Source organism: Hydrocarboniphaga sp. (assembly GCF_028291725.1).
In the GTDB taxonomy this organism is placed as follows: Bacteria; Pseudomonadota; Gammaproteobacteria; order Nevskiales; family Nevskiaceae; genus Hydrocarboniphaga.
Map to the genome: position 1 here is coordinate 1 of NZ_JAQGNT010000100.1, position 57476 is coordinate 57476.

Consider the following 57476-nt stretch of genomic DNA (forward strand, 5'->3'; position numbering starts at 1 on the left):
TATCTGCGTCTTGCCGACGCGGCCTCGGCGATGCCGGCCGATGCGCTGGCCTGCCTGCGCTTCGGCACCGACGGCGCGGATATCGAAAACCTGCATCGCGTGCCCCTGACGGCGATCGGTGAGCCGGCACTCGAAGTCTGGCCGGCGGCGGGCCCGGTGCGCCGCTTCGACTCCCAGGGTTTTGCCTGCGCCGAGGATGGCGAGCATCTGTTTTTCTGGCGCATCGACTCGGCGGCGAGCGACGTCGAAAAAGCGGCCGAAAGCGCATACCGCGATCTGCTCGCGCTGTGCGCCGGCAGCGGCTATCCGGAGCTGCTGCGCATCTGGAACTACTTCGACGAGGTCACCGTCGGCGAGGGCGACAACGAGCGCTACCGGCGCTTCTGCGTCGGCCGTCACCGGGTACTCGCCGCGCCGGGATTCGAGCGGCGTCTGCCGGCGGCGACGCTGATCGGCACGCATGTGCCGGGCCTGCAGCTGTACGGCTTTGCCTCGCGCACCGCGGGCCGCCAGATCGAGAACCCGCGGCAGACCAGCGCGTTCCGCTACCCACGCGAATACGGCCCGAGCAGCCCGAGTTTTTCGCGCGCGACGCGCTATGGCGACACGCTGCTGGTGTCGGGCACGGCGGCGATCGTCGGCCATCAGACCCAGCATCCGAATGCGGTGTTGCCACAGGCCCGCGCGATGCTCGACAACGTGCAGGCGCTGCTGGGCAATGCCGGCGCCGAGCGCTGGCAGCCGCAGATCTTGCGGCTGTATCTGCGCGATCCGGCCGATGCGGCTGCGGTCGTCGATCTGGTGAAGACACGCTTCGGTGCCGATGCACCGCTGCTGGTGGTGGAAGGCGAGGTCTGCCGGCGTGATCTGCTGGTCGAAATCGAGGGCGTGTTCGCGCAATCGCAGCACCAGTAGGCTCGGAGTGAACGCAGCGAACCTCGTTAGCTGCGCGACTAATTGTTGGCGCTTTCCGCGCTCACCCCAACCTGCCCGGAATCACCTGAGGGTAACAACGCCGGCAGATTCGGTGACGAGATGGGTCCCACTCGTACTCGCTCAGCCAAGCTGCCGTATGAACGTAATAGCGCGAGCGTGCCTATTACGGCACTCATCCATTGCGCGATGGTGAGAACGAGCGACGCATAGAAGAGGTGCATGTATCGTTCGGCATCCGCACCGGCGCCCATCGCCAATAGATGGAATGGAAGAACAGCAAGCCCCATTGCGGAGGACAACGTCAACACAAGCAGGCTGCGTTCGCGATGGCGCAGATAGGCACGCAGTTGGGCGAAGAGCAACACCAGCAGCACGATCGACGACAAGGCCAATGAGCCCAGGGACAAGCGCTGGTAAATGCGTTGCTGTCCGATCAGTTGAGTCTTCTCGGCATCGGCGACCGCCGGTTCGGCCGGTGTGGCCGAATCGGTTGCCGGCACACGCGGCGGCAACGTGGCCTGCCACTGTTCGAGTTTGGTCTGGATCAGACTGCCGCTGTCGATCTGTGGCTCGGCGTGCTGAAATTTTTGCTCCGTTTCCCACTGGTGGATCAGGTCGCGGGCGATGCCGAACGCATCGACGAAGGAACGGGTACGGCTCAACGCTTGCTGGAAATAGGCCCGGCCGAAGTAGGTGAACTCGGCGGTATCACTGCAGCCGAACGACGTGCGATCGGCACGCGCCGCAGTGATCACCAGAGTATGGTCGTTCCGCAATTCGGGGATAAATGATCCGCTGTAGCAACTGGATACCACGATCACTCGCCAGCGGATGCCGGCGGCATCGAGCATTCCGGCCAGGTCGCGAGCACCAAGATCATGCAAGCCGACGCCAGGCAGATTCACCGCCATCTGCGCATCGCGCGAGCCATGGCTGGTGAGATAGAGGAACAGGATGTCCTGATCTAGGATCATCTTCTGCCCTAGTTCTCGCAGCGCAGTCCGCAGGTTGCTGACCGAGGCCAGCGGGGTGGAGGCAACGGAAGCGCGGCTATTGATTAGAGTCAGCGTGCGATCTTTCGCGCCCAAATCGCTCTCGAACAGATGCTCGGTGTAATGCGCCTCCTTGGCGAACACTCCCTGCTTCGCATAGGGCGCGAAGGAGACGAAGTACAGGCTTGGCTTGCCCTTCGTGCCAGGTACGATCCGGTCCAGTGCCTTGGTCAGCAGCAAAGGCTGCGATGGCAGCACGTCCTCTGCGACCAGTGGTTCTTCTTCGGGGCGGTCGCGATACAGGGCGTAGTAGTCGGTGTACCAGAATTCGCCGGACGGCATCAGCCAGTTGGCGGCAGCCAGCACTGCCGCCGCTGCGAACGACAACAGCACGCGCCTGGCGGCCGGCGTGCCCGCAGCCAAGCCGGACAGGGCACGCCAAAGCATGGCTGCCCACCACAACGCCAGAGCGGTGTAGATAATCCATTGACGATTGCTGGTTTCATCGCCGCCGTCCGGAATCGCGTCATACGCGACGGCGTAGATCGCCATTGGGATTAGCGCGCCGTACGCGAACAGCGTGGCGAGCGACCAAAGCATCGCCTCGCGGCTGAGGCTCTTGAGGAGCAGGTAGCAGACGAACAGGCTCAGCAGCGAATGCCCGGCCAGGCTTTCGAAGCCATTGGCGCTGAACTGTCGGGGTGACCCGGCCATGAAGTAATCAATGGCGGCGTACCAGGGCGCCACTAACAGGAGCGCCAACCAAAACGAGCCTGCGGTGAACGCGACTTGGTTGGGATTCGGCTTGCGCAGTACGGCCAGCTGCAGTCCCGCCGAAATTGCAGAACCCATTTGCAACCACGGGGACGGTCCGGGTTTGCGCGGAACCTCCGCCGACCCGCCAGCGCCCAGCTTATCGTGCCACATGGGTTAATCCGTAATTGCCGGAGACTTCAAGATCATACAAAGCCGAATCAACCGAGAAGAGGACAAGTAGCACAAGAAAAGCTGAACGGGGCCTTCTGCGCGCCGAGCGCAATGCTCCAGCGCCCCTCTCGCGCCTCCTGACAAAAGGGGGCGGTCGCTACTGAAATTGCTCCGCAGTTATGGGCTGAGAGCACTTTCTATCCGTGATGAGTCCAATCCGATTCTTGCTGACCCTTGCCCGCTAGCAGAGGCGCAGCGCCAGCAAACCTGAAGTCGCTCCTACGATCACGCGTCGCTGCGCACCCGCTTCACCGCGTCGAGCCAGCCGTCGTAGAGCCGGTCCGCATCGGCGGCCGGCCGTGCCGGCGAGAAGCGCGCATCGGACTTCCACAGCGCGGCGATCTCGCCCAGCGATTCGTAGACACCCGCGCCGAGTCCGGCCAGCAGCGCCGCACCCAAAGCCGTGGTCTCGACCACCTGCGGACGTAGCACGTCGATCTGCAGCACATCGGCCAGGAACTGCGTCAGCCAGTCGTTGACGACCATGCCGCCATCGACGCGCAGCTCGGTCGGCGTGCAGGCATCGCCGGCCATTGCCAGCATCAGGTCGCGAGTCTGATAACAGGTGGATTCCAGCGCGGCGCGGACGATATGCGCGATGCCGGAATCGCGCGTCAGGCCGAAGATCGCGCCGCGCGCCTCCGGGTCCCAGTACGGCGCGCCGAGGCCGGTGAAGGCCGGCACCAGGTAGACGCCCTGGGTGTCCTGGATCGAGCGCGCCAGCGCCTCGGTTTCGCCGGCGGCGCCGATCAGCCGCACCGCGTCGCGCAGCCATTGCACGGCAGCGCCGGCGACGAAGATCGCGCCTTCCAGCGCATAAGTCGTCTCGCCGTTCAGGCGATACGCGACCGTCGACAGCAGGCGGTTTTTGCTGTGGGTGAATTCGCGGCCGGTGTTCAGCACCATGAAGCAGCCGGTGCCATAGGTGCTCTTGATCATGCCGGGCTCGAAACAGGCCTGGCCGACCACCGCGGCCTGCTGGTCGCCGGCGACGCCGCGGATCGCGATCGGCCCGCCGAACAGCTCCGGTACGGTGCTGCCGTAGTCGTCGGCGCAGTCGCGCACCTCGGGCAGCAGCTCGGCCGGGATATTGAAGAAAGCCAGCAGCTCGTCGTCCCATTGCTGGCGGCGGATGTCGAACAGCGCGGTGCGCGAGGCATTGGTCGCGTCGGTTGCGTGCAGCTTGCCGCCGCTGAGGTTCCACAGCAGCCAGCTGTCGATGGTGCCGAACGCCAGTTCGCCGCGTTTGGCCGCATCACGCGCGCCGGCGACGTGCTCGAGCAGCCAGGCGATCTTGGTCGCCGAGAAATACGGGTCGATCAGCAGGCCGGTTTTGTTCGCGATCCACTCGTCATGCTGGCCGTTCCTGCGGCAGAACTCGGCGGTGCGGCGGTCCTGCCAGACGATCGCCGGATGGATAGTCTTGCCGGTCTTGCGGTTCCAGATCAGCGTGGTTTCGCGCTGGTTGGTGATGCCCAGCGCGGCGATATCGGCGGCTTTGCGTCCGGCGCGGGCCAGCGCCTCGCGCACGCAGGCCACGGTGTCGGTCCAGATGCGCTCCGCGTCGTGCTCGACCCAGCCCGGCTGCGGGAACGACTGCGGCAGCTCGCGGCTGGCGCTGGCGAGTTTGGCGCCGCCACGGTCGAACACGATCGCGCGCGAGCTGGTGGTGCCCTGGTCGATCGCCAGCAGAGCGGTGGAAGGCGCGGCCTGGCTCATCTTGTCTCCTGAAGCTTGTCCCGACGGGGTTTGTCTCGACTCGAGCCCCCGCGCGTGGAACACTCGGCGGCAGGAGAGGCGCACAGATAGCACAAGACTAACGAATCGCGCCGGGATGATCGCGAATGAAAGCGAGCCGCAACAAGACCAGCGAGTTCCAGCTGACCGTCAGCAAGAGCGCGATCGCGTTCGTGCGCTGCTGGTTGCCGGCAGGCCCGCTACGGGGCGTGATCCAGCTGATCCATGGCATGGCCGAGCACAGCGGCCGCTACCAGCGCCTGGCAGCGGCGCTGACGGCCGAGGGCTACGCGGTCTACGCGCAGGACCTGCCCGGCCACGGCCGCACCGCGCGCGCGCCCGACGAACTCGGGCATTTCTCCGAAACCGCCGGTTGGCGCCTCGCGCTGCAATCGATCCGCTGCCTGCAGCGCGAGATCGGTGAATGGCACGACGGCGCTCCGCAATTCATTCTCGGCCACAGCATGGGTTCGTTCCTGCTGCAGGATTACCTGAGCCGCCACGCGCACGATCTGGCCGGCGCGGTGTTGTCGGCGAGCACCGCCGACGCCGGCCTGCTGCGCGCGGTCGGGCTCGCGCTGCTGAAGGCCGAAGGGCTGTGGCGCGGCTACGACGAGCGCAGCGCCTTGGCCGAGCAGCTGACGTTCAAGAGTTACAACCGCCAGTTCGCGCCGACGCGCACCGCGTTCGACTGGCTCAGCCGCGACCCGGTCGAGGTCGACCGCTACGTTGCCGATCCGCAATGCGGCTTCCGCTGCACCAGCGGCCTGTGGGTGCAATTGCTCGAGGCAATGGGCCGGCTCGACAGCCGCCGCGCCGCGCGCGTGCCCAAGCACCTGGCGCTGCTGGCGATCGCCGGCGAGGACGATCCGGTCTGTGCGGGGCGCAAAGGGCCGTTGTCGCTGCAGAAGCGCTACCGCGATGCGGGCCTGAGCGACGTGACGGCGCTCAGCTATCCGAAAGCCCGCCACGAATTGCTGAACGACATCTGCCGCGACGAAGTCACCGCGGATCTGATCGGCTGGTTCAACCAGCGCACCGCATCCGCGTAGGTCGGCAATCCCTTGCCGAAGTGAGGCCGCGATTGCGCATCCCAGTGTGCATGTCGGCAAGGGATTGCCGACCTACGCCGGCAACTGCTCCCGCGCTCTGGCGGTCGCCGCGATCGTCTCTGCGCAGGCACGCGCGACTTCCGTACCCTTGACGACGAAGTGCTCGGCAAAATAGCCGCGATGCTGCTCGTGTTCGTGGAAATGATGCGGCGTCAGCACCGCCGACAGGATCGGCACCTCCAGGTCGAGCTGGTTGCGCATCAGGCCGTCGATCACCGCTTGGGCGACGAACTCGTGGCGGTAGATGCCACCGTCGACGACCAGGCCGGCGGCGACCACCGCGGCATAGCGGCCGCTCTTCGCCAGCAGCCGGGTCTGCAGCGGCAGCTCGTAGGCACCGGAGACTTTGAAGTAGTCGATCTGGTCGGCGGCGTAGCCCTGCGCCAGCATCTCGGCGGCGAAACCGGCGCGGCAGCGGTCGACGATGTCGCGGTGCCAGCCAGCCTGGACGAAGGCCAGGCGCGGCAGCGTCAGCGGGGGATTGAAAGGGTGTGTCATACAGCGCTCCGATTCGGCAGGACGAAAAGGGGCGCAGACGACAAGCACGGCCTCGCGGCCGCGGCAGATCATCGCTCTCGTAACCGGACTTTACCGTCGGCTTCGGAATCGCACCGAATCTGCTAGTCCCCGACGCGGCAATAAGCTGCTGCGCCGGGCGCCCGCGGGCTTGTGCGATCGCTCGCCATTACCGCCGGTGGGGAATTGCACCCCGCCCCGAGATCCGCGCACGGCGTAGCCGGCGCGAGGCGCGATTCTGCGGGAGGAAAATGCTGGGCTGCAAGTTTCAGCTGCGGCCCTCGATACGCGCCTGCGGCGCTACTCGGGAGGAACGGGGGAGAAAGCTCAACAAAACTCCGTTCCTCCCGAGTAGCCCCGCTTTGCGGGGCGTATCGAGGGACGCAGCGTTCGCCACGACGCTTATAATCGCGCCCTCATTGCACCCGCCTGACAGGATCACCTTGAGCCAGCACGCTTTCCCGCGCACCCGCCCGCGCCGCCTGCGCCGCACCGAATTCATCCGCGGCATGGTCCGCGAGCATTCGCTGCATGCCAGCCAGCTGATCCAGCCGATTTTCATCGCCGAGGGCGCACAGAAAGGTCCGGTGTCGTCGATGCCCGGTGTAGTGCGCCTGGACATCCTCGAGCTGGTACGCGAATGCCAGGAGCTGGCCGCGCTCGGCATAGGCTGCGTCGCGCTGTTCCCGGTGCTGCCCCAGTCACTGAAGACCGAAGACGGCGCTGAGGCGTTGAATCCCGATGGTCTGGTGGTGCGCGCGATCAAGGCGGTGAAAGCCGCCTGCCCGGACCTCGGCGTGATGGTCGACATCGCGCTCGACCCTTACACCTCGCACGGCCACGACGGCCTGCTCGATGCCAGCGGCTACGTCACCAACGATCTGACGCTGGAGATGCTGCGCAAACAGGCGCTGCTGTACGCACGAGCCGGCGCCGACATCGTCTCGCCCTCGGACATGATGGACGGCCGCATCGGCCAGATCCGCGAAGTGCTGGAGCGCGACAGCCAGCACAACACCATCATTCTTTCGTACGCGGCCAAATACGCGTCGAGCTTCTACGGCCCGTTCCGCGACGCGGTCGGCTCAGCAGCGAATCTCGGCCGCGGCGACAAGCGCACCTATCAGATGGACCCGGCGAATACCGACGAGGCGCTGCGCGAAGTCGAGCTCGATCTGGCCGAGGGCGCCGACATCATCATGGTCAAGCCCGGCATGCCGTATCTCGACATCATCCGCCGCGTGAAAGATAAGTTTGGAGTGCCGACTGCCGCGTACCAGGTCAGCGGCGAGTACGCGATGCTGCACGCGGCCATTCAGAACGGCTGGCTCGACGAGAAGAAAGCGCTGATGGAAGCGCTGCTGTGCTTCCGCCGCGCCGGCGCCGACATCGTGCTGACGTACTACGCGAAGAAAGCTGCAAAGTGGCTGGCTGAATAAATGGGTGCTGCAGCAGAGTTACGCAAAATTTCACGCTATGGCGTCATCGGCCAGCCGGTCGCGCATTCGCTGTCGCCGCGCATCCATGCGCTGTTTGCGAAAGCGTTCGGCATCGATCTGAGTTACGAGGCGATCGAGATTGCGCCCGCCGATCTCGCCGCGCGTCTGCAGCAACTGCATGCCGACGGCTACAGCGGCATCAACGTCACCTTGCCGCATAAGGCTGTGGTCGCAGCGCTATGCGAGGGCGTCAGCGAACGCGCGCAGATCGCCGGTGCCGTGAACTGCCTGAAGCGCACTGACAGCGGCTGGATCGGCGACAACACCGACGGCGAAGGTCTGGTGCGCGATCTGGCGCGTCTGGGCATCGCGGTAGCTGGCCAGCGTGTTTTATTGCTCGGCGCCGGTGGTGCCGCGCGCGGCGCGATCGATCCGCTGCTCGCGCTGCATCCCAAAGAGCTGGTTGTGTCGAGCCGCAATCCCTGGAAGCCCGAAGCACTGGCCGAGCAGTTCAAAGGTCGCGGCCCGCTGCGTCCCTGCACGCATCTCGCGCTGAAAGGCGATCACTACGATCTGATCATCAACGCCACCTCCGCCGGCCACGCCGGCGGCATGCCGCGCCTGCCCGGCCCGCTGTTGGTCGAAGGCGGCAGCTGCTACGACCTCAGCTACGGCAAGGCGCACGCGCCGTTCGCGGCCTGGGCGCAGCAACAGAGCGCCGCCAAGACCGATGACGGCCTCGGCATGCTGGTCGAGCAGGCCGCTGTGTCGTTCGAGATCTGGCTCGGCAAAAGCCCGGATGTGGAAGCGGTCCTGGCTGCGCTGCGCACTCGCTGAGTTCAACAGCCAAGCCCGCGTTGCTCACGGCGCTTTGATCTTGACGAGGTAGTCCTCGACTTCACCAAACATGACCTTGCCGGCGGTTTTTGCGCCACCAGCCCCGGCAGGGCTCAATCGGAATCGAGCATAGGTCTGGCCGACGATTGCCGTTGCCGGCACCGTGAAGCTGAGGGTGTTGCTGCCGTTGTTGACGAGCTTCTTCGTGAAGATCTGCTCGCCGGCATCGCTCCAGTCGTCGTCAGCGTTGAAATCCATCCAGGCATCGAGTTGTGCGGTGCCGGCCGGTGCCGTGACAACCACGGTGACGCTGGCCGCCTTGCCGGGCTTGAGCTTGCTGAAGCTCACGCCGTCTTCGTCATCGGTGTTGTTGATGTCGTCGCCGGTGGCGCCGCTGTTGATCGGCTGACCGTCGGTTTCTGCATCGATGCCACTGCCCAGGTAGGGCCCGTCGGTGTTGATGAAGTGGCGTGCGCCGTTGTCGGCAAGCAGCGTCGGATAGGGCGACGGCGCATCGCCGTAGTCGGTGCCGATGCGGTAGAAGTGAATCGAGCCGCCGTCGATGCCGTCCGGTACATCGTCTTCCGGCGATCCCACGAGTAGATCGGTTCCCGATGCGGCAACTGCGTTACCGAACTTGTCGCCTGGCATGCCATCGATACCAAATAGTTCCGCCTGCTGGGACCAGGCCGATGCCGTCCGGACGAATACATAGGCCGCCCCTTCGTTTCCCGAGTCAGTTTTCTTTTTGGGTGCACCTACGAGGGCGACATCACCTGTTAGCCCCACCGCAAAACCGAAATGAGCACTTGTCTCGCTACCGGAGAAGTTCAGTGTCGCTTGTTGCTGCCAATTGGAGTCGTCCTTGCGCACGAAAACGTAGGCGCTGCCCTGATCTTGATTGCCTGCGACGTCATGCAACCACACTCCTATCAAGGCCGTGTCATTGGCGATAGCCAGAGCCGATCCGAACTGATCGTTGGGCATGCCATCGGCTGCGGTCAGCTTGGCCTGTTGCGACCAATCAGTGCCCGAGCGTTTGAAGACATAGGCCGAGCCTTGATCGACGTTGGCGCCGATGTCGTCTTTGAAGCTTGAGATCAGCGCCGTATCGCCCGAGAGGGCTACCGAATCGCCGAAGGCGTCCCCTGGCGCACCGTCTGCCGCAGTCAGTGTCGCTTGCCAGCTCCAACTGACGCCAGAGCGAACAAAGACATAGGCCGAGCCCTGATTGCCCTCCTGACTGTCATCGCCGGGCGCGCCAACCAACAGAGTGTCATCTCCAAGCGCGATCGACGTACCGAAGCCTCCCACCGAGTTAGAGAACATGGACAATTGCGGCGTCCATACAGTGCCTGTCCGCTGGTACACTTGGACAGTTCCCGGAGAAGTTTCCGGGGAGCTATCCTTGGCTCCGTGACCGGCCGCCGCGGTATCACCGGATATCGCGACGGCCGTCCCTAGCTTGTAGCCTGGTACGCCTCCGAATCGAGCTTGCTGAGCCCAGGAATTGCCGCTATGGACGAAGATGTAGATGACTGAGTAAGGCGTTGAGACGATGGCGGTATCGCCCGATATAGCGACGCTGACGCCGAACTGTTGGCCTCCGGCATCCGGATTGCTGATAGTCTGGTCTTCATTGACGAGCAGCGGATCGACGGTCACCGGATAGTGTGCTGCGGCATCGTCAAAGGCGATTTCGACGCGGTCTTTGCTTGGCGCGGTCAGCGTTGCGGGCAGCGAGCGGCCGTCGGCGTCGGTGACCACCAGCTTGTCGTACCGCAGACTGCGACCGGTGGCGTCAGTGAAGCGCAGGCTGCCGTCGGCTTGCGTGATGACCTCCATGCCGGACACGGCTAGAACGATGCGGACCGGTTCGACCTTGTCCGGACGATCGCTGCTGGTATGTCTCGGCTGCCGGTGCAACTCGTAGCCATGTTCGAGACCTGCCGGTGTATTGACGTACCACTCGGTCCAGCCGCTGCGGCGGTATTCGATGCGAGCACCATCCGCGACCGGCTGCACTGCTTCGGCTGCTTGACGCTGTGCGCCGCGTGACAAGGACAGTGTCTGCAAGCCGAGTGGCAAGCGTCCCGCCGCGTCAGAGCCGGTCGCCGGAATATCATGGCTTCTGGTACCGAAAGTAGCGGGTTCTCGGTTTCTCAACGACTCGAAACTGGCGCCTTCGCTGGTGAAGCGCAGCTGCAGATCCTGTTTCGGATTGTGGGAGCTGATGGTGTCCGGATCCGATGGCACCGGCGCCGCCTCGTACTCGGCCTTCGCAATCTGCTGCTGGATGCCGGCCCAGGCTTCGGCGGTGATGCCTTGCGGGGTTTCGGAGCCCGAGACTCGCTGGCCGTGAGTGATCTTGCTCGCCGCGGTCTCGACGGATGATCCCGCCGCTGCATTGCTGATCGACGCAAGGGACCACAGCAAGACCGATGCAGTGGCGATGCGGATGCCGGCTCGTGTTGCTCTCGACATAAAAACTCTCCCTTGTGTACAGCTGCACACATCATTTTGTCGGCCGCCTAAAGATGCCGCGGCGGCTCATTTTCTGAATCCCCGGCCCGACGCTATGCCAACAGGATGACAGCTGCAATCTCTTTTCAAGCTTTTGGTGGCGGCTTTGGCGAAGCCGATCCGTTAACTCGACAGCAAGTTCCACTTAAGCCCCGGCTCATAGGCGCACAGGCAATCTGGCCGCAGTTGAACGGAGCGGTGGCCTGGCCTCCATCCGTCAGCACTCACAAAAAGGAGGCTGTCATGCTGAGCTATGCCGTCATCTTTCTGGTTATCGCGTTGATCGCAGGTGGTCTGGGTTTCTTCGGCGTCGCGGGTACTGCGGCCTGGATTGCCAAGGTGCTGTTCCTGGTATTCCTGGTGCTGTTCGTGGTGTCGCTGATCACCGGCCGCCGCACGGTACCGTGACGAATCGGGCCGGCGGCTGCGTTGTGCCGCCGGCCCGTTCATTCGTTTTGCGAATCGTGTTGCGTCGCCGCCGATTCGCACCGTCCACGCGACGGACTCCAATTCCAATTCGCATCACTCTCCCTTAGTTCCATTCAGTCAAGCAAAGGATTGCTCATGAATAACTCGACTTCGCTGTTCAAGAAATCGCTGATGATCGCCGGCATCGTTGCGACGCTGGGCGTCGCCGCGTGCCATCGCAACGATGGCCAGATGACCGATAGCGCGGCTGCCGACGCACCCAAGGAAAGCGCCAGCATCGGCGCGGCGATGGACGACACGGCGATCACCGCCAAGGTCAAGCAGCGCCTGATGTCGGACGAGCGCATGGAAACCGCGAAGATCGACATCGAAACCAATAACGGCGTGGTCACGCTGAGCGGTTCCGCACCGTCGGCCGATGCGAAGCACGCCGCCGAAGAACTTGCGCGCAATGTCGCCGAGGTTCAGGGCATCGACAACCGGATTGCGGCGCCCGGCGCGATGGACGATATGAGTGCCAAGGCCGAGAACGCGGCCGACCAGGTCGGCTCGACGATCTCGGATGCGACGATCACGACCAAGGTCAAGGCGCAGTTCGCTGCCGACGACGTGGTCAAGGCGACGGCGATCAAGGTCGACACCGACAAGGGCGTGGTCACGCTCAAGGGCGAAGTGGCCAGCGCCGAGGCGCACAAGCGTGCGGTCGATATCACTCGCAGGATCGACGGCGTCAAGAGCGTCGACGATGACCAGCTGAAGATCAGCCAGTCGTAAGCAGGGCCGCAGCAGGGCCCGAATATTTATCCCGTTGCATCCGCATACCAGGCACAGGAGCAGAAAGAACATGGACAAGAACACCATCGAAGGTAAGGCCAAGCAAGTCGTCGGCGCCGCCAAGCAGAAAGCCGGCGAGTTGATCGACAACAAGGAGATGCAGGTCAAGGGCGGCGTGCAGCGCGTCGAAGGCAAAGTCCAGGAGAACTATGGCAAGGCCAAGGACGCCGTCAAGGACGGCGCCAAGAAGTTCGATCACTAGCAGCCTGTCGGGCTTGGGATGATCGGCTGCAAAAGCGTCTGTGCGGTCCATATTTCGTCGCCTTCTCGGCCCATAGCGGCGCTATGAGCCTTCGAAGTCGGCGCAATCTGTCCTCGCACAGCCACTTTTTCGCTCTCGGTCACCCAAGTCCGGCAGGCTGCTAGTCAAGACCGCTGAAACCAGGGCCGCGTCGGTACTCCGACGCGGCCTTTTTGCATCTTGGCATCCATCTCGCATTTCGTGACGTAAGCTTTGATGTCAAGATCGGTACTGTTAAGGACCGGTCGCAATAGGAGAACACCATGCTCAACCCCCATGCCCTCAGCCGCGCCGGACTCGGCTTGGCCCTTGTCACCGGCTTTGCCTTTGCCGCTCCGGCGATGGCCGATTCGTCCGAGTCCGCCCCCGTCGTTGCACCGGCAGCGACGGTCGCACCCGCAGCGCCGGTTGCCGCTGTGCCCGTCACGCCCGCGGCAGCGGCCACGGCCCCCGACGCGGTTGCGATGTCGGCCCCGGCCGACGCGCCGGTCCCGATCAGCGGTGTCGAGGCGCGGATTCTGACCGGCGCCGAGGTGGTGCAGGACATTACGCCGTACACGATGACCGAGGCCGATCGCGAGATCGCCGCCAAGGTGATCGACATCCTCGCCGCCGACAACAAGCTGCGCGGCCGCATCGCGGTGTCGGTGCTCAACGGCGAGGTGCTGCTGTCGGGCAAGGTCAAGTCGGTGCCGATGATCTATCGCGCGGTCGAGCTGTCGCGCCGCGTGGTCAGCGACGGCAAGGTGAACGTCGACAATCTGTGGCGCGGCTGATCCCCGTAGCTTCGATTCGCGGTCTCGGATCGCGCTAAGCGCTACGCCTTCCTCGCGCGGGGAAGGGGTTTTGATTTTGAGCGGCCCTCGCGCCGTCGTGTCCTTCGTTCAGACATTTGATGGCCGCTTCCATAATATGCGGGACGATGATCCGTCGCCTCAGCGCAATCTGCCTGCTGGTTCTGTTGCCGCTGTCTGCCGCGCAGGCCGCTGTGCGCGTCGACGTGAGCGGCCTGGGCCCTGACGAAAAGACCAATGTCCTGGCCCGGCTGACGATACGCCAACAGGGTGATCGCAAGGATCTAAGCGAAAGCCTGGTCGAGCGGCTGCACGAGCAGGCGCCTGCCGATATCCGCGTCGCGCTGCAGCCTTTCGGCTGGTACACGCCGAGCATCGAGGCCGAACTCAGCGGCTCCGAGCCGACCTGGGTGGCGCACTATCGTGTCGACGCCGGCGAGCCGACGCTGATCAGCAAGATCGATGTCCAGCTGCTCGGCGAGGGCGCCGAGCACGAGGCTTTCAAGGCGGCCCTGCGTCGCGCCAACCGCCGCCTGACCCTGGGCGAGCGGCTCAAGCATGCCGACTACGAGGAGGCCAAGAAGCTGCTCACCGACGCCGCGTATGCGGGCGGCTTTCTCGATGCGTATTGGGCGGTCAGCGAGCTGCGCGTCAATCCGGATTCGCGCCAGGCCGAGATCTATCTGCATCTGCAGACCGGGCCGCGCTACGCCTTTGGCCGCGTCACGCTGCAGCAGGACGGCGAGCAGGGCCTGAACCAGGACTTCGTCGAGCGCTACCTATCGTTGAAGGAGGGCGAACCCTTCGATCCGCAGAAGCTGCTCGACCAGCAGTTCGCGCTCAGCGATCTGGGCTACTTCCAATCGGTGGAAATCACACCGCAGCGCACCGAGGCCGACGCCGAACACCGCGTGCCGCTGGTGATCCACACCACGCCGCGCAAGAAGCATCGCTACGAAGGCGGCATCGGCTACGGCACCGATACCGGCGCGCGCGTGTCGCTGGGCACCGAGTGGCGGCAGATCAACCAATGGGGCCACAACCTCGACGCGAGTGCGCGCGTATCGCAGATCAAGGACACCGCGGCCGCCAACTATCGTGTACCGCAGGGCGCCAAGCCCGGCGAGAACCTGACCTTCAGCGCGATCCAGGATCGGGAAGCTCTGAACGAAGGCGACACCTCAAAATACACTTTCGGTGCGAGCCTTAACCGGCATCCGGGCGAGTGGCAGCGGCGCTTGTATCTGGAGTACTCGCACGAGCGGTCCACGTTCCCCATGAAGCAAGCGGTACTCGATCCCGTCACCGGAGCGCCGCAGACCGATCCCGTGACCGGAGACGAGATAACCGAGTCGGTCGATCAGACTGCGACGGCGGATCTGCTGACGCCGGGCGTGTCGTTCACGCGTACCGATTCCGACGATCCGATCTTCGCGCACCGCGGCTGGTACGTGTTTGCCGACGTGCATGGCGCCCAGAAGAACGCCTTGTCGAGCACCTCGTTCGTGCGCACTTATCTGCTGACCCGCGGTGTCTACTCGCTGGACTACAAGACGCGCCTGCTCGGCCGCGTGGAGCTGGGCGCGAACTTTCACGACCGGTTCACCGACCTGCCGGCGACGCAGCGTTTCTTCGCTGGCGGCGACAACAGCGTGCGCGGTTACAGCTACGAGTCGATCGGCACCGACGGCGAGGGCAACGTTACCGGTGGCCAGTACCTGGCCACGTTCAGCACCGAGCTGGAACGCCGGATCAAGGGCAACTGGGGCGCAGCGGTGTTCGTCGATGCCGGCGGCGCCGACGAAGTGTTTCTGCCGAAACTTTATTACGGCGTCGGTGCCGGCTTGCGCTACCGCGCGCCGGTCGGCTCGTTCCAGGTCGACCTGGCGCATCCCTTGACCGGCGACGCCGAGGGCCAGTTCATCGGCCTGCGCCTGCATATCAGCGTGCGGGTGGGGCTGTGAGGAAAGTACTGCTTGCCGCCGGCGCGCTGTTCCTGTTCTTCGCATTGAGCCTGCCGGGCGGCGTCTGGTGGCTGATCGCCAGCGAATCCGGCAACGGCGTGCTGCTGGCCCGGCTCGCTCCGCTGATCGGCGCGCAGATCAGCATCGGTGAGCGCAAGGGCGATATCAGCGGCTCGCTGGAATGGCGCGATCTGGTCTACGAGGACCGCTACGCCCGCGTCACCGCAAAAAGTCTGGTGCTGCACTGGACGCCGGCGCATCTGTACGAGCGCAGGGCGTCGGTGCAGGAGCTGGTTGCCGACGGCCTCGAAGTGCATCTGAAGCCCAGCGATACTCCGTCGCCGCCCAGTGGCAAGCCGCCGCTGTCGCGCTTGCCGGTCAACGTCGAGCTGGAGCATCTGGCGGTCACCGACCTGAAGTTCTGGGCCGCCGGAGCCGAGCAGCCGATCGTGCTGCCGCGCGCCGAATTCGTCGGCCGCTGGATCGGCTCGCGCGTCACCGTCGAACGTCTCATCGCGGACTATCCGCAGGCCGGCCACGTTTCGCTGCAGGCCGAGGCCGAGCTGAGCGACAAGGGCGTCGACATCCGCAAGCTGTCGCTGCTGTCGCCGATCGTGGCCAGCGCGCAGGGTTTCGTCGGCTACCAGAGTGCGAGCGATCTGCAGCTGGCCTGGCGCGACCTGGTCTGGCCGATGCCCGGTGTGGCCGGCGCCGCTGCGGACGCGCAGCCGCTGGTTGCCAGCAAGCAAGGCACCGCGACGCTGAAGGGGCCGTGGAGCGACATCGCGTTCAGTGTTGCCGCGGCGCTTGGCGCCGACGGCCAGCTGCAGGCCCAGGGCCGCTGGAACGGCAAGCTCGACGCAAGCGCGCAATGGACCCAGCTGACCTGGCCGATGCTCGCCCCACCCGCGGCGGCGGCGAATGCAAAAACCCCGGCACCGGTTCAGCCCTACCAGTCGGCACGCGGCGCGCTGTCGTTCAAGGGCCTGCCGGACGCCTATGCCTTCGATCTGGACGCCGACCTGGTCGCGCAGGAGCAGGCCGGCCATGTCCAGGCGCGCGGTGCCGGCAGCACCCGCTCGGTTGATCTTGAAACTCTGCAGCTCGCGGTCGGCGCGGGCCGGCTCGAGGCCGCCGGCCAGCTGGCCTGGGCGCCGCAGCCCAGCGGCGCGCTCAAGGGGCGTATCCAGAAGTTCGATCCGAGCCTGTTCGCCGCCGCCTGGCCGGGCGATCTGAACGGCGAATTCAGCGTCGACGGCGCAGTCGCGCAAAAACCGGGATCGACTGATGCGCCATCCGATCCGGCGCTGCATTTCATCGTCGCGCTGCATGACTCGCGGCTGCGCAACTACCCGCTGAAGCTCGACGTCGAAGGCCGCTACGCCCAGCGCGCGCTCGACATCGCCAGCCTCGAGCTGCGCAGCGGCGACAGCGTACTGACCGCCAGCGGCCACGCCACCGAGCCCTACGACCTGCAGGCGCAGCTGCTCAGCCAGCATATGAACGAACTGTGGCCCGGGCTCGGCGGCAGCATCCAGGCCAAGGCGCAGTTCCGCGGCAGCCTGAAGGCGCCGACGCTGGTCGCCGAAGCCGAGCTGGCGCATGCCAGCTGGCAGGACTACGCGATGGCGGGGCTGACGCTGAAAACCGACCTGGATTGGAACGGCCCGCTGACGATCGAGGCCAAGGCGCGCGATCTATCGGTGGGCACGCATCTCGAAACCCTGGAGTTGCACGGCAGCGGTACGCGCGGCGAGCACCGCCTGAGCCTGGCGCTGGCCAGCCACGACATCAAGGCCGATGTGCTGCTGGCTGGCGGCTGGGACGACAAGACTCAGCGCTGGCAGGGCCAACTCGCCGAAGGCCATGTCGCGCCGCAGAAGCTGCCCCCGTGGAGCCTGAGCCAGGCCGCGCCGCTGCTGCTGTCGGCGACGCAGAACGACATCGGCCCGGCCTGCTGGACCGCCAACCCGGGCCAGGTGTGCATCGAGGCGCACCAGACCCCCGATACCACGCGGGCCAAGATGCAGATCGCGCAACTGGCGTTCGCGTCGTTCCAGGCCTTGTTGCCGGACGACATGAAACTACAGGGCGAGCTCAACGGCAGCGCTTCGGCCGAGATCGCCGGCGGCGCCTTGCGCCAGGCCGATGCCCAGCTGACCACCACGGCCGGCTCGATGCAGCTGGGCGAGCGCCGTTTCAAGTTCCTGCCAGGGCATCTGAGCGTGTCCGACGCGCCCGAGCAGGGCCGCGCCGAGCTGCGCCTGCCGCTGGAAGTCGGCGGCATCGAGGGCGATACCACGCTGGCGCCGGGTGCAGTGCTCGGCGAGCGCGCACTGGCCGGCGACATCCGGCTCGACTTCCCCGATCTGGCCTTCCTGTCGGTGCTGTCCAACGAGATCAGCAGCGCCAGCGGCAAGCTCAGCGGGCAGTACCGCATCGGCGGCAAGGTCAGTGCGCCGGAGTTCGCGGGCGAGGCCCGGCTCAGCGACGGCACGATGAAGCTGACCCGGCCCGGCATCGAGCTGACCGGCCTGAACGCGACCGTCACCGGCCACGCCGACGGCAGCGTGCATCTGGTTGCCGAGGCCAAGTCCGGTGGTGGCACGCTCAGCGTCGATGGCCAGGTGTTGACCGGGTCGCTGGCGGTAGAGCCGGTGTCCGGCTCCGCGGCGCCGAACCTGCGGCGCAAGAGCAATGACGCCAAGACCAATGTCGAAACCGCGGCCACCGTCGCCGCAGCCGCCGCGCCGCCGACCGAAAAAGCCAATGCCAACGCGCCGGTCGCTGCGCCTTCCGGCGGCGTCGCGACTCCGTCGACGCAGCCGCCGCCGCCGGCGATTCTACCCACCGAGAACAGCCAGGGACTGAAGCTGGTGGTGCAGGTCGACGGCAGCGATTTCCAGGTCGCGAACCTGCCGCAGGCCCAGGTCTGGGCGTCGCCGAATCTGCGCTTCACGCTGTCCGGCAAGGAGGCCAGCCTCAAGGGCCGGCTGACGGTGCCGCGCGCCGACGTGCGGCTGCAGCAGGGCGAGAACACCGGCGTCGGGCCGTCGTCGGATCAGGTCATCGTTGACGCCAGCGGCAAGGCGCCGGAGCGGGTCGAGTCCTTCAGCCTGGCCACCGAAGTCAAGCTGGTGTTCGGGGACAAGGTCAAGCTCGAGGGCTACGGCCTGAAGACGCGACTGGAAGGCGCCGTCACCGCGGTCGACCAGCCCGGCCGCGACACGCTCGGCTACGGCGAATTTCATCTGGCAGAGGGCCAGTACAAGGCCTATGGTCAGGATCTGAGCATCGAGACCGGTAAGCTGCTGTTCAACGGCGGCCCGATCGCCAAGCCGGGCCTGGAAATCAAGGCGGCAAAGAAGGAGACCGAGGACGTGACCGTCGGCATCTACGTGCGCGGCACGCTGGAGAAGCCGGTGCTGTCGCTGTACTCCAGCCCGACCATGACCCAGCAACAGCAGCTGTCCTGGCTGCTGTTCGGCCAGCCGCTGGAACAGTCGTCGACCAACACCCAGGATCGCAGCGCACTCAGCGGCGCCGCGGTCGCGCTGGGCCTGGGCGGCGGCAGCCTGCTGGCGCAAAGCTTCCAGAAAGGCCTGGGCCTGGACTCGATCTCGCTGGGCGCGGCCCCGGGCGAGACCCAGGAACAGGCGCGGCTGACGGTGGGCAAGTATTTGTCACCGAAGATCTTCGTGTCCTACGGCATCGGCCTGTTCCAGCCGGGCCAGGTGTTCAAGCTGCTCTACGACCTGGGCAAGGGCTTCAAGCTGTCCACCGAATCCGGCAGCGGAGACTCGACCAATTTCACCGGCGGCGATCTGCTCTACCAGGTCGAGCGGCGTTAGATGAAATGTTTTGCCCGGGGATCCGGCAGTGCTCCGGCATAATCGGCGGGCGTGGCCTATACACAGCTCCGCCTAATATCGAACCGGCCTTCAGGTCAAGTCATACTTCTGTCATTGCTTCGTAACAGCGTTGCAAGTGCATGATATGGAAAACAATAATGTTCTGTGTCGAAGCCCTGCAGAATTTTCTTGACTTGCCGGGATGTTTGACCCATTCCGCCGTCCCTGATTCGTTCCCCAACGTTATCCACAAGCCCGGCGGATGACGCAGAGCCTGGTTTCGGTCGCGGTGCCGGTGCCGCTTTACACCGCCTTCGACTACTTGATTCCGGCCGGAATCAGCGTATTTCCGGGCTGCCGCGTGCGCCTGCCATTCGGCCGCCGCGAGTTGACCGGCGTGGTGTTGAAGATCGGAGTCGATGCCGATCCGAACGCAGCTGCGGGCCATTATCGCGAGCTGCTGCGGGCGCTCGATACGCAGCCGCTGCTGTCCGAAGAACAGCTCGCGCTGGCGGCGTGGATCGCCGACTACTACCGGCACCCGATCGGCGAAGTCGTCGCCGCGATGCTGCCGGTGGCGCTGCGCGGCGACCAGCCGGCGCTATTGCGGCAGCCGCTGCGCTACGCCATCACGCCGGCCGGCCGCGAAGCGCTGAGCCGCTTGCCGGCGCGCGCGCTGCGGCTGCGCGGGCTGCTGACCCGGCTGGCCGCGGCGCCTGCCGAGCGAGCGGCGCTAGTCGCGCCGGCCGCAGTGCTGCGCCGGGCGCTGGCCGAGCAATGGATCGGCGAACAGGTCGAAGAGACGCCGACTGCGCCGACCGTGGTTTTGCCGGCGATCGGCGATCTTCCGGCATTGACCGAGGACCAGGCCCGCGCCGTCGATGCACTGGCCGCATCGCCCGGCTTCGGCGTGCATCTGCTGCACGGCGTGACCGGCAGCGGCAAGACCGAGGTCTATCTGCGCGCGATCACATCGGCGCTCGCGGCCGGCCATCAGGTGCTGGTGCTGGTGCCCGAGATCGGGCTGACGCCGCAGCTGCTGGAGCGGGTGCGCGAGCGCTTCGGTGCCGCCGCGGTCGCCGGCTCGCATTCGGCGCTGTCGGAGACCGAGCGCGGCCAGGTCTGGCTGCGTGCGCGATCCGGCACGCTTCCGATCGTCGTCGGCACGCGTTCGGCGGTGCTGCTGCCGCTGCCGCGGCTCGGCCTGGTGATCGTCGACGAGGAGCACGACGTCTCGTTCAAGCAGCAGGACGGACTGCGCTATTCGGCGCGCGACCTCGCGGTGCTGCGCGGCCAGCGCGTGGCGGCGCCGGTGATCCTGGGTTCGGCGACGCCGTCGCTGGAGTCGCTGGCCCACGCGCAGACCGGCCGCTACGCCTGGCTGCGGCTGCCCCAGCGCGTGCGCCAGGTGCCGCCGCCGCGCTTGCAGCTGCTCGACATGCGCGGCCTGGCGCTGCACAACGGTCTGTCGCCAGCGCTGGCGCATGCGGTCGCCCGGCATTTGCACGACGGTGGCCAGGTGCTGCTGTTCATCAACCGCCGCGGCTACGCGCCGGCGCTGCTGTGCCACGACTGCGGCTGGACCGCGCAATGCCGGCACTGCGATGCGCGGATGACGCTGCACCGCGGCCGCGGCCGGCTGATCTGCCATCACTGCGGAGCCAAGCAGGCCGCGCCGCGCGCCTGCCCGCAGTGCCAGTCCAGGCAGCTGGTGGCGCTGGGCCAGGGCACCGAGCGGGTCGAAGAAGCGCTGCGCGAGCGTTTCCCGGAGGCCCGCGTCGAGCGTTTCGACAGTGACCGCCTGCGCAGCCTGCGCGCGCTCGACGCGCTGCTGCGCGACACCCGCGAAGGCCGCGTCAATATTTTGGTCGGCACGCAGATGCTGGCCAAGGGTCACGACTTCGCCGGCCTGTCGCTGGTCGGCATCGTCGACGCCGACCAGGCGCTGTTCAGCGTCGATTTCCGTGCGCTGGAACGCATGGGCCAGCTGCTGACCCAGGTCGCCGGTCGTGCCGGCCGCGCCGACAAGCGCGGCGAAGTGCTGGTGCAGACCCACCAGCCCGAACACCCGGCGCTGCTGCGCCTAGTCGAGCAGGGCTATGACGGCCTGGCCGAGCTGCTGATCGCGGAACGCCGCATCGCCGGCCTGCCGCCGTTTGCGTATCTGGCGCTACTGCGCGCCGAGGCGAAGCTTGAGGACGCCGCCATCGCGTTCCTGGAGGCCGCGCTGGCCTGTCTGCCGGTGGTCGAGGGTCTACACGCGCTGGGCCCGGTGCCGGCGCCGATGGAGCGCCGCGCCGGCCGCTACCGTGCGCAGCTGCTGCTGCAGGCGCAGGAGCGGACCTCGCTGCATCGGGCGCTGAAGCCCTGGCCGATGCTGCTGGACGCGCTGCCCGGCGCGCGCGCGGTGCGCTGGTCGCTGGATGTGGATCCGGTGGATTTGTATTGAGTGCTTTCTCCTTCCCCCGCGTGCGGGGGAAGGCCGGGATGGGGGCGAGACGGTCAAGAGTTGCGCCGCGACGAATGCCCCACCCTGGCCCTCCCCCGCACGCGGGGGAGGGAATGTTCATCTATGGATCGAAAATCCCGCCCAGCACCGCCGCGCGGCTCGCACCCGTCACCCCCGGCAGATTGCCGGCAGCGCCGTCCAGGCGCTGCACCGCCAGCCAGGCGAAGGCGCTGGCCTCGACCCAATCCGGATGCAGCCCGTAAACCTCGGTCGACTCGACGCGTAGTTGCGGTGCCAAGGCCCGCAGCCGCTGCATCAGGAAACCATTGCGTACGCCACCACCGCAGACCAGCAGCGCGCGCGCGTCCGCCATCTCCGCCTGCAGTGCATCCAGCGCACTGCGCGCCGTCAGCTCGCACAGCGTGCGCTGCACGTCGGCCGGCGGCAAAGCGTCCAGCGCCGGCCACCGCGAGCGTACCCAGCCGAGCCGGAAGTAGCCGCGGCCGGTGCTCTTCGGCGAGGGCTGCGCGAAATAGGGGTCGGCCAGCAGCGCGTTCAACAGCGGCGCATTGAGCTTGCCGCTGGCGGCGAAAGCGCCGTCGGCGTCGTAGCGCTTACCGATATGCAGCTCGGCCCATTCGTCCATCAGGCCGTTGGCCGGGCCGCAATCGAAGCCGCGCACCGCGGCGGCCTCGGCGCCCGGCAACAAGGTCAGATTGGCGATGCCGCCCAGATTCAATACCGCGCGGGGCTCGCCGTCTTCGGCGAACAGCGCGTGGTGGAACACCGGCAGCAGCGGTGCGCCCTGGCCGCCGAGGGCGACGTCGGCGCGGCGGAAGTCGGCGACGGTGACGATGCCGGTGCGCGCCGCGATCCGTGACGGATCGCCGAGCTGCAGGCTGTTGCCGATCTTTACCGCGTCGTGAAATACGGTCTGGCCGTGGCTGCCGAGCACCCGGACCGAGGATCGCTCGACGCCGGCGAGCTTCAGCAGCTCGATCGCGGTGTCGGCGAAGGCATCCGCGACGGCGCGGTCGAGCGCGGCGTATTCGGCCAATATGACCGGCGTGTTTTCGTAGCCGAGTTCCAGCAGTCGCGAGCGGACAGCGGCCGGATAGGCGCCGCTGTGAGTGGCGAGGACGCGGCGAAAAGCGCCGTCCTCGAACTCGGCCAGCACGGCGTCGATGCCGTCCTGGCTGGTGCCGGAAATCAGGCCGATGGCGCGCATCTGCGTCATCGGCTGTACCTCAAAGCGGATCAGGGAGCCGCGGTGACCGGCGCGGCCGAGCCGCCGAGGGCCGGGGTCGCCATCGCGTTCTGCTGCCTGGCGTCGGCCTGGTCGAGCGCGGCCACCATCGCCTTGCTCGACAGCTTGAACTTGGCCAGCTCGCTGCCCGAGATCGGATTGGCGCGCGGCATCGCGACGGTCACCGGATTGACGACGTTGCCGCCGATGTGGAATTCGAAGTGCAGATGCGGCGCGGTGGCCAGGCCGGACATGCCGACATAGCCGATCACCTGGCCTTGGGCAACGCGCTGGCCGACCGACAGGCCGGAGCGGAACGCGGACATGTGGGCGTACAGGGTTTCGTACTGTGAGCCGTGCTGCAGCACGACGACGCGGCCGAAGCCGTTCTTCAGACCCACGAAGCTGACTTTGGCATCGCCCACGGCCTTGATCGGCGTGCCGGATGCGGCGGCGTAATCGACGCCCTTGTGGGCGCGGATCGTGTTCAGGATCGGGTGGCGGCGGTGCAGGTCGAACGGCGAGCTGATGCGGCAGACGTCCAGCGGGGTGCGGATGAAGGCCTTGCGCAGCGACTGGCCTTCCGGCGTGTAGTAGGCGACGCGGCCATCGGCGCCGACATTGCGCACCGCGCGGTAGGTCTTGCCCTGGTTGACGAATTCGGCGGCGAGAATGTCGCCGAAGCGCATGCGCTTGCCGTTCTTGTACAGCTCCTCGTAGACGACGGCGAAGCGGTCGCCCTGGCGCAGGTCCAGCGCGAAGTCGACGTCGTAGCCGAAGATCTCGGCCATCTCCATGACCATGCGGTCGGTCAGGCCAGCCTTGTTGCCGTCGTTGAACAGCGAGCTGGTGATGGTGCCGGTGGCCCGGGCCTGGCGGTGCTCGACTTCGGCGGTCAGCGTGACTGCCTCGAATTGGTCATCTACGCGGCGTACATTCAGCGTGCGGAGTTCATCGAGCGCGTAGCTCAGCTCCTGAAGCTGGTCGCCCTCCTTGCGGATTTTGATCTCTTCGCCGGCCTTGAGGCGCTTCAGCTCGAGCGTGTCGCCGCCGAGTTTCAGCAGCGCCATCCATTCATCGGGAGGCAAGCCCTGGGAGTCGAAGATGTTCGACAGGCTCTCACCGCTCTTGACCGATACCGTGATCCATTCGCTGGCCTGCGGCACGGCAATCGAATCGGCCAGGGCCGACTGGATCGACTCGTCGTACTGCGCAGCGTTGTCGGCGTCCAGCACCATCGGCGCGGTCGCCGAGTCCGGCACATGCCGGTTGGCCGAGGTTTCGCGCGACATCAGCGCCGCGACGCCGACGCCGCAGAGGGCCGTGATCAACACGATACGGTGGGCCGAACGGCGGGGCGCCTGCTCGGCTGAGCTATAATCAAATTTCATTCATCGACCCGTTTTTAAGCGGTTGTGCGGCGATCTTGTCGCCAGCATTCGGTGCCCTTGAAGAGCTGTATTCTTGTTTACGACACGGTTACGGTCGTTTGTGACCGAATGCACGAAACCGTAAGAAACCACAAAAACCTGTTGTCCCGCAAGAGTTTCCCTACCATCCCTCTGTAACAGTCTGTCGCTGTCGCGCACCCCAGAACGGGCGGTACGCTGGCCGCCCCGGCAGACGAACGGCACTTAAATGTCCCTCGACGAACTCGAACGCGCGACCAACGAAATCATTCCGAAGGACGAGTTCCGCACCCGGCTGGCCAAGGCTGCCGAGGCTGGCGTCAAGCTCAGGATCAAAGCGGGTTTCGACCCCACGGCCAAGGATCTGCACCTCGGCCATACGCTTTTGTTAAACAAATTACGTGCCTTTCAGGAGCTTGGCCACGAGGCAATCTTCCTGATTGGCGACTTCACCGGGATGATCGGCGACCCCACCGGCAAGAACGAGACGCGCAAGCCGCTGACTCGCCAGCAGGTCGAGGAAAACGCGCAAACCTATAAAGAACAGGTCTTCAAGATCCTGGACCCGGACAAAACCACGATCGCGTTCAACAGCGAGTGGCTGGACAAGCTCGGCACCGAGGGCATGCTCAAGCTGGCAGCGCAGCACACGGTGGCGCGGATGCTGGAGCGCGACGACTTCCAGACCCGCTACCGCGACGGCCAGCCGATCGCGATCCACGAGTTCATGTACCCGCTGCTGCAGGGCTACGACTCGGTGGCTTTGCGCGCCGACGTCGAGCTCGGCGGCAATGACCAGAAGTTCAACCTGCTGGTCGGCCGCCACCTGCAGAGCGTCTACGGCCAGCGGCCGCAATGCATCATGACGGTGCCGATCCTGGAAGGGCTCGACGGCGCCAACAAGATGAGCAAGTCGCTGAACAACTACATCGGCCTGACCGACCCGGCCGGCGAGATGTTCGGCAAGGTCATGAGCGTGTCCGACACCTTGATGTGGCGCTGGTACGAGTTGCTGTCGTTCAGGCCTCTGAGCGAGGTCGCGGCGCTGCGCGCCAGTGTTGACGACGGCGCCAATCCGCGCGACGTCAAGATGGCGCTGGGTATCGAGATTGTCGACCGCTTCCACGGCGCCGGTGCCGGCGAAGCGGCCAAGGCCGCGTTCATCGCCCAGTTCTCGCAGGGCGCGCTGCCGGACAACATTCCGGAAGTCAGCATCGCGGTGCCGGCCGAAGGCCTGCCGCTGCCACGCGTGCTCAAGGAAGCCGGCCTGGTCGCCAGCAATGGCGAGGGCAACCGCATGATCGAGCAGAAAGCCGTGCGCGTGAACGGCGAGCGCGTCGAGGATCGGGCGCTGATGCTGGCTGCCGGCGAATACCTGCTGCAGGTCGGCTCGCGCCGTTACGCCAGAGCGACACTCGCGTAGGGCGGGTCGTGACCCGCCGCTTTTGATTCTGTTTGGCTGCACAAAAAACGGCGGGTCGCGACCCGCCCTACGGCAGAATCTTTGCTGGCGTTAGAGCCCCGGCCAGAAGAACGTGAATGTCATACCCACTGCGTGTCGCCTTGATGACCGACAAGCCGATGCTGCTTGAGTTGATCGCGCGCTCGATCCGCCAGCTCGGTGCCGGCGACTATCGGTCCGAGCAGATCGAGGCCGCGCTGAAGGGCGCGTTCGGCGTCGATACGCAGCTGATCGAAGACGGCACTTACTTCGTTGCCGAAGCGGACTCGCGCATCGTCGGCTGTGGCGGCTGGAGCTGGCGCCGTACCCTGTTCGGCGGCGACGCCAATCGTGGCCGCGATGCGGCGCGGCTGGATCCGGCAGTCGATGCCGCCAAGATCCGCGCGTTTTTCGTCGATCCCGACTACAGCCGCCGAGGCATCGGCAGCGCAATTCTGGCGCGCTGCGAACAGGCTGCGAGCGAGCGTGGGTTCCACCAGTGCGAGATGATGGCGACCTTGCCGGGCGTGCGGCTCTACAGGACTTTCGGCTATCAGGGCGAGACCATGATCCATCATCCGCTGGCGGACGGCATCACGATCCAGTTCGTGCCGATGCGTAAAACACTATGAGTGAATCCGGCTTTGCTTCGACACCGCAGCCGCCGTACTACGCGGTGATCTTCACGTCGACGCGCACCGATGGCGACAGCGGTTACGCCGGCATGGCCCAGCGCATGGCCGAGCTGGCGGCGCAGCAGCCGGGCTATCTCGGCGTAGAAAGCACGCGCGGTGCCGAAGGCTTGGGCATCACCGTTTCATACTGGCGCGATCTCGATGCAATCAGTGCCTGGAAGGCGGTTGCCGAGCACCGCATCGCGCAGGAAACAGGCAAGCGCCGCTGGTACGAACACTTCGAAGTGCGCATCGCCAGAGTCGAGCGCGCGTACTCGAAGTAGGTTGGGGTGAGCGCAGCGAACCCCAACGTCGGCGCGGACGTCCTGTTGGGGTTCGCTGTGCTCACCCCAACCTACATTACTCGGAATCGGCCGCTGCGGCTTCGTCGCGGCCGCGCTGACGGATCTCGGCTTCCTTGCGCGCTTCCTCGATATGCAGCATCACGTCGCCGACATCGGCCTGGGTGCTATCGAACACGAAGCGGCCAGTCAGCGGCGTGTCGCGGCGCAGTTCGGCGACCTGGTACAGCTTCCAGATCTCGTGTGCGTATTGCGTGTCGAGCAGTTCGGGCGCGGCGCGGCCGCAATACGCCCTCATGTTGTTGACGTCGCGCTCGAGCATCCGAAACGCGTTGTTGTTGCTGGCCGCATCGACCGCCTGCGGCAGATCGATGATCACCGGGCCGGTCGCGCTGAGCAACACGTTGAACTCGGACAAGTCACCGTGGATCAGGCCGGCGCACAACATCAGCACGATCTGGCGGACCAGGAACTCGTGCCATTCGCGCGCCTGCTCCGGCGTCGGCTGCACGTCGTTGAGCCGCGGTGCGGCTTCGCCGTTCTGGTCGGCGATCACTTCCATGATCAGCACGCCATCAAAGTAGCCGAACGGCTTGGGTACGCGCACGCCGGCGGCGTCGAGGCGATACAGCGCGTCGACTTCGGCGCTCTTCCATTCTTCCTGCGACTGCTTGCGGCCGTGACGGCTGCGCTTGCCCATCGCGCGCTCGTCGCGGCTGCCGCGGGCCTTGCGGCCTTCCTGGTACTGCGCCAGGTTCTGGAAGCCGCGATGCTCGGCCTCCTTGTAGACCTTGGCGCAGCGGATGTTGCTGCCGCATTCCACCAGAAATACCGAGGCTTCCTTGCCGCTCTTCAGCTGCCGCACCACGCGGTCGATGACGCCGTCCTCGATCAGTGGCTGCAGCGCATTCGGTATTTTCATTCAGTCTGTTGTCGCGATTCGGTGACGGGTCATCGGGCAGCCGCGGTACGGGCGGTTTTGGCCGAGTCTACCGACTTGGCCTGCCGGCGTCGTGGCCCCGCCGTCGCCGGCCGGCGTTGCATCGGGCCGCCGTGCTGCCCAGGTTGTCGCCTGGACAGCGGCGAACCTCGCCTTGAGCCGCTGGCGTGAAAGCTGCTTTTTATCGGATCCTGGGCGGGCATCGCCCGAAGCCTGAGCCGATTTCATATGACGACCCTGCCAAGCCACCAGCTCGAAATGACCGTGCTGATGACACCCGACATGGCCAATTTCACCGGCAATGTCCACGGCGGCACGATTCTCAAATTTCTGGACCAGGTCGCCTATGCCTGCGCCAGCCGCTACGCCGGCGCCTATGTCGTCACGCTGTCGGTGGACCGCGTGGTGTTTCGCCAGGCGATCCATGTCGGCGAGCTGGTCACTTTCATGGCCTCGGTGAATTCCACCGGCAACACCTCGATGGAAGTCGGCATCAAGGTCATCGCCGAGGATATTCGCAGCAAGCTCGTACGCCACGCGAACAGCTGTTTCTTCACCATGGTCGCGATCGGCGACGACAAGCGGCCGACGCCGGTGCCGGCGTTCGTGCCGACCACCGCCGAGGAGCACCGCCGCCAGCTCGACGAGATCGAGCGCTCGGAGTCCTGAGTCGTCGGTTTCACCAAAACACCGAGCTTGCGCCGACTCGATGGTTCCGGTGCAAACTATCGCTGCGTTTGATCAGAACCGAGCCATGCACGACTTCCATCTGGACAGCGGCCTGCTGATCGCTGTCCTCCAGATCATCCTGATCGACATTCTGCTCGGCGGTGACAACGCCGTGGTCATCGCGCTGGCCTGCCGCCGGCTGCCGCCGCGGCAGCGCAACATGGGCATTTTCTGGGGCGTGTTCGGTGCGATCGGCCTGCGCATCGTGCTGATCTTCTTCGCGGTGCAGCTGCTGGCGCTGCCGTTTCTGAAAATCGTCGGCGCGCTGCTGCTGCTGTACATCGGCGTGCAGCTGTTGCTGCCGGAGAAACAGGACGAGCCGGACATCAAGGCCAGCGACCATCTGCTGACCGCGATCCGCACCATCATCATCGCCGACGCGGTCATGAGCCTGGACAATGTGATCGCGATCGCCGGCGCCGCCGACGGCCATATCGGCCTGGTCGCGATGGGGATCGCGATCAGCGTGCCGATCATCGTCTGGGGCAGCAAGCTGGTGATGGCGCTGATGGACCGCTATCCGGTGGTGATCGTGTTCGGCGGCGCGCTGCTCGGCTGGATCGCCGGCGGCCTGTGGATCGACGATCACGCGCTGGACGCCTTGCAGGATTCGCTGCCGCACTGGACCGATTATCTGTTCTCGGTGCTCGGCGCGCTGCTGGTGGTGCTGATCGGCCGGTTGATCGTGTTGCGCCGGCGTCAGTCCGCCGAGGCCTGAGACTCGTGACCGCAGAAGAGGACGCCGGCGGACTGCGCATCCTGGTCGCGGACGATCATCCGCTGTTCCGCGCGGCGCTCGTGCATACCTTGCAGGCGTTCACTGCGAGCGGCGGTGCGTTGTTCGAGGCGTCCAGCTTCGCCTCGCTGGTGTCGACGGTAACCGCGCAGCCCGAACTCGACCTGGTGCTGCTGGATTTGAATATGCCGGGCGCGCAGGGATTCTCGTCACTGGTCTATCTGCGCGGCGAACGGCCGGCGCTGCCGGTGATCGTGATTTCGTCTAACGATCAGCCGCGCACCGTCAGCCGCGCACAGGAGTTCGGTGCCGCGGGCTTCGTGCCGAAGTCGGCGCCGATCGCGGTGCTGCAGAACGCGCTGCGCCAGGTCATGGCCGGCGGCGAATGGTTTCCGCAGGACAAGGCTACGCGCAGCGCCGAGGACGCGCAGTTCGCCGAACAGCTCGCGCAGCTGACGCCTCAGCAGTTCCGCGTGCTGATGTGCATCGCCGACGGCCTGCTCAACAAGCAGATCGCCTACGAACTCGGCCTCGCCGAGAACACCGTCAAGGTCCACATCAGTGCGATCCTGCGTAAGCTGGATTGCAATAGCCGCACGCAGGCGGCGGTGAAGGTGAAAGCGTTGCAGCCGGAGGGCGAAGGCTCGGGGGGCTGATGTTGGGGTTCGCTGCGCTCACCCCAACCTACGAGGCGATCGGTAGGTTGGGGTGAGCGCAGCGAACCCCAACAATCAGCGCGAATCGACCCCGGTCTTTACCAGCAGCAGCTGTCGCATCAGCGCGCGTAGCGCTGCCGGCTTCACCGGCTTCGGCAGGAAGCCCCAGCCGTTCTCGCTCGCGGCCTGCGACGCGGTTTCACGCTCGGCCGAGATCACGATCACCGGCGGACGCTGCCGCCAGCGCTCGAATAGCTTCGGCATCAGCTCCGCTCCGGTGCCGGCGCCTAGCCGATAGTCGAGCAGCACCAGTTCTGGCGGTGGCCGGCTGGCGGCTAGAACCAGTGCTTCCTCCATGCTGCCGGCGAGCGTTACTGCGCAGCCCCAGGCTTCGAGCAGCGTGCGCGTCGCCTCGCGCACGCGCGCATCGTCGTCGATGCACCAGATGCGGCGGTTCTGCAATGCCGAACCCGGCTCGGCGCTGGCGCGGCTCGCCGGCTGCACTTTGGCGGCATCGCCGCGCGGCACTTCGACTGCGAACATGCTGCCGCGGCCGACACGCGATCGCAGCGTGATGCGGTGAGCCAGCCGCTGCGCGATGCGCTGCACGATCGCCAGGCCGAGCCCGGCACCGCGGTCATGCCGTCGAGCGCCGCCGTCGAGCCGCTGGAACTCTTCGAAGATCAGCGTCTGCTGATGTTCGGCGATGCCGCAGCCACTGTCCCAGACTTCGATGCGCACGCTGTCGTTCGAAACGCGCCGCGCGCCGATCAGCACGCCGCCGCGGTCGGTGTAACGCAGCGCGTTCGACAGGAAGTTCTGCAGGATGCGCCGCAGCAGCGCCTCGTCACTGCGGATCGCCGCGCGCGTCCGCGCCTGCCGCAGCTGCAGGCCGCGCGATTCCGCCATCGGCGCAAATTCGCGCAGCAGCGCGTCGAACATCCGCTGTAACGACAGATCACGGATCTCGGTCCGGATCGCCCCGGACTCCAGCCGCGAGATATCCAGCAGGCTAGCCAGGATGTCGTCCTGCGCAGCCAGTGCTTCGTCGACGTTGTCGGCGAGTTGCGCATCGTCGGCATTGCGCAGACGTTCGCGCAGCGCCGACGTATACATGCGCGCTGCGTTCAGCGGCTGCAGCAGGTCGTGCACGGCCGCGGCGACGAAGCTGCTCTTGGACTTGTTCGCACGCTCGGCTTCGCGCCGCGCCGCATCCAGATCCTGGGTGCGTTCGTCGACGCGCTTCTCCAGCGATCCGGCCAGCGTGCGCAGGTCACGCGCGGTGTTCTTGTACGCGGTGATGTCGGCGTAGGAAGTGACGAAGCCGCCGCCCGGCAGCGGGTTGCCGCGGATTTCGAGCACCGTGCCGTCGGCCCATTCGCGCTCGAACATGTGCGGCTTGCCGGTGCGCAGATGGTCGAGCCGGCGCTGCACGGCTTCCTCGATATCGCCGCTGCCGAGCAGGCCGCGGCGCGCGTTGTAGCGCAGCAGGTCTTCGATCGGGCGGCCGATCTTCATCAGCTCGGGTGGATAGCGGAAGATATCGACGTAGCGCCGGTTCCAGGCGCTGAGCCGCAGCTCGGCGTCGATCACACCGACGCCTTGCGGCAGATGTTCCAGGCTCTGGCGCTGGCCGACGCTGGCGCGCTCCGCGGCCAGCACGATGCCGTCCTCGGCGCTGCGCATCGCCTCGGCATGCTGGCGCACCATCTGTTCGAGCTCGTCGCGGCTGCGCCGGCGCAGTTTCGACAGCCGCAGACGCTGCTGCAGTAACAGCAGCAGGAACAGCAGGCTCAGCGCCGCACCGGCCGCGGCCAGCGCGGCAACCCGGCCCGCTTCGAGGGTGTCGCGCGTGTCGTGCAACAGGTGCAGCGTCCAGCCAGCCGATGCCAGCGGCAGCGACTGCCACAGGTAATCGCCGGTGATGTCGCGGCTGAGGATGCGCACGCGGCGGCCGTCGGTGCCTAGCAGCCTGTCGGGCTTGGCAAGATCTACTGCGGCTTCGGCCCGCTGTGTCCAAGCTGCGGGCGCCCTCGTCAAATATGACTCACTATTCTCCTCGGGCGCCCGCAGCTTGGACACAGCGGGCCAAACCCTCGCTACGATCTCCCAAGCCCGACAGGCTGCTAGCGATTCCAGGTCGCGCTGCTGCAGTATCTGCAGCGTCTGCCCGGCATACTGCTGCGTGCGGCCGAGCTCGTCGCGGTCCGCCGCGCTTAGCGCGCGCAGCTCGCGATAGCGCCACGCGAGGCGGTTGCTCAGGAACACGATGCCGTGCGCGTCGCTGATCAGCACGATATCGGTGGCGCTGGCCCATTCCTGTTCGAGCCGGCGCAGATCGAGTTTCACGGTGACCGCGCCGATCGTGCTGCCGTCGTCGTCGTGCACCGCCTGCGCCAGGAAATAGCCGGGCACACCGGTGGTGATGCCGATGCCGTAGAAGCGGCCGGTGCCCTGCCGCATCGCCTGCTGGAAATACGGCCGGAACCGATAGTCGACGCCGACGTTGCTGTTGGCCGAACGCCAGTTGTTGGCGGCGACGCCTAGGCCGCGGCGGTCGAGCAAGGTCAGGGTCGAGGTTTCGGCAACGCCGTTGACTGCTTCGAGCTTGCGGCTCAGGCGTTCGCTGGCCGCCGCGTCGACCGGCGCGCGCAGGGCCGCACGCAGTTCGGGGTCGAGCGCGAGCACCGCCGGCAGTACGCGATAGCGATCGATCTGCGACTGCAGCGAGCCGGCGTAGAGCGCCAGCTGCTCCAGGCTGCGCGCGCCCGCGTCGCGCAGCGCCTGGCGCGTGGCCTGCCTGCCGACACCCAGCATCACCGCGCCGATCACGCCGAGCAGCGCGGCGATCGTCACCGCGAGCCGTAGCGGATGCGAGCCCCGCCTGAGCCCGCGCGCGACCGGCTCAGTCATCGACGATCCGCGAATACCGGCGCGTGTCGCGCATCAGCACGTAGACCAGCAGCGAGCAGCCGATGCAGGCGGTGACGTACCAGTAGTAGCCGCTCTCGTGGCCGATGCTCTTGAACCACAGCGCGATGTATTCGGCGGTGCCGCCGAAGATCGAAACGGTGATCGCATAGGGCAGGCCGACACCGAGCGCGCGGATTTCGGTCGGGAACAATTCCGCCTTCACCACGGCGTTGATCGAGGTATAGCCGCTGACCACGATCAGTGCCGCCATGATCAGCAGGAAGGCTTCCCACAGCGTGTGCACGTCTTTCAGCGCGCTCAGGATCGGTACCGTCAGCAGCGTGCCGAGCACCCCGAAAGTGATCAGCACCGGGCGCCGGCCGATGCGGTCGGACAGCGCGCCGATCAGCGGCTGCAGCAGCATGAACAGGAACAGCGTCGCCGCCGAAATCAGCGTCGCGTCGGCCTTGCTCATGCCGGCGCTGTTGACCAGGTATTTCTGCATGTACGTCGTGTAGGTGTAGAACGCCAGCGTGCCGCCCATGGTCAGGCCGACCACGGTCGCCAGCTGTTTCGGGTGCTGCATCAGCTGGCGCATCAGTCCGGGCCCGGGTGTGGCCGCGCGGCGCTTGAACGAATCGGTTTCGGCCATGCCACGCCGCAGCAGCATCGCCACCAGCGCGGTGCCGGCGCCGATCACGAACGGAATGCGCCAGCCCCAGGCGTCGAGCTGCTCGGTCGTCAGGAACACCCGCTGCAACAGGATCAGCACGCCCAGCGCCAGCAGCTGGCCCATGATCAGCGTCACGTACTGGAAGCTCGAATAGAAGCCGCGATGCGCGTGCGTCGCCATCTCGCTGAGATAGGTCGCCGAGGTGCCATATTCACCGCCGACCGACAGGCCCTGAATCAGCCGCGCGACCAGCAGCAACAGCGGCGCGGCAACGCCGATGCTGGCGTAGCCCGGCGTCAGCGCGATGATCAGCGAGCCGCCGCACATCAGCCACACCGACAGCAGCAGCGCCGCCTTGCGCCCGTGCCTGTCCGCGTAGACGCCCATCAGCCAACCGCCGATCGGCCGCATCAGAAAACCGACCGCGAATACCGCGGCGGTATTCAGCAGCTGCGCGGTGTTGTCGCCGCTGGGGAAGAACACTTTCGCAAAGTACAGCGAGAACGCCGAGTAAACGTACCAGTCGTACCACTCGACCAGGTTGCCGACCGAGCCGCTGAAGATTGATTTCAGCCGCCACGCGGTGCTGCGCGGCGGCGATGCTGCGGCACGGTCGATCATCGCTTGCCGGCTCTCCTCAATAAACGATCTGCACTCGTGCCGCGATGGTGTCGGGCTCGTCCTTGCCGGCGCTGCCGAGATCGGCCGTGGAGCGCATGTAGTCGAGCATGATCCGCATCGCCGGGTTCGGATAGTAATTCACACCGGTGGTCCAGCCGCTATAGCGGCAGTCGTCGACGCCCGTGCTCGGCCCCTGGGTGATGTTGCAGCCCAGCGACTGGCTGGCATCGACGTCGGTGTTGCGCATCATCTCGTAGCGCAGCTTGAGCTCGATCGCGCCGTTCCTGTTCTTGGGCTTGGGATTGCCGATCACGTGTTCCTTGATCGAGTAAGCCTTGGACTCGCCGGTCAGGAACCAGCTGGCCTGCACATAGGCGGCGTCCACCGTCGAGCTGGGCTTGCCGTCCTGCTCGAATTTGGCGCTGGCGAACTCGGCATTCAAATAGGCGGGGCCGTAGACGCCTGCGAATTCGGCGCCGATGGTGTCCTGCGACGGCGAAGGCCCGGCGCCGTAGCTGGCGAAAGTCTGCGTGACCGAGCCCGAACCGAGTCGGTAGCCGCCGTAGCGGTAACTGGCCGACAGCGCCTGGCTGGCGTTGGCCGTGTTGTCGGCATGGTCGCTGGAGTAGGACAGGCCCAGGTGCAGCAGGCGTCCGCTGTCGTTGATCGGCGACCACACCAGGCGGGCGTTGCCGCCGGTGCCTTCGGAGCTGCCGGTGCCGTCGCGGTTCAGCAGGTAGGCCGACACGCCGCCGAACCAGGTCTGGTCGGCGTAGGCGTAGTACAGGCCCTGGGTATAGTCGTGACCGCCGTAGATGCCGTTGGCCGAAGTCACCGGGCGCTCCATGAACAGCGCCTGGTTGTTGGAGCCGATCTCCTCGATGCTGCGCCAGGGTTTGTGCTGGCCGATGTAGATCGTGCTTTCCGGCACCAGCACGCTGTGCGACAGCCACACGTCCTGCAGCGAATTGCTGCTGCCGGTGCCGCCGCCGCCGCTGCTGACGCCGTAGTGCAGCTTGTAGCTCCAGTCGTAGGCGCGGCCTTCGAGCTGGATGTAGACGCGGCGGAAATAGCTGCCGCTGTTGTTCTCGACCTTGTCGCTGCCGATGCCGCTACCGTTGTCGGGCTCCAGCATCACCGCGTCGAACTGCAGGCGTCCGCCGAGCGAGCCTTCGAAGGCGCCGTCGCTGGATTTGATCTTGAGTCCGCCGCTGGTCGAGGCTTCGTCATCGGCGCGGGCGGTGCCGGCAAAGGCTAGTGAAACGAGCACAGCGCACACGGCGGCGCCGACACCTTGCGGTGCCAGGGGAAAGGTCTTCATCGGGTTCTCCTCCGATCGAGTCGGAATGGGTCTTGGGTTTTTGCCCCCTCCCCCGCAGGCGGGGGAAGGGACCGTGGTGCTAGGTCTGCGCGATTCCGTGTTCCAGCGGTGGCAGTGTGTTGCCGGTATCGGCATCCGGTCCGGCCGCCAGCTCGCTGCGCATACGGTCACGATTCAGCTCGTTCTCCCAGCCGGCGACGACGATGGTCGCGACGCCGTTGCCGACCAGGTTGGTCAGTGCGCGCGCCTCGCTCATGAAACGGTCGATACCGAGAATCAGCGCCAGGCCCGCGACCGGCACCGAGGGCACCACCGCCAGCGTCGCCGCCAGCGTGATAAAGCCGGCACCGGTAACACCCGATGCACCCTTGGAAGTCAGCATCGCCACGGCCAGCAGCGTGATCTCCTGGGTCAGCGTCAGATCGACGTTGAGCGCCTGGGCGACGAAGATCGCCGCCATCGTCAGGTAGATGTTGGTACCGTCGAGATTGAACGAATAGCCGGCGGGGATCACCAGACCGACCACCGGCTTGCCGCAGCCCAGGCGCTCGAGCTTCTGCATCAGCGGCACCAGCGCGGATTCGGACGAGGACGTGCCCAGCACCAGAAACAACTCGTCGCGGATATAGCGCAGGAAGCGGAAGATACTGAAGCCGCTGATGCGCGCGATCGCGCCGAGCACGAGCACCACGAACAGCACGCAGCTCAGGTAGAAGCTGCCCATCAGCTTGGCCAGCGGCCCGAGACTGTCCAGGCCATATTTGCCGATCGTGAACGCCATCGCACCGCCGGCGCCCAGCGGCGCCAGCCGCATGATCATGTTCATCATCCGGAAGAACACTTTCGACAACGCGTCCAGAAAACCCATCACCGGCCGGCCGTGTTCGCCCATCGCGCTGAGCGCGAAGCCGAACAGCAGCGCCACCAGCAGCACCTGCAGCAGATCGCCGTTGCCGGTGAAAGCATCGCTGAAGGTCTTCGGGATGATGTGCAGCAGGAAGCCGACGGTGCTCTGCTCGTGCGCTGCGGCCGCGTACTTGGCGACCGCGCCGGCGTCGAGCGTCGCCGGGTCGACATTGAAGCCGCTGCCCGGCTTGAGCAGGTTGACGACGATCAGGCCGATCACCAGCGCGAAGCTCGACACCACCTCGAAGTACAGGATCGCCTTGACGCCGACGCGGCCGACTTTCTTCACGTCGGCGACGCCGGCGATGCCCATCACCACGGTCAGGAAGATGATCGGCCCGATCAGCATCTTGATCAGTCCGATGAAGGCATCGCCCAGCGGCTTCAGGGCGACGCCGGTTTCCGGAAAAAAATGACCGATGGTGCCGCCGATCGTGATCGCCAATAGCACCCATAGATAAAGGCGCTTGGACGACCCCGAATGGGATGGCGAAGATGCGGCGGGCGGTGTCGTGGTCGTGCTCATAGGTCTCCAGAACTCGCTGAGTGTCGCTGTCGATGTTGCTTTTGCGGGCTCCTGCCTTCGCCAGCGGGCTGGTTGCGGCACCGCTTTTTAGGCTTTGCTGGCTGATAGTGAAGCGGATGACGCAGCTGTGGAATAGCCCGATGGTGTTAGTTGCCGGCGCCGGCATCTGCAGCAGCGACGCCTATAATCGCGATCCTTGATCCCCACGCACAAACGACGAGCCAGGAGCCGCATGCTCCCATCTCGCAAGACGATAACGAGAGCCGCATGAGCCAGGAAGCCGCCGTCCCCAGCAAGGTCCGTGAAAGTCTGCGTCAGGCGGCATTGGATTATCACGAGTTCCCGGTACCCGGAAAACTGTCGGTCACCGCGACCAAGCAGCTGACCAACCAGCACGATCTGGCGCTGGCGTATTCGCCGGGTGTCGCCGCGGCCTGCGAGGAAATCGTCGCCGATCCGGTCAACGCGTTCCGCTACACCGCGCGCGGCAACCTGGTCGGCGTGATCACCAACGGCACCGCGGTGCTGGGCCTGGGCGCGATCGGCCCGCTCGCCGCCAAGCCGGTCATGGAAGGTAAGGCGGTTTTATTCAAGAAGTTCGCCGGCATCGACGTGTTCGACATCGAGATCAACGAGACCGATCCGGACAAGCTCGTCGAAGTGATCGCCGCGCTGGAGCCGACTTTCGGCGGCATCAACCTCGAGGACATCAAGGCGCCGGAGTGCTTCGAAGTCGAGCGCAAGCTGCGCGCGCGGATGAAGATCCCGGTATTCCACGACGACCAGCACGGCACCGCGATCATCGTCGGCGCCGCGGTGCTCAACGGCCTGCAGGTCGTGGGCAAGGATATCCGCGAGATCAAGCTGGTGGTCAGCGGCGCCGGTGCCGCGGCGCTGGCCTGCGTCGACCTGCTGGTCGATCTGGGCCTGCCGATCGAGCACATCTGGCTGACCGATCTGGCCGGCGTGGTCTATCGGGGCCGTAAGGAATTGATGGACCCGGACAAAGAGCGCTTCGCGCAGCCGACCTCCAAGCGTACGCTGGCCGAAGTCATCGACGGCGCCGACATGTTTCTGGGCCTGTCCGCCGGCGGCGTGCTCAAGCCGGCGATGGTCGCGACGATGGCGCCGAGTCCGATGATCTTCGCGCTCGCCAATCCGAACCCGGAAATCATGCCGGAAGACGTCAAGGCGGTGCGCGGCGACGCGATCATCGCGACCGGCCGCACCGACTATCCGAACCAGGTCAACAACGTTCTGTGCTTCCCGTTCATTTTTCGCGGCGCGCTCGATGCCGGTGCGACCACGATCACGCGCGAGATGGAAGTCGCCGCGGTGCGCGCGATCGCCGAGCTCGCGCGCATGGAGCAGAGCGACGTGGTCGCCGCCGCGTATGCCATCGAGAACCTGTCGTTCGGCCCCGAATACATCATCCCCAAGCCTTTCGATCCGCGCCTGATCGTGCAGATCGCGCCGGCCGTTGCCAAGGCGGCGATGGATTCCGGCGTCGCCTCGCGCCCGATCGAAGACTTCGAAGCCTACCGCCAGAGACTGCAGCAGTTCGTCTACCAGAGCGGCACTTTCATGAAGCCGGTCTACGACGCCGCGCGCAAGGCGCCGGCCGAGCACAGCCGCATCGTGTTCGCCGAAGGCGAAGAGGAGCGCGTGCTGCGCGCCGCGCAGATCCTGGTCGACGAGAAGCTGGCGCGCCCGATCCTGGTCGGCCGGCCCTCGGTGATCGAGGAGCGCATCAAGCGTTTCGGCCTGCGTCTGAAGCCCGATCTGCATTTCACCGTCGTCAACCCGCAGCACGACGAGCGCTTTCGTGAATACTGGATGGAATATCACCAGATCATGTCGCGCCGCGGTGTCACCGCGCAGTACGCCAAGCTCGAGATGCGCCGGCGCAGCACGCTGATCGCCTCGATGCTGCTGAAGAAGGGCGAAGCCGACGGCATGATCTGCGGCACCATCAGCAACACGGCGCGCCACCTGCAGTTCGTCGATCGCGTGATCGGCCGCTGCGAGCAGTCCAGCGTCTACGCGGCGATGAATGCGCTGATCCTGCCCAACCGCCAGGTGTTCATCGTCGATACGCATGTGAACGTCGACCCGACCGCCGAGCAGCTGGCCGAAATTACTCAGCTCGCCGCGGCGACCGTCAGACGCTTCGGCATCGAGCCCAAGGTGGCGCTGCTGTCGCACAGCAACTTCGGCAGCTACGACTCGCCGTCGTCGATCAAGATGCGCCAGACGCTGGCTCTGTTGCGCGAGCTGGCGCCGGATCTGGAAGTCGATGGCGAAATGCACGGCGACTGCGCGCTCGACGAGAGCCTGCGCAAGCGGATTCTTCCGGAAACCACGCTGCAGGGCCCGGCGAATCTGCTGGTGATGCCGAATATCGACGCCGCCAACATCGCCTACAACCTGCTGAAAACCGCCGCCGGCAACAACGTCGCGGTCGGCCCGATCCTGCTCGGCTGCAAGGCGCCGGTGCATATCCTGACGCCGAGCACGACGGTGCGCCGCATCGTCAACATGAGCGCGCTGACGGTGGCCGAAGCGAACCTGGCGCGGGCTGAGTGAAGGGGTCGTAGGTTGGGGTGAGCAAAGCGAACCCCAACAGGGCATCCGCGCCGATGTTGGGGTTCGCTATGCTCACCCCAACCTACTCTCGGCTACGGCGTCAGCGGCGCTGGCCGCTCCGGCTGGCCGATGCGCAGCTGCCGCGTCGCCAGGTAGATCTCGCGCATGAAGCACAGCAGGCCGCTGATCAGCGACAGCATCGCGCCGATGAACAGCGCCGCGACCACGCCGCCGAAATTCACCTCGGTGATGCTGCTGACGAACAGCAACACGACGACGCTGCCGATCAGCAGCGCGCAACCAATGCACAGGCTGATCGCCCAGCCGATCAGCCGCGCGCGCAGCGCCAGATCCTTGAGCCATTGCCGCAGCAACTGCAGCCGCCATTCTTCCTGGCCCGAAAGATCGGCTTCGAGCTTGCGCGCGCGATCGACGATACGGGCGAGGCGGTTGGTCAGCACGCCGAGCATGCTGCCGACGCCGGTCAGCAGGAACACCGGCGCCACCGCGAGCTGGATGACGTGTGCGATCGAGCCGACGGTGGCGTCGTTCACCCCGTCGCGCTCGGCAGCGATCCGATCAGGAGGTTCGTGCGGGCAGCAGCGGACGCGCCAGCCGCTCGAAGATCTGCTGCAGCTCGGTCGGTGTCGCGGGAGTGGCGGGGCCATGGGTCCGCGGCGGCTGCGGTCGCGCCATCGGGTTGGGCACAGCGTCGCGGGCAGGGCTTTGCATCGGGCGCGTCTCCATCGGGTCCGCTGGAGAATATTCCGATTAAAGTCAATCTGCAACAGTTGAAACTTAAAGTAATCTCAGACGATTGGCGGTTCGTCAGACTCGATGTCCCGGGTCATCGCCTCGAGTTGCGAAAACGCCAGCGAGGCGATGCGCGGATCGGCGACTTCGGCGATGTGGAATACCGCGTCGCCCTCGTGCACCAGCGGCAGGCTGAGCCGGCCGATCACCAGGCCGTCGCGCGGCGCGGTGATCGGCGTGTCCTGCCCGCCGAAGGGATCGCCGACGATGCCCAGCGTCTGGCCGCTGGCGACGTGATCGCCGAGCGCGACCTGCGAGCGCAGGATGCCGCTGGCCGGTGACCGCGCCCAGCGGCTGGACTGCGCCAGCACCGGCTGCGGCGAGCGTGTCGAGTGGTCCGCGAGCCGCGGCAGCATGTCGATCTCGCGCATCACGTTGAGCACGCCCTGCACGCCGATGCGGATCGCGGTTTCATCAAAACGCAGCGCCTCGCTGGATTCGTACAGGATCACCGGGATGTCGCGGCGCGTGGTGTACTCGCGCAAGGTACCGGCCGCCGGCTTGGAATTCAGGAACAGCGGCGCGCCGAAAGCCTGGGCCAGGCGCAGGTTCACCGGATTGCGCAGGTCGGTACGAATCTGCGGCAGGTTGGGCCGGTGGATCGCGCCGGTGTGCAGATCGATGCCGTAGTCCGAGCGCTCCACCACCTGGCTCAGGAACACGTGCGCCAGCCGCGCCGCCAGCGAGCCGCTTTCGCTGCCGGGGAAGCTGCGGTTCAGGTCGCGCCGGTCCGGCAGGTAGCGCGACTGGTGCAGGAAGGCCATCACGTTGACCACCGGCACCGCCAGCAAGGTGCCGCGCAGCTGCTGCAGCACTGGCAGCTTCAGCAGCCGGCGGATGATCTCGACGCCGATGATCTCGTCGCCATGCAGCGCCGCGCTGACGAACAGCGTCGGCCCCGCGTCGGCACCGCGCTGCACGATCACCGGCAGCGACACCGGCGCGCTGGTGTAGAGATTGGCGATATGCAGATCGACGCTGCGCCGCTCGCCGAGCGCGACGCTGATTCCTCCGATGGTGAACAGATTCGCGGGGCCGCTCATGGGGCCATGGTAACGCGGCGCAGTAGGTATCTACACATCATCTCGCCAGCGTGTAGGTTGGGGTGAGCACAGCGAACCCCAACATCGGCGCGGACGAAATGTTGGGGTTCGCAAGCTCACCCCAACCTACCTGCTCGCCGCGGTGCTCAGTGCGCGCCGACCGGTGCCCGTTGGCCCTGGTGCAGGAAGCGCAGGATTTCGGCGCGATAGTGGTTGTAGGCCGGCTCGTCGGCCAGCTCGACGCGCTGGCGCGGGCGCGGCAGGTCGATGCTCAGGATCTGCCCGATCGTCGCCGCCGGGCCGTTGCTCATCATCACCACGCGGTCCGACAGCAGCACCGCTTCGTCGACGTCGTGGGTGACCATCACCACGGTGTTTTGCAGGCGCTGCTGGATCTCCATCAGCGAGTCCTGCAGCGTGGCGCGGGTCAGCGCATCGAGTGCACCGAAAGGCTCGTCCATCAGCAAGACCTTGGGCTCCATCGCCAGCGCGCGGGCGATGCCGACGCGCTGCTTCATGCCGCCGGAGATCTCGTTGGGGCGCTTGTCGATCGCATGGACCAGCCCGACCAGCTCGATCGCAGCAATGCAGCGTTCGCGCAGTCGTGCCTTGCTGTCGGTCGCGCCGAAGACGCGCTCCACCGCCAGATGCACGTTGCCGTAGACCGTCAGCCAGGGCAGCAGCGAATGGTTCTGGAACACCACGGCGCGCTCCGGGCTCGGCCCGTCGATCTGCCGGCCGTTCAGGATCACGCCGCCCTGGGCCGCCTCGATCAGGCCGGCGATCAGGTTCAGCACGGTCGATTTGCCGCAGCCGGAGTGGCCGATGATCGCGACGAATTCGCCGCGCGCGACCTGCAGATTCACGTTCTGCACGGCCACGTAGCGGCCCTTGCGCGTGTCGAACGCGATGGTCGCGTGGTCCACCTGTAGATAGTTGCTCATCGTGTGCTCATCGTGCGCTCATCGCTTTCAGCTCTGCCGGTAGTCGTAGCGTTTCGCGATCAGCGTCATGCCGTGCTCGATCAGCAGGCCGACCACGCCGATCACCAGGATCGCGATCAGAATGTGTTCCATGTTGAGGCTGTTCCACTCGTCCCAGAGCCAGAAGCCGATGCCGACGCCGCCTGTCAGCATCTCGCTGGCGACGATCGCCAGCCAGGCGATGCCGAGCGCCAGCTTGGCGCCGCTGAGCACGTAGGGAATGCTGGCCGGCAGCAGGATCCGCGTCAGCACTTTCCACTCGGACAAGCGCAGCACGCGCGCGACGTTGAGATAGTCCTGCGGCACGCTGGATACGCCCAGCGCGGTGTTGATGATCATCGGCCAGATGCTGCAGATGAAGATCACGAAGATCGCCGCCGGGTTGGCTTTCTGGAACACCGCCAGGCCGATCGGCAGCCAGGCCAGCGGCGACACCGGCCGCAGCAGGCTGATGATCGGGCTGACTGCGCGATTCAGCAGCGCGTAGCGGCCCAGCAGAAAGCCCAGCGGAATGCCGACCAGCGCCGCCAGGCCGAAGCCCTCGGCGACGCGGCCTACCGACTTCAGCAGGTTCCAGCCGATGCCCTGGTCGTTAGGGCCCTGGTCGTAGAACGGATGCGCGAACACCTCGACCGCGGACGCGAAGGTCTTGCCGGGGCTCGGCAGGTTGCTGGAACCGGCCGCGATCAGCGCCCACACGCCGACCAGCGCCGCCAGCCCGAACAGCGGCGGCAGCAGCCAGGCGAGCGCCGTGCGCAACGCCGCCGCCACGGTTCTGATCAGCGCCATCGGCCGCGTCCTGGCCGGCTGCGGAGTGCTCGCCATCGGCTAGGCCTTGATCTTGAAGGCGGCGGCGTAGTCTGCCGCCTTGGTGGGATCGAAGACGACGCCGTCGAACAGAGTCTCGCTCTTCAGCGGGCTGGCCGGCAGCGCGACGCCCAGCATCTTGGCGACGTCGCTGTACAGATCGATCTGGTTGACCTGGCGCGCGATCGCCAGGTAATCGACGTCCTGCTTCAGCAGGCCCCAGCGGCGGTGCTGGCTCATGAACCAGATACCATGCGACAGGTACGGATAATTGACCTCGCCGTCGGCATAGAACTTCATGTAGTTGTCGTCCTGCCACTTGCCGCCCTTGCCGTCGTCGTAGTGGCCGAGCATGCGGTCGAGTATCACCGGCGAAGGCGCGTTGACATAGGACTTGCCGCCGATGATCTCGGCGACCTTGGCGCGGTTGCTCATCGCGTCGATGTACTGGCTGGCTTCGAGCACCGCGGCCACCATCGCGCGCGCGGTGTTCGGATAGCGGTCGACGAAGGCCTTGGTCGTGCCCAGCACTTTTTCCGGGTGATTTTTCCAGATCGCCTGCGAAGTGGTCGCGGTGTAGCCGATCCTGTCGAACACCGCGCGGCCGTTCCAGGGCTCGCCGACGCAATAGCCGTCCATGTTGCCGACGCGCATGTTCGCGACCATCTGCGGCGGCGGAATCGTGATGGTCTTGACGTCGCGCAGCGGATCGATGCCGTGCGCCGCCAGCCAGTAGTACAGCCACATCGCATGCGTGCCGGTGGGGAAGGTATGCGCGAAGGTGTACTCGCGATCCTTGCTGGCGACGGCGGCTTTGAGCTTTTCGCCGCTATCGACGCCGGCTTCCAGCAATTTGTTCGACAGCGTGATCGCCTGGCCGTTGGCATTGAGATTCATCAGGATCGCCATGTCCTGTTTCTGGCTGCCGATGCCCAAGTGCGAGCCGTAGATCAGGCCGTAGAGCACGTGTGCGGCGTCGAGCTGGCCGAGCTGCAGCTTGTCGCGCACCGCGGCCCAGCTCGCCTCCTTGGTGACGGTCACGTTGAGGCCGTACTTCTTGTAAAGGCCCAGTTCCGAGGCCATGACCACGCTGGCGCAATCGGTCAGCGGGATGAAGCCGATCGTCAGATCGGTCTTCTCCGGCTTGCCGAAATCGGCGGCGCCGGCATTGCGGATGAAGCCCGGCGCCAGCGCCGACAGGCCGAGGCCGCCGGCAGCGAGCAGGGAGTTTTTGACGAAGTGGCGCCGCGTCAGACTGAGTGCATCGGATGTAGGCGGATTTGAATGTTTCACGGGCAACGCTCCAGCAAGCTAATGGTTTGAAAACAGGTCTGAACGGGTTCCGGGATCCGGCACTAGTAGTCCGTTTCATCAAAACGATGACGCAATGAAACCGATGGATTTTTCCGCCAGGCAAGGCGCAGACCCGCCGCCGCACCGTTCGTGCGGCAAGGGGCTGCAACGCCGCCTGGCGGAAAAAGACGCGGTTTCATGTCAGCGTTTTGGTGAAACGGACTACTAGAACTTGTATTCGAGCCACAGCCAGGTCTTGGTCGTGTCGAAAGGCGTGCCAGCGGCGGCCGGAAAATCCTTCGCGGAATAGGCGGCGTACTTCAGGCCGAGCGACAGCTGGTCGGTGAACGGACGCGTCGCCTGCAATTCGAGTTCGGTGCCGTAGTGAATGCTGGCTTCGTCGGAGCGGTAATCGTGCCAACGGGCCAGCAGCGCGACTTTCTCGACATTGCCGCCGACCGAAAAATACAAATCCTTGATGCCGTTGACCGGTGTCACCAGAAACTGGTCGGCCCAGCCCTGGAACGCATGCAGCGTCGCCAGCGGAGTCTGGAAGCTATAAACGCCGTCGCCGCCCAGCACCTCGTAGCCGATCTTCGCGTTGTACTTGTCGTAGGCGAGGCCGGTTTCGATCAGATAGTAGTCGGCGTCGACCGTGGACGGTGCGTCGGCGTAGTCGCTCTGCTGGGCGTACTCGGCCGTATAGCTCAGCGTGAACTTGTCGAGCGGCAGCGTGCCGACCGCGCGCAGCCCCAGCGACTGCGTGTCCTGCCGCGCGATCGGTGGCGCCGGGATCGCGTCGAAGTCCAGCAGATAGGCGTAGGCGCTGAGCGTCAGCGTCTTCAGCGGCGCGTAGGCAAGATTGAACGCATGCGCCTTGATGTCGATATCGCTGCTGCTCTTGCCGCCGATCGAGAACGGCTTGAATGCGTCGACGTTGTAGATGTAGGCGTAATTGAACGTGGTCTTTGGAAGCCAGGTGCTGCTCAGCGACAGTGCGTCGTAGGTCTGCTCGTTCTGGCGCCAGCCGACATTGCCGATGTAGCGCGCGTTGTCGTAGATCAGGCGCTGGCGGCCGTACTTGATCGTGGTCTTCGGCAGGCCGCTGTAGCGGATCCAGCCCTGGTTCAGTTCGTTGGTCTTGGGATCTGCGACCACCGGCAGGCCGGTCTGGCCATTGGTAGTGCTGTTGAACTTGTCGCTGCCCAGCACGGTGACGCCCTCGTATTCGAGCTGGCCGTCGATGTTGTTCCATTTGCCGGTGGTGTAGCCGAGCCGGACGCGAGCGGTCAGCGCGTTGGCGTCGTCGCTGAGGTTGTCCTGGTCGACCTGCTCATAGCGCAGCCGCGCGTCGATGTTCGGTGTGCCGCCGGACGCCGCGTACTGCAGCGTGTCCAGGCCGTCGGCGCAAGCGCCGGTGGACGCTGCCAAGATCGCGGCCGCCACTAGGGAGTTGAAACACCTGATAGACATTGATCGGTTTCCTTGAATGTCCGGCCGCTCTTGCTGCCGGTTGAAAAAACAAAAAAAAGGGCGCCCATCCGGCCGTGCGGATAGGCGCCCTCGCCTCGAATCTCGGTAATCTTCGACTGCAAACTTCGCGGCGCTCCGACGCTGGAGCCATGTGCCGCACCAAAAAACTCAGACCAACACTCAGACCAGAAACTCAGCCCATGGACACGCCGGGCTGCGCTGCTACATCGCGCAGTGAGCGCTCGGCTCCAGCGACTGGATCACGCTGCGCGCGACGTCCACCAGTTTTTGCGAGCGCGTCATCGCGCGTTTACGCATCCAGTGATACGCATCGTTCTCGGTGTGCCGCTCGCGCTCCATCAGCAGACACTTTGCGCGGTGAATCACGCCCTGCTCGTCGCGCTGCTGCTGCGCTTTCTGCAACTCTGCGAGCAACAGGCGCTGCCCACGGAAATGCATCATTGAAATATGGATCAGCGAGCGGATAACGCTCGGCGGCACGCCGTCGACGACGTAGGCACTGAGCCCGAGTTGCATGGCGTCGCGCACCAGCTGACTGTCATCGCGCTCGCTGAGCACCACGATGGGGCGCGGGAACGTATGCGTGATCGCGGCCAGGCCTTCGAGCGTGTCGCGGCTGGGTGAGTCGACGTCGATGATGATCGCGTCGGGTTGCAACTGGCGTACCCGCGAATGAAGGTCGTCGTTCTCATGCACGACGCCCAGCACCACGAAGCCGGTTTCGACCAGGGCACGCTCCAGCTTCGCCGTATGTTGAGTACGGGTATCGACGATCAGAACGCGGACTGTGCTGGTGGAGAACATAGGCAATGCTTGGGTGAGAGGCTCGATTGCAGAGTTGACGAAAACGCCGATGGAATGACGATGGAATGACGATGGAATGACGATGGAAAGACAAAAAAAGCGCCCATCCGATTTTACGGATGGGCGCCTTTGCCCTGCATTGGTGTTCGCTGCGGTACGGGGACTTTCCAACGCTGGAAATATCAGTCGCCGTAGTGGCCAGTAAACAACAGCAATAGCCGAGCCAAAGGCCCTGCACTAGGTAGAATTGTCTAATAATAAGTACATGAACGACGGTTCATGTAAAAACGGCCTTATTTCTTAAATTAACCTCGCCCGCGAGTCCGCGTGCGCCAGGGCTTGGCGTTCTTCTCGACGAACTCGATGATCAGGCTGGCGATGTCGATGCCGGCGACGCTCTCGATGCCTTCCAGGCCGGGCGAGGAGTTGACTTCCATCACCACCGGCCCGTCGGCCGAACGCAGCAGGTCGACACCGGCGACGTTGAGCCCCATCGCTTTTGCGGCCGCCAGCGCCGTGCGGCGCTCGGCCGGCGTGATCCGCACCGGCAGCGCGGTACCGCCGCGATGCAGGTTGGAGCGGAACTCGCCGACCTTGGCCTGGCGCATCATCGTCGCGACGATCCTGCCGCCGATCACGAAGCAGCGAATGTCGGCGCCATTGGCTTCGGCGATGAAGCGCTGCACCAGGAAGTGCGCGTCGAGGCCGCGGAACGCGTCGATCACCGACTCGGCGGCCTTGTCGGTTTCGGCCAGCACCACGCCCTGCCCCTGCGTGCCTTCGATCAGCTTGATCACCATCGGTGCGGCACCAACCACCTTCATCAGGTCGCCGGTGTCGTCGGGCGAATGCGCGAAGCCGGTGACCGGCATGCCGATGCCGTGGCGCGCCAGCAACTGGTGCGCGCGCAGCTTGTCGCGGGCACGGGTGATGGCGACCGATTCGTTCAGCGAATACGTGCCCATCATCTCGAACTGGCGCACGACAGCGGCGCCATAAAACGTCACCGACGCGCCGATGCGCGGAATCACCGCGTCGAAGCCTTCGAGCATTTTCCCGCGGTAATGGATCTCGGTGCAGCGCGGCGCGATCTTCATGTAGCAGCGCAGCACGTCGATCACCTGCACGCTGTGGCCGCGTGCCTCGCAGGCTTCGACCAGGCGCCGCGTCGAATACAGCTTGGTGTTGCGCGACAGGATCGCGATCTTCATCTTGCGTTTCACGGACCGGCCGCCTTGACTGCGACACTCGCCATCAGTGCGGCGCGTTTGCGCCGGCCCAGCAGATAGCCGGCGCCGGGGTCGACCTGCGCGTGGCCGGCCAGTGCGCTGCGGCCAAGCAGCATGCGGAAGCGCAGGTTGTCGCGGGCGGTCAGGGTCATCTCCACCGGCCAAGTCTGCTGGCCGATTGTGACCGGGGTGAGGATTACCGGCCGCAGTTCGCGATGGCCGCCGGAATCGGTGATCCAGCGCTCGCCCAGCAGATCGGTTTCGCACCAGACCGGCGTGTCGTTGCCCTGGATCGGATGCACGCCAAAGCGGATGCGCCCGCCGAGCGGCCGCTCGAGGGCGAACGCATGGATCGTCGAGGTGCGCGCACCGGTGTCGATCTTGGCCTTGATGTTGGGGATGCCGAGTTCATGCAGCGCGACCCATTCGCGCCAGCCGAGCAGCAGCGGCGCGTCCGCACTGTTCGCCGTGCGCGTGCCCCGCAACGAGGTTTGCTTCATGCGCCGGCCGCCGGATTGGTAGCGGGCAAGCCGGTTTGCGGATCGGCAACATCATCGCCGTGCGCGTGCGCGTGCGCGTGCGCGGCCTCGGTCTGCAGCGCTTTCTCCAGCCTGCGGACCAGCCCGACATAGCGGTCGAGCATCGCGCCCGCGTCCGCCAGCGCGGCCTCGTTTTGCTGCGCGACGGCCGCCTGTTCGACGCGGCGGCAGAACGCGGCGAGGTTCATGGAGCCGAACATCTCGCAGTTGCTGCGCATGGTGTGCGCCTGGCGGATCAGCAGCGCGGCATCGCCGCCGGCCAGCGCCGCGCCGACTTCGCGCCGCTGCCGCGGCAGGTCGGAAACCAGAGCTTCGACGATCTCACGCAGGCCGTCGTCGTCGAAAGTCGCGCGCACCGAGGCCAGCATCGCCGGCGCATAGTCACGGTCTTGGTCGACGATCGCGGAGTCCTCGCCGCGGCGCGGGCAGCGCTGCAGCGCCTCGACCAGGCGCTCGGCCGCGACCGGCTTGGAGATGTAGTCGTCCATGCCGGCCTGCTCGCATTTGCGGCGGTCCTCGAGCGTCGCGTTGGCGGTCATCGCGACCAGATGCGGGCGCTGCCCGCGAGGCCAGCGGCGGCAGATTTCGCGGCTCGCCGACAGGCCGTCCATGACCGGCATCTGCATGTCGAGCAGCACCAGGTCGTAGACCTGGCGTTCCACCGACGCCAGCGCCTCGCTGCCGTCGGCGACGAAGTCGGCGTGGTAGCCCAGCCGCTGCAACAGCAGCCGCGCGACTTTCTGGTTCACCGCATTGTCTTCGGCGACCAGAATGCGCAGCGGATGCCGGTGCCCCAGCTCGCGCGGCAGCGCGAAGCCGGCCGGCTTCGCGCTGCCGCGGCCGGTTTTGAACAGCACCGCTTCGACTTCCTGCAGCAGCCGCGCCGGTTTGATCGGTTTTTGCACGCCGCCCGACACCACGCCGGGCTCGTGGATGTCCTGGGCCACCGAACTCAGCACCAGGATCGGCATCTCGCGCTCGGAGCGCAGCTTGCGCAGCGCGCGCGCCAGTTCCAGGCCGTCCATGCTCTGCATGTGGAAGTCGAGCAGCGCCAGGTCGAAGACGTCGCCGCGGCCGACCCAGGCCAGCGCCTCGCTGGGCGAGCGCGTGCTCAGCGGCGCCATGCCCCATTGCTCGGTGTAGTGGCGCAGGATGCGGTTGTTGATCTCGATGTCGTCGACGATCAGCACGCGCAGGCCGCGCAGCGAGGCGGCGGCGACGGCCGGCGTGATCCGCTGCTGCACCGCCACCGCCTCGGTATGGAAGCTGAAGCGGAACGTCGAACCCTGGCCACGCTCGCTGTGCGCGGTGATGCTGCCGCCCATCAACTCGACCAGGCGCCGGCAGATCGACAAGCCCAGGCCGGTGCCGCCGTATTGGCGCGTGGTCGAGCTGTCGGCCTGGATGAACGGATGGAACAGCGTCGGCAGCACTTCGGCGTCGATGCCGATGCCGGTGTCGCGCACATCGACGGCGATCTGGTGCTCGTTGTGCTGCAGCGCCTGGGTCTGCACTTCCACCGATACCTGGCCGCCGGCCGGCGTGAACTTGACCGCGTTGGACAGCAGGTTGACCAGCACCTGGCGCAGGCGGCCGCTGTCGCCCAGCAGCGCGTCCGGCAGGCCGGCGGCGATCAGGTAGCCCAGCTCGACGCCGCTGTTCTGCGCGCTGCCGGCGACCAGGTCGATCGCGCTCTCGATGCACTCGTGCAGGCTGAAGGGCGCACGCTCCAGCTGCATGCGGCCGGCCTCGATCTTGGAATAGTCGAGGATGTCGTTGATCACCGTCAGCAGATGCTCGCCGCTGTTGCGGATCACTTCGGCGCTGTCGCGCTGATCCGGCGTCAGCGCGGTATCGAGCAGGATGCTGGTCATGCCGATGATCGCGTTCATCGGCGTGCGGATCTCGTGGCTCATGCTCGACAGGAACGCCGACTTCAGCTGCGAGGCTTCCACCGCCGCGGCCTCGCGCACCTGGGCCTGGGTATGGGCGTGCTCGAGCTGCAGCAGATCGGTGATGTCGTCGCAGACGGCGACGCCGGCGATGATGTCGCCGCCGGCGTCGCGCACCGGCGCTGCGGAAATGCGCAGCACGCCGCGGCGGCCGTCACCGCGCTCGATCGTGACGTCCTCGCCGAGCACGGTCTCGCCGTCGACGATCGCCCGCATCAGCGGCCAATCCAGGCCCTGGTAGCGGCGGCCGTCCGCGTGATAGGCGATCCATTCCTCCGGCTGGCCCACCGAATCCAGCCGGGCATGCTGCCACAGCCGCTCCATGCGCGAGTTGGTGAAGATCGGCTTGCCCGTAGGCGCCTCGCCGATCAGCAGCGCGCAGGGCAGCGCGTGGATCGTGGTTTCGAGCAGGCGCACGCTGCGGTCGCTGAGCTGCTGCCAGGCTGCTTCCAGCTCGGTGATGTCGAGGCCGGCCGCGAACAGATTGACGATGCCGCCGTCGGCGCCGCGCACCGGCGACAGCATCAGCTCGATGCGCCGCGCCTGCGCGTCCGCGCCGGCACCGCGGTAGTAGGTGGATTTGTCGCGGAACACCTCGCCGCCGGCAGCGGCCAGCACGGCGCGGCGGAAAAACGCCTGGGTGTCCGCAGCTTGGCCGGTCCAGGGCCCTTCCCAGATGGGCGTGCCGACCATGTCCTCGGCCGTAACGCCGGTGCCGTGGACGCTCAGCTCGTTGCAATGCAGGATCGTGCCGTCGAGCCTCAGCAGCGCCTGCATCAGCGGCGACTGCTGGAACACTGCATCGAGCAGGTTCTGGCGCTCGCTCAGCAGCAGCTCGCTGTTGGCCTCTCGGCGACGGGCCTGGACTGTGGCGGTGACGTCTTCGACGCGATGGATCAGGCCGCGCACCGCGCCGCCGCGCATCACCGGCGTGTTCAGCGGCGACCAGAACTTCTCCTCGAAGCCGCGTCCGTCGGGGCGCGGCACGTCGTATTTCTGCAGCGGCATCGCATCGGGCAGGCCGCTGGCGATGGCGCGCTCCAGCGAGGCGCGCAGCTTGCTCACGCCGTCGGCATCGGGTTCGTCGGGGTTGTCGGGAAACACTTCGAACAGGCCGCGGCCGAGGATCTGCTCGCGCACCGTCAGCGTCGCGGCCAGGTAGGCGTCGCTGGCGGTGACGATGGTGTAGCGCGGCGCGTCCGGCAACAGCAGCAGATACAGCCCGGGCATCTGCTCGAACATCTCGCGAAAATCGAGCAGGCCGGCGAGATCCGTCCGCGCTTGCGGCGCGAGCCCCGCGGTCGGCTTCGGCGCGGCGGCCTGTGGCACGCCGAAGCCGAGGGAGGGTTCCACTCGACGGCTCATCTGAAACTCCTGGGTTTCTGCGCCGCATTATCGGGAAAAAGCCGGCGCTCGCGCGCCGTGCTGATAAAATGATCGCCCGTTCAGCGACCGCCGCAGCTTCCGGCTCCCATCCATGTCAGCGCAGCACTTCGACGTTATCGTCATCGGCGGCGGCCACGCCGGCACCGAGGCCGCGCTGGCCGCGGCGCGCTCGGGTGCGGCGACGCTGCTGGTCACGCAGTCGATCGACACGCTCGGCCAGATGTCCTGCAACCCGGCGATCGGCGGCATCGGCAAGGGCCATCTGGTGCGCGAGATCGACGCACTGGGCGGTTTGATGGCGCGCGCAGCGGATCACGCTGGCATCCAGTTCCGTATGCTCAATGGCAGCAAGGGCCCGGCGGTGCGCGCGACGCGCGCGCAGGCCGACCGCGCGCTGTACAAGGCGTTTGTGCGCAGCGCGCTGGAGCATCAGCGGAACCTGCAGCTGTTCCAGAACGAGGTCGATGACCTGATCGTCGAAGGCACACGCGTCGCCGGCGTCGTCACCCGCATCGGCCTGCGCTTCACGGCACGCGCGGTGGTGCTGACCACCGGTACGTTCCTCGGCGGGCGCATCCACGTGGGTCTGGCGCATCATCCGGGCGGCCGCGCCGGCGACTCACCGTCGCTGCCGCTGGCCGCCCGGCTGCGCGAGCTGATGCCGCGCACCGGCCGCCTGAAGACCGGTACGCCGCCGCGGCTCGACGGCCGCACGATCGCCTGGGACCAGCTGCTGCCGCAGCCCGGCGACACGCCGGTGCCGGTGTTCTCGTTCATCGGCAGCGCTGCGCAGCATCCGCGTCAGGTCGCCTGCCATATCACGCATACCAACCAAGCCACGCACGACATCATCCGCAGCGGCTTCGACCGCTCGCCGATGTTCACGGGTGTGATCGAAGGCGTCGGTCCGCGCTATTGCCCTAGCGTCGAGGACAAGGTCAACCGTTTCGCCGACAAGACCAGCCACCAGATTTTTCTGGAGCCCGAAGGTCTCGGCACCACCGAGATTTATCCGAACGGCATTTCCACTTCACTGCCTTACGACATCCAGCAAGCCTTTGTCCATACGATCAAGGGCCTCGAGAACGCGCGCATCGTGCGGCCGGGTTATGCGATCGAGTACGACTATTTCGACCCGCGCGATCTGTCGCGCACGCTGCAGACCAAGGCCGTGCAGGGCTTGTTCTTTGCCGGTCAGATCAACGGCACAACTGGTTACGAGGAAGCGGCGGCGCAGGGCCTGCTTGCCGGCATCAACGCCTCACGTTTTGCCAGTGAGCAGGAAGCCTGGACGCCGCTGCGTCACGAGGCCTATATCGGCGTGCTGGTCGACGATCTGATCACGCGCGGCACCAGCGAGCCGTACCGCATGTTCACGTCGCGCGCCGAACATCGGCTGCTGCTGCGCGAGGACAATGCGGATCTGCGCCTGACGCCGGTCGGCCGCGAACTGGGGCTGGTCGACGACGAGCGCTGGTCGCGGTTCAACGCCAAGCGCGAGGCGATCGATGCGGAGCGTGCGCGGCTTGAGACTCTGTGGTTGAAGCCGGCTGATCTGGCCGCGCCGGAAACGGTGGCGGTGTTCGGTCCGGCGCCGGTATCGAATCGCGTGTCCGCTCTTGAATTGCTGCGTCGTCCCGAGGGTAGTTATCCGGTGCTGCAGCGGCTGGGGCTTGCGGATGAGTCGATCGATCCGCTGGCGGCGGAGCAGGTTGAGATCGAGGTGAAGTACGCAGGCTACGTGACGCGGCAGCAGGCGGAGATCGAGCGCGCGGCGCGGTACGAGAATGCACGCTTGCCGGTGGAGCTGGATTATTCGGCGGTGTCGGGCTTGTCGAACGAGGTTCGGCAGAAGTTATTGCAGCATCGGCCCGAGACTCTTGCGCAGGCTTCACGCATTTCGGGCGTGACGCCGGCCGCAGTTTCGCTGTTGATGGTGCATCTGAAGAAGATCGGACTGCTCAGGGTGATGGCGTCGGCGTAGGTCGGCAATCCCGTTGCCGACCTGCGAAGCTGGATGCGCAATCGAGGGTTCACGTCGGCAACGGGATTGCCGACCTACGGACTGAACGTCATCAGGGCCGCTTAAGCCTCGGCGCTGGCGCAGGCATCCCCAATCGCCCGCAGGGCATCGCGCCGCGAAATGATCCCCACCAGCTTGCCGTCCTCGACCACCGGATACCGCCGATGCGAAGCATTGGTAAACATCGTGCACAGATGCGTCAGGCTCGTATCCGGTGACACCGTCACCACCTTGGTGCTCATGAACTGGCTGACCGGCCCGGCCACGCAGGTGTCATGAGAGGCGATGAATGCGATCGACAGACAGTCGCGTTCCGACAGCATGCCGATCAGGTGGCCCTGCGCATCCAGCACCGGCGCGCTGGCGATGCGATGTTTCACCAGTGCATGGGCCGCCGACATCACCTCCATCTCCGGAGTGAAGGAAATCAGGCTGGTCGTCATGTAGTTGCGGACGATCACGGAGTCGAGCGTGGCCATGGTCAGTTGCCGGTCGGTGCCAGATTGGATGCGGAGCGCCAAGAGCGCTCCTGAACCTTACTCCCGGCACCGGATGTCGACAACCGTCATCCGGACGAGCCACCCGGTGAAGCCCTAGCCGCTGAGATACCAGTGCAGACGCTGGCCGTGTTCGCGCAGCCAGCGGCGGTGCTGCTCGAAGTCCGGCATCTGGCGCCCGACCAGCGCCCAGAAGCGGTCGGAGTGATCCAGGTGTACCCGGTGACACAGCTCGTGGATGACCACGTAGCGGAACACCAGCGGCGGGGTCAGCACCAGCCGCCATGACAGGCTGATCAAACCCGAGGGCGCGCAACTGCCCCAGAGGGTCTTCTGATCGGCGATGCGCGGGCCGTCGAATGTCACGCCCAGGCGCGCGGCTTCTTCCGTCATCAGCCTCTGCGCGTCGTTGTAGGCCTCTTTCTTCAACGCGTCGCGCAGCAGTTTGGTCAGTTTGCCCGGATGCGACAGCACGTTCGGCGGGCAGAACAGGCTCAGCGTGCCGGGCTCGATGCGCAGCATCGGCGCACGCACCTGGGCCGGTATCACTTTCAGTGCGGTCGGCTGGTCGCGCAGCGGCAGCAGGTCGTGGCCGTCCCAGCGCAGCTGCGGTGACGGCCCGCACCGGGCATCGCGGGCATCGCGCAGTTTCCACTCGGCAATCTTCTGGCGGATCCAGTCTTCGCGGCTGCGTAGGAAGTCGCGTGCGACCTGGCGCGATACGAAGCGTGGGATCACCAGCACCACTTCGCTGGACGACACCACCTCGACGCGGATGCTGCGCGACTTGGCGCTGATGCGTTCGCGCACCTGGTAGGCGTCGAACAGCAGGTCGAGTTGGTTGGCCGGGTTCACAGCGCGCGCAGGCATCGGTGGATCGTCGTTATCAAATATTGCCGTCTAAAAATAATATACATCAAAAAATCACGTTCTGAGGATTTTCAGCCGAGCCGGTTGAATGCGTCCAGCTCGGCCTGGTTCAGCAGCACGATCTGCTGCTCCGCGGCCGGGCGGTCGACGTCGCCGCGCCCGACATTGAGCATCTTCAACAGGTACGGGACCAGCGCCAGCCGCAGATTCTTTTCGAGCATGCCGCGACGCATGCCGAAGTCGTGTTCGACGACGCGCTTCTGCGGATCGGTGAGCTGCGGATGCGGGCCGATGCGCACGCACACGTGGTTGCGCCAGTCCCAGTCCTGATCGCTGTCGATGTTCGCCGCCTCGCCCAACTCGGGCAGGCCGATGATGCGCGACAGCAGGAAGTCGCGGAACGCCTGGTGATCGTTGGAGTAGGCGCGCGCATGCCAGCGGCCAACGTAGGCCAGCGAGTGCGGTGCAATCAGCAGACGACGCGGATCGGGCCGATTCATCGACTGGTATTCGATCGCGAGCCAGCGACGTTCGCGGATCGCGCCGCCGATGCGCTGCAGCACGCGCACGTCGAATTCGCGCTGCGGCAGATCCAGTGTTTCGGCCGGCACCTGACCGCCGGCGGCCATCGCCAGCGGCAGATCCTGCGCGAGATCGTGATGCCGCAGCACGGTCAGAAATTCTTCCGCGGTGCCGCGCAGGAACGCAGGCTCGAAGCGATCGTCGGCGCGATAGATTCCGGTCTCGTTGTCGAGCACCAGGTTGTTCGGGCAGCGCGCGCGATACAGCTGAAAATCTTTCTCGGCCTTGCGCGTGCTGATGTCGAAGGCGTCGCGCAGATCGCCGACGCGGATCTGGCCGTCCCAGATCATGCGGGCCTCGAGCAGCATGAAACGCTGGCGTTGATCCCAGGGCAGTTTTGCGGTGTCGACGATCGTCATAAGTGAGTGCGCCAGGCATTGACACGGATGAAGGTTTACTGACGAAAAAGTAAGTCGGCGGAAAGCGGTAAAAAAATCGTCATCGCGCTGGCAAGCCTTGTTCTACGGGCCTTGCAGCCACTTTCGAAGCTGCTTATCCACAGGCTTATCCCATCAATCTGTCGATAAGTCGCAAGCTTTCTCTGCTGTCTGTCATGCAAGACGCAATACTGGTCGCAGCCTTGTCGCAGGTCGGCGGACGAATCGGGTGGAGCGCGTTCTATGCTTAGACCTTGCATCGTTCAGTCCGCACGATAACCGATGCGTTGCAGCAATCCTTCGAGCTCGTCGAGCGAATGGAATTTGACGCGCAGCTCGCCTTCGCCGCCGCGCTCCGCGGTCACGCTGACCGGATAGCCGAGCTGATCCGACAGCGCGCGCTCGAGCGCCGCCCAGTCGCTGGACTTGGTGCCCGGTTTGGTGCTCAGCGTGAACAGGATGCGCGCATCGCGCGTCGCAGCGACGCGCCGCTCGAGTGCGCGCACCGTGAGCTTGTGGCGGATCACTTCGTCGGCCATGCCCACCTGATCGCGCAGCGCCAGGCCCGCGAGCACTTTGGCGTGGCCCAGATGAATGTGCCCTTCGTTGACCAGCGCCGCGACTTCCGGCGCCAGATGCAGCAGGCGCAGATAGTTGCTGACGTACTCGCGCGACTTGCCGATGCGTTTGCCGATCGCCTCGTGGGTCAGTCCGAACACGTCGCCGAGCCGCTTCATGCCGGCCGCCGCTTCCATCGGCGTCAGCGATTCGCGCTGCAGGTTTTCGATCAGGCCGACGACGAAGGCTTCGGTGTCGCTCAGATCGTCGCGGACGATGGCCGGGATCTCGTGCAGGCCGGCGGCCTGCGCCGCGCGCCAGCGCCGCTCGCCGGCGAGCAGCTCGAAGCCCCAGACGCGCGTGCGCAGCACCACCGGCTGGATCACGCCCGATTCGCGGATCGACTGCGCCAGCTCGGCCAGGCTCGCCGCGTCGAAATGGCGGCGCGCCTGCTGCGAGCCCGGGCGGATCAGATCCACCGGGACGTGACGTATGGAATCGGCGTGGCGGGTGCTCATACTGCGGTGCGTGCTCGATAACGGTGCGGGCTTGAATCCGGAATAGCGGCAGCGGTGAAAGCCTATGCGACAATGAAGGGCAGGCCACTTCAGAAGGGCATTATCGTGGAAGAGCACTACAGAGCCATCATCCAGGCGCTAGGCGAGAACCCGGACCGCGAAGGGCTGCTGCGGACGCCGGCGCGCGCCGCCAAGGCGATGCGCTTCCTGACCCAGGGCTACGAGCAGGATATCGACACCATCGTCAATGGTGCCATCTTCGAGTCGAGCAACGACGAGATGGTGATCGTGCGCGACATCGAGCTGTATTCGATGTGCGAGCACCACTTGCTGCCGTTCATCGGCAAGGCTCATGTTGCCTACCTGCCTCAGGGCAAGGTCGTCGGTC

Annotated in this window: 47 protein-coding genes and 1 riboswitch (1 of these 48 running past the window's edge); of the genes, 21 read left to right on the forward strand and 26 right to left on the reverse strand. The window is 65.7% G+C overall.

Going from position 1 to position 57476, the window contains the following annotated elements; all coding sequences use genetic code 11:
- Positions 1–915: Rid family hydrolase (locus JWQ90_RS26040; protein ID WP_366919602.1), on the forward strand; the 915-nt coding region annotated here is incomplete at its 5' end.
- Between the two features lie 38 nt (positions 916–953).
- Here the strand turns inward: JWQ90_RS26040 and JWQ90_RS26045 are convergent.
- Both JWQ90_RS26045 and glpK read right to left on the reverse strand, forming a co-directional pair.
- On the reverse strand, positions 954–2855 hold the full coding sequence (locus JWQ90_RS26045; protein ID WP_299697995.1) for a C13 family peptidase: 1902 nt from the start codon (positions 2853–2855) through the stop codon (positions 954–956).
- Between the two features lie 285 nt (positions 2856–3140).
- The gene (gene glpK, locus JWQ90_RS26050) at positions 3141–4634 is read right to left on the reverse strand and encodes a glycerol kinase GlpK (RefSeq protein ID WP_299697996.1); all 1494 of its coding nucleotides are present in this window, start codon (positions 4632–4634) and stop codon (positions 3141–3143) included.
- 125 nt (positions 4635–4759) lie between these two features.
- Between glpK and JWQ90_RS26055 the strand changes: the two genes are divergently transcribed.
- Entirely contained in the window at positions 4760–5704 is a 945-nt protein-coding gene (locus tag JWQ90_RS26055; protein WP_299697997.1) for an alpha/beta hydrolase, read from the forward strand.
- Positions 5705–5776: 72 nt separating this feature from the next.
- On the opposite strand, the gene JWQ90_RS26060 is transcribed toward JWQ90_RS26055, so the two are convergent.
- The gene (locus JWQ90_RS26060) at positions 5777–6262 is read right to left on the reverse strand and encodes a 6,7-dimethyl-8-ribityllumazine synthase (protein WP_299697998.1); all 486 of its coding nucleotides are present in this window, start codon (positions 6260–6262) and stop codon (positions 5777–5779) included.
- A 67-nt stretch (positions 6263–6329) separates the two neighbouring features.
- Positions 6330–6490: riboswitch (FMN riboswitch) on the reverse strand.
- A gap of 233 nt (positions 6491–6723) precedes the next feature.
- Here JWQ90_RS26060 and hemB point away from each other — a divergent pair.
- Together hemB and aroE are read left to right on the forward strand one after the other, a co-directional pair.
- Positions 6724–7719 carry a porphobilinogen synthase gene (gene hemB, locus JWQ90_RS26065; RefSeq protein ID WP_299697999.1) on the forward strand — a complete coding sequence of 332 codons (996 nt, stop codon included), beginning with the start codon at positions 6724–6726 and terminating at the stop codon, positions 7717–7719.
- A gap of 27 nt (positions 7720–7746) precedes the next feature.
- Positions 7747–8556: a shikimate dehydrogenase gene (aroE, locus tag JWQ90_RS26070; protein ID WP_366919603.1), complete on the forward strand. Its 810-nt coding sequence runs from the start codon at positions 7747–7749 to the stop codon at positions 8554–8556.
- Between the two features lie 24 nt (positions 8557–8580).
- Here aroE and JWQ90_RS26075 read toward each other — a convergent pair whose 3' ends face one another.
- On the reverse strand, positions 8581–11040 hold the full coding sequence (locus JWQ90_RS26075; protein ID WP_299698001.1) for an FG-GAP repeat protein: 2460 nt from the start codon (positions 11038–11040) through the stop codon (positions 8581–8583).
- Between the two features lie 282 nt (positions 11041–11322).
- Here JWQ90_RS26075 and JWQ90_RS26080 point away from each other — a divergent pair, with 282 nt between their 5' ends.
- From JWQ90_RS26080 to JWQ90_RS26110, 7 genes are all read left to right on the forward strand, one after another.
- The gene (locus JWQ90_RS26080; RefSeq protein ID WP_299698002.1) at positions 11323–11487 is read left to right on the forward strand and encodes a DUF1328 domain-containing protein; all 165 of its coding nucleotides are present in this window, start codon (positions 11323–11325) and stop codon (positions 11485–11487) included.
- A 156-nt stretch (positions 11488–11643) separates the two neighbouring features.
- Positions 11644–12282, forward strand: coding sequence for a BON domain-containing protein (locus JWQ90_RS26085; protein WP_299698003.1), 639 nt, complete (start codon positions 11644–11646; stop codon positions 12280–12282).
- Between the two features lie 70 nt (positions 12283–12352).
- Positions 12353–12544: a CsbD family protein gene (locus tag JWQ90_RS26090; RefSeq protein ID WP_299698004.1), complete on the forward strand. Its 192-nt coding sequence runs from the start codon at positions 12353–12355 to the stop codon at positions 12542–12544.
- Positions 12545–12846: 302 nt separating this feature from the next.
- A complete protein-coding gene (locus JWQ90_RS26095) occupies positions 12847–13359 on the forward strand; it encodes a BON domain-containing protein (RefSeq protein WP_299698005.1) in 513 nt (170 codons plus the stop codon).
- A gap of 146 nt (positions 13360–13505) precedes the next feature.
- The gene (locus JWQ90_RS26100; RefSeq protein ID WP_299698006.1) at positions 13506–15341 is read left to right on the forward strand and encodes an autotransporter assembly complex family protein; all 1836 of its coding nucleotides are present in this window, start codon (positions 13506–13508) and stop codon (positions 15339–15341) included.
- On the forward strand, positions 15338–19192 hold the full coding sequence (locus JWQ90_RS26105) for a translocation/assembly module TamB domain-containing protein (RefSeq protein WP_299698007.1): 3855 nt from the start codon (positions 15338–15340) through the stop codon (positions 19190–19192). The genes JWQ90_RS26100 and JWQ90_RS26105 overlap by 4 nt, the downstream gene beginning before the upstream one ends.
- A 262-nt stretch (positions 19193–19454) precedes the next feature.
- Positions 19455–21641 (forward strand): primosomal protein N', encoded by a 2187-nt coding sequence (locus JWQ90_RS26110; protein ID WP_299698008.1) that lies wholly within the window; start codon positions 19455–19457, stop codon positions 21639–21641.
- A 121-nt stretch (positions 21642–21762) separates the two neighbouring features.
- Here the strand turns inward: JWQ90_RS26110 and JWQ90_RS26115 are convergent, their stop codons facing one another.
- The gene (locus JWQ90_RS26115; protein WP_299698009.1) at positions 21763–22878 is read right to left on the reverse strand and encodes an anhydro-N-acetylmuramic acid kinase; all 1116 of its coding nucleotides are present in this window, start codon (positions 22876–22878) and stop codon (positions 21763–21765) included.
- Positions 22879–22898: 20 nt separating this feature from the next.
- A complete protein-coding gene (locus JWQ90_RS26120; RefSeq protein WP_299698010.1) occupies positions 22899–24278 on the reverse strand; it encodes a peptidoglycan DD-metalloendopeptidase family protein in 1380 nt (459 codons plus the stop codon).
- Positions 24279–24525: 247 nt separating this feature from the next.
- On the opposite strand from JWQ90_RS26120, the gene tyrS reads away from it, so the two are divergent.
- The 3 genes from tyrS (at position 24526) to JWQ90_RS26135 (ending at position 26695) form a co-directional block, all read left to right on the forward strand.
- On the forward strand, positions 24526–25719 hold the full coding sequence (gene tyrS, locus JWQ90_RS26125) for a tyrosine--tRNA ligase (RefSeq protein ID WP_299698011.1): 1194 nt from the start codon (positions 24526–24528) through the stop codon (positions 25717–25719).
- A 116-nt stretch (positions 25720–25835) separates the two neighbouring features.
- Entirely contained in the window at positions 25836–26369 is a 534-nt protein-coding gene (locus tag JWQ90_RS26130; RefSeq protein ID WP_299698012.1) for a GNAT family N-acetyltransferase, read from the forward strand.
- Positions 26366–26695, forward strand: a complete 330-nt coding sequence (locus JWQ90_RS26135) for an antibiotic biosynthesis monooxygenase (RefSeq protein ID WP_299698013.1) — start codon at positions 26366–26368, stop codon at positions 26693–26695. Before JWQ90_RS26130 ends, JWQ90_RS26135 begins: the two co-directional genes overlap by 4 nt.
- 76 nt (positions 26696–26771) lie before the next feature.
- On the opposite strand, the gene JWQ90_RS26140 is transcribed toward JWQ90_RS26135, so the two are convergent.
- A complete protein-coding gene (locus JWQ90_RS26140; RefSeq protein ID WP_299698014.1) occupies positions 26772–27635 on the reverse strand; it encodes a PA4780 family RIO1-like protein kinase in 864 nt (287 codons plus the stop codon).
- 246 nt (positions 27636–27881) lie between these two features.
- Here JWQ90_RS26140 and JWQ90_RS26145 point away from each other — a divergent pair, with 246 nt between their 5' ends.
- The 3 genes from JWQ90_RS26145 (at position 27882) to JWQ90_RS26155 (ending at position 29774) form a co-directional block, all read left to right on the forward strand.
- Entirely contained in the window at positions 27882–28322 is a 441-nt protein-coding gene (locus JWQ90_RS26145; RefSeq protein WP_299698015.1) for an acyl-CoA thioesterase, read from the forward strand.
- Between the two features lie 85 nt (positions 28323–28407).
- Complete coding sequence (locus tag JWQ90_RS26150; protein ID WP_299698016.1) at positions 28408–29100, forward strand: TerC family protein; 693 nt, start codon at positions 28408–28410, stop codon at positions 29098–29100.
- 5 nt (positions 29101–29105) lie between these two features.
- Positions 29106–29774, forward strand: coding sequence for a response regulator transcription factor (locus JWQ90_RS26155; protein WP_299698017.1), 669 nt, complete (start codon positions 29106–29108; stop codon positions 29772–29774).
- Positions 29775–29849: 75 nt separating this feature from the next.
- Here JWQ90_RS26155 and JWQ90_RS26160 read toward each other — a convergent pair whose 3' ends face one another.
- The 4 genes from JWQ90_RS26160 to JWQ90_RS26175 all read right to left on the reverse strand — a co-directional run bounded on the left by JWQ90_RS26160 (position 29850) and on the right by JWQ90_RS26175 (position 36734).
- A complete protein-coding gene (locus JWQ90_RS26160; protein WP_299698018.1) occupies positions 29850–32687 on the reverse strand; it encodes a PAS-domain containing protein in 2838 nt (945 codons plus the stop codon).
- Positions 32680–33981 (reverse strand): MFS transporter, encoded by a 1302-nt coding sequence (locus JWQ90_RS26165; RefSeq protein WP_299698019.1) that lies wholly within the window; start codon positions 33979–33981, stop codon positions 32680–32682. The genes JWQ90_RS26160 and JWQ90_RS26165 overlap by 8 nt, the downstream gene beginning before the upstream one ends.
- 16 nt (positions 33982–33997) lie before the next feature.
- On the reverse strand, positions 33998–35302 hold the full coding sequence (locus JWQ90_RS26170; RefSeq protein ID WP_299698020.1) for a porin: 1305 nt from the start codon (positions 35300–35302) through the stop codon (positions 33998–34000).
- Positions 35303–35381: 79 nt separating this feature from the next.
- A complete protein-coding gene (locus JWQ90_RS26175; RefSeq protein WP_299698021.1) occupies positions 35382–36734 on the reverse strand; it encodes a dicarboxylate/amino acid:cation symporter in 1353 nt (450 codons plus the stop codon).
- Positions 36735–37001: 267 nt separating this feature from the next.
- Between JWQ90_RS26175 and JWQ90_RS26180 the strand changes: the two genes are divergently transcribed.
- Positions 37002–39320 carry an NADP-dependent malic enzyme gene (locus JWQ90_RS26180; protein ID WP_299698022.1) on the forward strand — a complete coding sequence of 773 codons (2319 nt, stop codon included), beginning with the start codon at positions 37002–37004 and terminating at the stop codon, positions 39318–39320.
- Between the two features lie 92 nt (positions 39321–39412).
- On the opposite strand, the gene JWQ90_RS26185 is transcribed toward JWQ90_RS26180, so the two are convergent.
- The 6 genes from JWQ90_RS26185 to JWQ90_RS26210 form a co-directional block, all read right to left on the reverse strand.
- The gene (locus tag JWQ90_RS26185; RefSeq protein WP_299698023.1) at positions 39413–39874 is read right to left on the reverse strand and encodes a DUF2721 domain-containing protein; all 462 of its coding nucleotides are present in this window, start codon (positions 39872–39874) and stop codon (positions 39413–39415) included.
- Between the two features lie 25 nt (positions 39875–39899).
- Positions 39900–40052 (reverse strand): hypothetical protein, encoded by a 153-nt coding sequence (locus tag JWQ90_RS26190; RefSeq protein ID WP_299698024.1) that lies wholly within the window; start codon positions 40050–40052, stop codon positions 39900–39902.
- A 77-nt stretch (positions 40053–40129) separates the two neighbouring features.
- Positions 40130–41176: a succinylglutamate desuccinylase/aspartoacylase family protein gene (locus JWQ90_RS26195; RefSeq protein WP_299698025.1), complete on the reverse strand. Its 1047-nt coding sequence runs from the start codon at positions 41174–41176 to the stop codon at positions 40130–40132.
- 146 nt (positions 41177–41322) lie between these two features.
- Positions 41323–42120: an ABC transporter ATP-binding protein gene (locus tag JWQ90_RS26200; protein WP_299698026.1), complete on the reverse strand. Its 798-nt coding sequence runs from the start codon at positions 42118–42120 to the stop codon at positions 41323–41325.
- Between the two features lie 27 nt (positions 42121–42147).
- On the reverse strand, positions 42148–42948 hold the full coding sequence (gene ntrB, locus JWQ90_RS26205) for a nitrate ABC transporter permease (RefSeq protein WP_366919604.1): 801 nt from the start codon (positions 42946–42948) through the stop codon (positions 42148–42150).
- A 39-nt stretch (positions 42949–42987) separates the two neighbouring features.
- Positions 42988–44259, reverse strand: coding sequence for a CmpA/NrtA family ABC transporter substrate-binding protein (locus JWQ90_RS26210; protein ID WP_299698028.1), 1272 nt, complete (start codon positions 44257–44259; stop codon positions 42988–42990).
- 94 nt (positions 44260–44353) lie between these two features.
- Between JWQ90_RS26210 and JWQ90_RS26215 the strand changes: the two genes are divergently transcribed.
- Positions 44354–44488 (forward strand): hypothetical protein, encoded by a 135-nt coding sequence (locus tag JWQ90_RS26215; protein WP_299698029.1) that lies wholly within the window; start codon positions 44354–44356, stop codon positions 44486–44488.
- On the opposite strand, the gene JWQ90_RS26220 is transcribed toward JWQ90_RS26215, so the two are convergent.
- The 5 genes from JWQ90_RS26220 to JWQ90_RS26240 all read right to left on the reverse strand — a co-directional run bounded on the left by JWQ90_RS26220 (position 44485) and on the right by JWQ90_RS26240 (position 51642).
- Positions 44485–45732 carry an alginate export family protein gene (locus JWQ90_RS26220; RefSeq protein ID WP_299698030.1) on the reverse strand — a complete coding sequence of 416 codons (1248 nt, stop codon included), beginning with the start codon at positions 45730–45732 and terminating at the stop codon, positions 44485–44487. The genes JWQ90_RS26215 and JWQ90_RS26220 overlap by 4 nt on opposite strands.
- A gap of 222 nt (positions 45733–45954) precedes the next feature.
- Entirely contained in the window at positions 45955–46557 is a 603-nt protein-coding gene (locus JWQ90_RS26225) for an ANTAR domain-containing protein (RefSeq protein ID WP_299698031.1), read from the reverse strand.
- 305 nt (positions 46558–46862) lie between these two features.
- A complete protein-coding gene (rimK, locus tag JWQ90_RS26230) occupies positions 46863–47768 on the reverse strand; it encodes a 30S ribosomal protein S6--L-glutamate ligase (RefSeq protein WP_299698098.1) in 906 nt (301 codons plus the stop codon).
- A gap of 8 nt (positions 47769–47776) precedes the next feature.
- Complete coding sequence (locus JWQ90_RS26235; protein WP_299698032.1) at positions 47777–48286, reverse strand: RimK/LysX family protein; 510 nt, start codon at positions 48284–48286, stop codon at positions 47777–47779.
- Positions 48283–51642, reverse strand: coding sequence for a response regulator (locus JWQ90_RS26240; protein WP_299698033.1), 3360 nt, complete (start codon positions 51640–51642; stop codon positions 48283–48285). The genes JWQ90_RS26235 and JWQ90_RS26240 overlap by 4 nt, the downstream gene beginning before the upstream one ends.
- A 112-nt stretch (positions 51643–51754) precedes the next feature.
- Here JWQ90_RS26240 and mnmG point away from each other — a divergent pair, with 112 nt between their 5' ends.
- A complete protein-coding gene (mnmG, locus tag JWQ90_RS26245; RefSeq protein ID WP_299698034.1) occupies positions 51755–53647 on the forward strand; it encodes a tRNA uridine-5-carboxymethylaminomethyl(34) synthesis enzyme MnmG in 1893 nt (630 codons plus the stop codon).
- Positions 53648–53748: 101 nt separating this feature from the next.
- Here the strand turns inward: mnmG and JWQ90_RS26250 are convergent, their stop codons facing one another.
- The 4 genes from JWQ90_RS26250 to JWQ90_RS26265 all read right to left on the reverse strand — a co-directional run bounded on the left by JWQ90_RS26250 (position 53749) and on the right by JWQ90_RS26265 (position 57088).
- The gene (locus tag JWQ90_RS26250; protein ID WP_299698035.1) at positions 53749–54207 is read right to left on the reverse strand and encodes a CBS domain-containing protein; all 459 of its coding nucleotides are present in this window, start codon (positions 54205–54207) and stop codon (positions 53749–53751) included.
- A 72-nt stretch (positions 54208–54279) separates the two neighbouring features.
- Positions 54280–55053, reverse strand: a complete 774-nt coding sequence (locus tag JWQ90_RS26255) for a SprT family zinc-dependent metalloprotease (RefSeq protein WP_299698036.1) — start codon at positions 55051–55053, stop codon at positions 54280–54282.
- A gap of 71 nt (positions 55054–55124) precedes the next feature.
- Complete coding sequence (locus JWQ90_RS26260; protein ID WP_299698037.1) at positions 55125–55994, reverse strand: WYL domain-containing protein; 870 nt, start codon at positions 55992–55994, stop codon at positions 55125–55127.
- A 281-nt stretch (positions 55995–56275) separates the two neighbouring features.
- A complete protein-coding gene (locus tag JWQ90_RS26265) occupies positions 56276–57088 on the reverse strand; it encodes a ParB/RepB/Spo0J family partition protein (protein WP_299698038.1) in 813 nt (270 codons plus the stop codon).
- A gap of 72 nt (positions 57089–57160) precedes the next feature.
- On the opposite strand from JWQ90_RS26265, the gene folE reads away from it, so the two are divergent.
- Positions 57161–57476 carry the 5' portion of a GTP cyclohydrolase I FolE gene (gene folE, locus JWQ90_RS26270; RefSeq protein ID WP_366919605.1) on the forward strand. 263 nt of this gene lie beyond the right edge of the window, so the window shows 316 of its 579 coding nt (coding positions 1–316); it begins with the start codon at positions 57161–57163; the stop codon falls past the right edge of the window.

Bases quoted from the DNA above. Each gene is read 5' to 3' on its own strand.
- JWQ90_RS26120 (WP_299698010.1), bottom strand. From the start codon at position 24,278: ATGAAATTTGATTATAGCTCAGCCGAGCAGGCGCCCCGCCGTTCGGCC.
- JWQ90_RS26095 (WP_299698005.1), top strand. From the start codon at position 12,847: ATGCTCAACCCCCATGCCCTCAGCCGCGCCGGACTCGGCTTGGCCCTT.
- JWQ90_RS26045 (WP_299697995.1), bottom strand. From the start codon at position 2,855: ATGTGGCACGATAAGCTGGGCGCTGGCGGGTCGGCGGAGGTTCCGCGC.
- JWQ90_RS26240 (WP_299698033.1), bottom strand. From the start codon at position 51,642: ATGAGCCGTCGAGTGGAACCCTCCCTCGGCTTCGGCGTGCCACAGGCC.
- JWQ90_RS26255 (WP_299698036.1), bottom strand. From the start codon at position 55,053: ATGCCTGCGCGCGCTGTGAACCCGGCCAACCAACTCGACCTGCTGTTC.
- JWQ90_RS26115 (WP_299698009.1), bottom strand. From the start codon at position 22,878: ATGACGCAGATGCGCGCCATCGGCCTGATTTCCGGCACCAGCCAGGAC.
- JWQ90_RS26135 (WP_299698013.1), top strand. From the start codon at position 26,366: ATGAGTGAATCCGGCTTTGCTTCGACACCGCAGCCGCCGTACTACGCG.
- JWQ90_RS26075 (WP_299698001.1), bottom strand. From the start codon at position 11,040: ATGTCGAGAGCAACACGAGCCGGCATCCGCATCGCCACTGCATCGGTC.
- JWQ90_RS26160 (WP_299698018.1), bottom strand. From the start codon at position 32,687: ATGACTGAGCCGGTCGCGCGCGGGCTCAGGCGGGGCTCGCATCCGCTA.
- JWQ90_RS26100 (WP_299698006.1), top strand. From the start codon at position 13,506: ATGATCCGTCGCCTCAGCGCAATCTGCCTGCTGGTTCTGTTGCCGCTG.
- JWQ90_RS26060 (WP_299697998.1), bottom strand. From the start codon at position 6,262: ATGACACACCCTTTCAATCCCCCGCTGACGCTGCCGCGCCTGGCCTTC.
- JWQ90_RS26140 (WP_299698014.1), bottom strand. From the start codon at position 27,635: ATGAAAATACCGAATGCGCTGCAGCCACTGATCGAGGACGGCGTCATC.
- JWQ90_RS26080 (WP_299698002.1), top strand. From the start codon at position 11,323: ATGCTGAGCTATGCCGTCATCTTTCTGGTTATCGCGTTGATCGCAGGT.
- ntrB (WP_366919604.1), bottom strand. From the start codon at position 42,948: ATGGCGCTGATCAGAACCGTGGCGGCGGCGTTGCGCACGGCGCTCGCC.
- JWQ90_RS26090 (WP_299698004.1), top strand. From the start codon at position 12,353: ATGGACAAGAACACCATCGAAGGTAAGGCCAAGCAAGTCGTCGGCGCC.
- JWQ90_RS26175 (WP_299698021.1), bottom strand. From the start codon at position 36,734: ATGAGCACGACCACGACACCGCCCGCCGCATCTTCGCCATCCCATTCG.
- JWQ90_RS26145 (WP_299698015.1), top strand. From the start codon at position 27,882: ATGACGACCCTGCCAAGCCACCAGCTCGAAATGACCGTGCTGATGACA.
- JWQ90_RS26195 (WP_299698025.1), bottom strand. From the start codon at position 41,176: ATGAGCGGCCCCGCGAATCTGTTCACCATCGGAGGAATCAGCGTCGCG.
- JWQ90_RS26265 (WP_299698038.1), bottom strand. From the start codon at position 57,088: ATGAGCACCCGCCACGCCGATTCCATACGTCACGTCCCGGTGGATCTG.
- JWQ90_RS26200 (WP_299698026.1), bottom strand. From the start codon at position 42,120: ATGAGCAACTATCTACAGGTGGACCACGCGACCATCGCGTTCGACACG.
- glpK (WP_299697996.1), bottom strand. From the start codon at position 4,634: ATGAGCCAGGCCGCGCCTTCCACCGCTCTGCTGGCGATCGACCAGGGC.
- JWQ90_RS26225 (WP_299698031.1), bottom strand. From the start codon at position 46,557: ATGTTCTCCACCAGCACAGTCCGCGTTCTGATCGTCGATACCCGTACT.
- JWQ90_RS26170 (WP_299698020.1), bottom strand. From the start codon at position 35,302: ATGAAGACCTTTCCCCTGGCACCGCAAGGTGTCGGCGCCGCCGTGTGC.
- JWQ90_RS26180 (WP_299698022.1), top strand. From the start codon at position 37,002: ATGAGCCAGGAAGCCGCCGTCCCCAGCAAGGTCCGTGAAAGTCTGCGT.
- JWQ90_RS26085 (WP_299698003.1), top strand. From the start codon at position 11,644: ATGAATAACTCGACTTCGCTGTTCAAGAAATCGCTGATGATCGCCGGC.
- JWQ90_RS26190 (WP_299698024.1), bottom strand. From the start codon at position 40,052: ATGCAAAGCCCTGCCCGCGACGCTGTGCCCAACCCGATGGCGCGACCG.
- JWQ90_RS26110 (WP_299698008.1), top strand. From the start codon at position 19,455: ATGACGCAGAGCCTGGTTTCGGTCGCGGTGCCGGTGCCGCTTTACACC.
- mnmG (WP_299698034.1), top strand. From the start codon at position 51,755: ATGTCAGCGCAGCACTTCGACGTTATCGTCATCGGCGGCGGCCACGCC.
- tyrS (WP_299698011.1), top strand. From the start codon at position 24,526: ATGTCCCTCGACGAACTCGAACGCGCGACCAACGAAATCATTCCGAAG.
- JWQ90_RS26220 (WP_299698030.1), bottom strand. From the start codon at position 45,732: ATGTCTATCAGGTGTTTCAACTCCCTAGTGGCGGCCGCGATCTTGGCA.
- JWQ90_RS26165 (WP_299698019.1), bottom strand. From the start codon at position 33,981: ATGATCGACCGTGCCGCAGCATCGCCGCCGCGCAGCACCGCGTGGCGG.
- JWQ90_RS26215 (WP_299698029.1), top strand. From the start codon at position 44,354: ATGAAACCGATGGATTTTTCCGCCAGGCAAGGCGCAGACCCGCCGCCG.
- rimK (WP_299698098.1), bottom strand. From the start codon at position 47,768: ATGAAGATCGCGATCCTGTCGCGCAACACCAAGCTGTATTCGACGCGG.
- JWQ90_RS26260 (WP_299698037.1), bottom strand. From the start codon at position 55,994: ATGACGATCGTCGACACCGCAAAACTGCCCTGGGATCAACGCCAGCGT.
- JWQ90_RS26055 (WP_299697997.1), top strand. From the start codon at position 4,760: ATGAAAGCGAGCCGCAACAAGACCAGCGAGTTCCAGCTGACCGTCAGC.
- JWQ90_RS26150 (WP_299698016.1), top strand. From the start codon at position 28,408: ATGCACGACTTCCATCTGGACAGCGGCCTGCTGATCGCTGTCCTCCAG.
- JWQ90_RS26130 (WP_299698012.1), top strand. From the start codon at position 25,836: ATGTCATACCCACTGCGTGTCGCCTTGATGACCGACAAGCCGATGCTG.
- JWQ90_RS26235 (WP_299698032.1), bottom strand. From the start codon at position 48,286: ATGAAGCAAACCTCGTTGCGGGGCACGCGCACGGCGAACAGTGCGGAC.